At 39.9% G+C, this 57,671-nt stretch carries 23 protein-coding genes and 2 pseudogenes (2 of these 25 running past the window's edge); 21 read left to right on the top strand and 4 right to left on the bottom strand.

The window, feature by feature from the left end; genetic code table 11:
* The 3 genes and pseudogenes from C3B55_RS02960 to C3B55_RS02950 all read left to right on the top strand — a co-directional run.
* On the top strand, positions 1-407 hold the 3' portion of the coding sequence (locus tag C3B55_RS02960; RefSeq protein ID WP_129211323.1) for a cytochrome c-type biogenesis protein. 58 nt of this gene lie to the left of the window's left edge; the window shows 407 of its 465 coding nt (coding positions 59-465); its start codon lies off the left edge, out of view; its stop codon occupies positions 405-407.
* Positions 400-1,340: pseudogene (gene ccmI, locus C3B55_RS02955) on the top strand (c-type cytochrome biogenesis protein CcmI); the annotation flags it as partial. The gene C3B55_RS02960 and the pseudogene ccmI, both read left to right, overlap by 8 nt.
* Positions 1,341-1,610: 270 nt before the next feature.
* Complete coding sequence (locus C3B55_RS02950) at positions 1,611-2,003, top strand: hypothetical protein (protein WP_129211322.1); 393 nt, start codon at positions 1,611-1,613, stop codon at positions 2,001-2,003.
* A 4,792-nt stretch (positions 2,004-6,795) separates the two neighbouring features.
* Here the strand turns inward: C3B55_RS02950 and gltA are convergent.
* Positions 6,796-8,070 (bottom strand): citrate synthase, encoded by a 1,275-nt coding sequence (gltA, locus tag C3B55_RS02945; RefSeq protein WP_129211320.1) that lies wholly within the window; start codon positions 8,068-8,070, stop codon positions 6,796-6,798.
* 362 nt (positions 8,071-8,432) lie between these two features.
* On the opposite strand from gltA, the gene sdhC reads away from it, so the two are divergent.
* The 11 genes from sdhC to htpG all read left to right on the top strand — a co-directional run bounded on the left by sdhC (position 8,433) and on the right by htpG (position 24,641).
* Complete coding sequence (gene sdhC, locus C3B55_RS02940) at positions 8,433-8,807, top strand: succinate dehydrogenase, cytochrome b556 subunit (protein WP_129211907.1); 375 nt, start codon at positions 8,433-8,435, stop codon at positions 8,805-8,807.
* A complete protein-coding gene (gene sdhD, locus C3B55_RS02935) occupies positions 8,801-9,169 on the top strand; it encodes a succinate dehydrogenase, hydrophobic membrane anchor protein (protein WP_129211318.1) in 369 nt (122 codons plus the stop codon). Before sdhC ends, sdhD begins: the two co-directional genes overlap by 7 nt.
* A gap of 3 nt (positions 9,170-9,172) precedes the next feature.
* A complete protein-coding gene (gene sdhA, locus C3B55_RS02930) occupies positions 9,173-10,945 on the top strand; it encodes a succinate dehydrogenase flavoprotein subunit (protein WP_129211316.1) in 1,773 nt (590 codons plus the stop codon).
* 11 nt (positions 10,946-10,956) lie between these two features.
* Positions 10,957-11,661, top strand: coding sequence for a succinate dehydrogenase iron-sulfur subunit (locus C3B55_RS02925; protein WP_129211905.1), 705 nt, complete (start codon positions 10,957-10,959; stop codon positions 11,659-11,661).
* 252 nt (positions 11,662-11,913) lie between these two features.
* A complete protein-coding gene (locus tag C3B55_RS02920; RefSeq protein WP_129211314.1) occupies positions 11,914-14,763 on the top strand; it encodes a 2-oxoglutarate dehydrogenase E1 component in 2,850 nt (949 codons plus the stop codon).
* Between the two features lie 26 nt (positions 14,764-14,789).
* Entirely contained in the window at positions 14,790-15,947 is a 1,158-nt protein-coding gene (gene sucB / locus C3B55_RS02915) for a dihydrolipoyllysine-residue succinyltransferase (protein WP_129211312.1), read from the top strand.
* Positions 15,948-16,054: 107 nt separating this feature from the next.
* Complete coding sequence (gene lpdA, locus C3B55_RS02910) at positions 16,055-17,500, top strand: dihydrolipoyl dehydrogenase (RefSeq protein ID WP_129211310.1); 1,446 nt, start codon at positions 16,055-16,057, stop codon at positions 17,498-17,500.
* Between the two features lie 200 nt (positions 17,501-17,700).
* A complete protein-coding gene (gene sucC / locus C3B55_RS02905) occupies positions 17,701-18,867 on the top strand; it encodes an ADP-forming succinate--CoA ligase subunit beta (RefSeq protein WP_129211308.1) in 1,167 nt (388 codons plus the stop codon).
* Positions 18,867-19,736, top strand: coding sequence for a succinate--CoA ligase subunit alpha (gene sucD / locus C3B55_RS02900; RefSeq protein ID WP_129211306.1), 870 nt, complete (start codon positions 18,867-18,869; stop codon positions 19,734-19,736). Before sucC ends, sucD begins: the two co-directional genes overlap by 1 nt.
* Before the next feature lie 438 nt (positions 19,737-20,174).
* Positions 20,175-21,488, top strand: coding sequence for a branched-chain amino acid transport system II carrier protein (gene brnQ, locus C3B55_RS02895; protein WP_129211304.1), 1,314 nt, complete (start codon positions 20,175-20,177; stop codon positions 21,486-21,488).
* 1,248 nt (positions 21,489-22,736) lie between these two features.
* Entirely contained in the window at positions 22,737-24,641 is a 1,905-nt protein-coding gene (gene htpG / locus C3B55_RS02890; protein WP_129211302.1) for a molecular chaperone HtpG, read from the top strand.
* A gap of 2,712 nt (positions 24,642-27,353) precedes the next feature.
* Here the strand turns inward: htpG and fabB are convergent.
* Both fabB and fabA read right to left on the bottom strand, forming a co-directional pair.
* Positions 27,354-28,574 carry a beta-ketoacyl-ACP synthase I gene (gene fabB, locus C3B55_RS02885; RefSeq protein ID WP_129211300.1) on the bottom strand — a complete coding sequence of 407 codons (1,221 nt, stop codon included), beginning with the start codon at positions 28,572-28,574 and terminating at the stop codon, positions 27,354-27,356.
* Positions 28,575-28,585: 11 nt separating this feature from the next.
* On the bottom strand, positions 28,586-29,101 hold the full coding sequence (fabA, locus tag C3B55_RS02880) for a 3-hydroxyacyl-[acyl-carrier-protein] dehydratase FabA (RefSeq protein ID WP_129211298.1): 516 nt from the start codon (positions 29,099-29,101) through the stop codon (positions 28,586-28,588).
* Positions 29,102-32,251: 3,150 nt separating this feature from the next.
* Here fabA and C3B55_RS02875 point away from each other — a divergent pair.
* The 4 genes from C3B55_RS02875 (at position 32,252) to pyrF (ending at position 40,351) form a co-directional block, all read left to right on the top strand.
* Positions 32,252-33,277, top strand: coding sequence for an NAD(P)H-dependent glycerol-3-phosphate dehydrogenase (locus C3B55_RS02875; protein WP_129211296.1), 1,026 nt, complete (start codon positions 32,252-32,254; stop codon positions 33,275-33,277).
* 3,033 nt (positions 33,278-36,310) lie between these two features.
* A complete protein-coding gene (locus C3B55_RS02870) occupies positions 36,311-37,129 on the top strand; it encodes a DUF4892 domain-containing protein (RefSeq protein WP_129211294.1) in 819 nt (272 codons plus the stop codon).
* 68 nt (positions 37,130-37,197) lie between these two features.
* On the top strand, positions 37,198-38,259 hold the full coding sequence (locus C3B55_RS02865; protein WP_129211292.1) for an AI-2E family transporter: 1,062 nt from the start codon (positions 37,198-37,200) through the stop codon (positions 38,257-38,259).
* 1,390 nt (positions 38,260-39,649) lie between these two features.
* Complete coding sequence (pyrF, locus tag C3B55_RS02860) at positions 39,650-40,351, top strand: orotidine-5'-phosphate decarboxylase (protein ID WP_129211290.1); 702 nt, start codon at positions 39,650-39,652, stop codon at positions 40,349-40,351.
* Between the two features lie 4,925 nt (positions 40,352-45,276).
* Here the strand turns inward: pyrF and C3B55_RS02855 are convergent.
* Positions 45,277-47,724, bottom strand: a complete 2,448-nt coding sequence (locus C3B55_RS02855) for an acyl-CoA dehydrogenase (protein ID WP_129211288.1) — start codon at positions 47,722-47,724, stop codon at positions 45,277-45,279.
* A gap of 1,567 nt (positions 47,725-49,291) precedes the next feature.
* Between C3B55_RS02855 and C3B55_RS02850 the strand changes: the two genes are divergently transcribed.
* From C3B55_RS02850 to C3B55_RS02840, 3 genes and pseudogenes are all read left to right on the top strand, one after another.
* Entirely contained in the window at positions 49,292-50,224 is a 933-nt protein-coding gene (locus C3B55_RS02850) for an ABC transporter ATP-binding protein (protein ID WP_129211286.1), read from the top strand.
* Positions 50,221-51,000: an ABC transporter permease gene (locus C3B55_RS02845; RefSeq protein ID WP_129211284.1), complete on the top strand. Its 780-nt coding sequence runs from the start codon at positions 50,221-50,223 to the stop codon at positions 50,998-51,000. Before C3B55_RS02850 ends, C3B55_RS02845 begins: the two co-directional genes overlap by 4 nt.
* Positions 51,001-57,350: 6,350 nt before the next feature.
* A pseudogene (locus tag C3B55_RS02840) lies at positions 57,351-57,671 on the top strand (FKBP-type peptidyl-prolyl cis-trans isomerase) (it continues 376 nt past the right edge of the window).

The raw sequence follows: 57,671 nt of genomic DNA, 5'->3' as shown, positions 1-57,671 counted from the left end.
ATACTTATGAATTTGCTAGTGACGCTGCGCGCAAACGCTTTCGTGACTTAACTAAGGAATTGCGTTGTCCTAAATGCCAGAATCAAGACATTGCTGACTCTAACGCGCCGATTGCCGCTGATCTGCGCAAAGAAATTTTCCGCATGCTGGGGGAAGGCAAGAACAACCAACAGATTATTGACTTCATGGTTGACCGCTACGGTAATTTTGTGCGCTATAAACCGCCGCTCAATGGTAAGACTGCGCTACTCTGGTTTGGCCCAGCAGGACTATTGCTAGTTGGTGTAGTAATCATGATAATGATTGTTCGCTATCGTTATGTCATCCCTATCCATAGGCCTGATGCGCTATCTCCAGAAGAACACAAACGTCTCAACCAATTGTTGGATACCAAGATTGATGATTGATTTTTGGCTTGTAGCAGGATTATTGCTCTTGATTGCCATGGGTCTTTTGTTGATCCCAGTGTTACGCGACTACCGTACCCAACACCAAGATGATTGCACTGCACTTAACGTAATTCTTTACCAAGAACGTATAGCTGCACTACAAGCACAGCAAGCCGAAGGTATACTGAATGCTGCACAACTTGACACTAGCCGCATTGAAGCGGTTCGTGAGTTGTTGGTCAATACTGAAGGCATGGCAAATTCTGGCGAATTACGCCTTGGTAAACCACCTTTATTATTGGCTACAGTTTTTGTTCCCGTGCTGAGCTTGAGTCTTTACTTAGGCTTTGGTGCTAGCGACCAAGTTAAATTGACTCGTAAATTATCTCAGCCGCAGTTTTCTATGCATGAGATAATCCATAGTCTAGAGCATGCTGTGGTGGTTAAGCCAGATTTACTGGAAAACCTATACTCGCTTGGTCGTGCCTATATGGCACAGGACCTTTCAGCCGAAGCAGCAAAAATTTTCCAGTGTATGGTGGTCTTAGCTGGTCGCAGGCCGGAACTACTTGCCCAGTGGGCACAGGCACTGTATTTTGCTGATAATAAACAATGGTCACCAAAGGTGCAGGCGTTGACTGATGAAGTCTTAAAGCTTAATCCGAAAGAAGTTATCAGTCTTAGCCTGTTAGGTGTTGCCGCCTTTAAAGACCAGCGTTATCAGGAAGCTATCGACTATTGGAACCGTCTGCTGGTGCAGTTTCCGCTAGAAGATAATTACCGCGTTGCGCTGCAAGTTTGCATCGATCGCGCAACTAAGAAGCTTCAAGGGAAGCAGTAGCGACGTCGTATAAAAAAGTCTTTATGATAGTGCGTGTAGACATAGCGGCTAAAGTGAAAACCAAGGGCTTTGCCTTCAAGCTCGTCTTGATCTTTTTCCGTGCAGTAAATAGAGTGCTCAGCACTGTTTATTAGCGATAGCTAGTTGCGTCACTGACGTTGTCTGCTGTTACCGTGAAGTTGAACGATGCTGACGCAAGAAGAAAATAGTTGAAACTGTTAAACTTGTCTGAAGAGTTATGGTTGACGCGTATATTTTTAGCCAATGCACTGATAACTAGCGCAAAAGATTGGCCGTAGTTAAATTTTGGCCAGCAGTACAACCACTATGTTGTAGCTGAACCATTATTAAATTCAGACAAGTAAATTGAGGAAATACCTATGATCACTTTTATACGTATCATAATACTTGGCCTAGTATTATGGCTGAGCTCTTGTGCTATCCATCAACCTTCTGTGCCTATTAGTCAGACAATTAAATGGTCTAACCATTTAAACCAACCAAGAACTGAATCAACTCACTCAGTGACTCCATCGCCCCAACCACAGCCTAGTTCATCGCCAATCTTTGCCCCACCTCTAAGCCCGGCTAGTCATTGGGATAGCAAGTTGCAGGTTTATGTCTTAGAAGAGCAACCAGATACTTTTTACCGCCAGCGTACCTACTACCGCTGGCGTAATGGCTGGAGCTGCTCCATCAGCCCGAACGGGCCATGGAAAGAAACTAATTTATATGGCGTGCCTCAATGGTTGAGTAAACATTACGCACCATGAAATGGTTATAGCTTAAAAGTCATCTTGTATTTTTTGCAGACTTAATATGCAATTAACTGTGTGAGGTGTGGCGCTTTTTACTATAAAGTTGATCTATATTTAACTTGGTTAACATGCTTCGCTAGCAGGGCAACTTTAACATTTTTTAATTCTTAGGAAAGAGCCTTTGCCATCGAATTTTTAGCCTAAGGTAGTTTGCCAGCTTAACGCTTTTATTACTACTGCTAGATTTATGGTTTAACGTGAAAAGCTGTGCTTAGTTTAACATGGTATATGGGGTAGATTGCTTACTCTAATCGGTTTCAACCGCCCCTAATAACCGTTAACCCCAATCAGGCTAGATCTATATTTTACTCATACAGCTAATCGATCTAGAGTTCTAGGTTCAGTAGATGTATGAATATCCAAAGCTAGTGGCGCGTACAAGGTGTTATCAGCCTTTGACTGGCACGCTAACGTTATGAAACTTTCTGCTTAGCCTACTATACAGAATCATGCACTGCCAGGAACGTCCTCCAAGTACGCCATGTTTTTTAACACTGACAACTGATCTCATACTCAAATATTTAACCGGTACAGAGAATGAATTAGTCTTGATAGCACGCCACTGTATATAACACCAGCATATCGACATAATTGTCTTATATTACTCCTGTATCCTGATTCAGGATAATGATAGATAAGGTTGCTGTTGAGGTGTTGCCAGGCCACTGTAGTATTTTAGAACACTATTCTATGTAGTAGTTAACATTAACTATAGTTATACATAGAAATTTTCTGGCTCCAATATAGAGCTAAGCTTATAGAAGTTCTAACTCACTGTCAACGTAGGCTTTAAATATTCAGCAAGGAAGATAACAAGCTAGCAGGCGAGGATAAACGACGTTAGCCACATAGTCAGAGCAAGCAGTACCTTTATCAAGATTGTATCGATTAATGTCTATCACGCAGTGTAACGATCAAATAGCAATAACTAAAGTACAATTATGGTCGTATTAGTTATAGTTGCTGTGGTTAGGTTAAACAGCGTTATTTATATAAGTTCAGTATACATTATTGCAGGACAAAGTCAAAGGATCTATTTAGTCATAGTACATGATATTTTGGACGTTGTACTAATTTAAAAAAAACTAGCTAGGACCGATCAAGATGGTTGTGTAGCCTAGAAATTTATCGTGTTGCACAACGTGTTTTAGGTTATTAACCTCGCGAGTATCATGCTTAAACCGCCTCACGTCATGATTAGCAGTAGTGGTAACGCTGATTAAACTTGAGTTGTTAGCTGATCAATAGCCCTGGCAAGCTCGTTGTGACTTAAAGCCTGCCTTACTATTTATTTTTGGATGACTCTTACGCTGCTCTTGCATGACGAAGTAATATGTATTGGGTCAAGCAAAGTTAGCGTGACGTCAATGGGGATGGTTGACAGACATATTAAGCTATATAAGCAGCTGATATTATACGTAAATTTAACTGAAACTGTTTAGTAGTAGTGGCGTTAGTCTAGTTAAAATATGGATAGATTAGTTTTTTGTATTTTGGTGCGCTAGCTAGATTAGTTAGCCACGCTAATAGCAGGTGAGCTCATTTGCTACCTTATCAGTGTTTACACACTGAACATGCCTCGGTTACCTACCTTATTATATCACGCATAACTGAATATGACCACACTACATTTATGCAGAAATGAAAACTGTTACGCTAGATATCGTAGGCGTGAGATTAAGGCTTGGACGTCACCAGCTTGATTTACAACACTTATCCAGCAGAGTACAAGTACGGTTGATCAAGCCTGACTCATCAGTATTCGACTTTAGTTGGTTGATATATGCGACTAGTCATTCGAATTATTATCTATCTAGATAGATAACCATGTGCATTATCTGCAAAAATTCTAGATAGTAGCTTGCCTCGAGATAGCTTATGCTGACAGTATAATCACAACAGTGCTCTCTTAGTTACGATGTTAGTAATGTAGGTAACGTTTGTCATTTTAGCGCTACTCTGGAGCAGAGTATTGATATAAGTATCTGCGTCGTTACGACTACATGATTTGCGCCAAGTTTGTAGAATATGAATGTAATATTTTTTTTAGATCTACGGCATAAGTTTCGTCGGATTTGCTGATAAAAGCCACAGCTAGCGCTTCCTGGGTTGTAAATGTCAAGTAAGAAGTTGGCCTACCGATAGTGAGATACTTTGCGATGTATCGCTTATATCACTTGGTACATATTTTCAACTTTTTTATTTGGTGATATTTAGAGTGGAACATTATGAGGTGACGCTTATCACGCATGTATATAGTTCATTCTGGCTAATGAATCTAGTCATCAGTAAGTAATTAACATATTAGGTCTAACGCGGTGGTTGCAATAGCTAGCTCGAGCTGGTCAGCTAAATACAAGCCATCAATAATCTAGTCGACAACGTCTAGTTGTTAGCTTACTTAAAACAGTAGTCTTTGCTAAAGAAGATAGCAAAACACAACAAATGCGGCATAACTACAATGTATATAAAGGATCTGCATTGAAATATTTCATAGGCTTATGCTCACCTAGTCGCTATTTAAGTAACAGCACTGCACTAGTTGACTAAGACCGTATTAATAGTCAATACAATCAGGTAATACTGAGGATTAAAGCAAAAAATACAGCTAGAAAGTCGATTACCAGCAGTACAGATAGATTATCTATTGGAGCAAAAGCGAGCATCTTGCTAAAATTTAATAAGTTTAAATATTGCGACATGATTTATATATGCAGGCTTTAGGTAGAACTTCAAAGGTATGCCGTACATATCATTATAATGGCAATGTGATGTATTTCTTGATTATTTGAGGTCATATATAGATCTTGGAGATCCAGATATAGCCGCGGCAGAATCAATATAGAAGCTCTAAGTGCTCAATCAATCATTACGTTAACGTAATGATTGATGTGTTAAGGTACACGTTGTGCACCATAGATTAGGTTTAACTTAATAATAAATGGATATTGCTATTGCTCAATATACGCCTATGCATGGTAATTTCTAGGAAGCGCTATTAAAGTACGAGACCATTTAGGTGCATTTTGCAACTATAGTAGTTGTAATTGGCTTTACGCTTGTCATGGCTAACAGTACAAAACTAAGTATCAGGTTATGTGGACAGTTGTCCGATAGCATTTTTACTACTTGTATAGTAGTAGAGACAATCAAGCAAAGTTTTGCTATGAAGTTTAATTTCATATCCAGGATATTGGCTAGAATATGATCAGGCGTGACTACCGATAAATTCGACACCATGCTATCCAGCATATCTGTTCACGGATCCACTGTGAGTAACGTGTTAAGAACAGGTATTAAGCAATAGGCTCACACTAACCACTTCAAAGATTCAAAGATAAGTCTAATCGTACTGGAAGGCGTCAAGGGTCAAAATGCAGAAGACCAACAACTTGGACTTCCTAAAAATAAGATTGTTATCACCAGTGCAGGTTTAGATATGATGCTCGCAATAGACGCGACAACTAGGCCTGCAGCTTTAACTATCAGCTATAAAATCGCAAGGTAAGTTTTATTATTTTGTGCTATAGGTTGTTATTTTAATCAGTGCAAGATTAGCGTGAAGCTCTATAGCCCTAAAACTAAGATTTTTTAAAACTTATTCTGTGGCCGTATACAGTAGATATATTCTAATATAAACTTATTCTGTGAGGGTAAAAAACCAATAAACGACAGCATTTGTCTCGCTACTTAAAAAATAGCTACTATTTAAAGTAGCTGGTTAGAAGCAAAAAAAAGATTTACATGGCTTCTTTTAGTTATCATGTCAAAGCTTAATTCCGCTTTGCGTATTATGGGCTGCTTACGATGCTACATGCACTCGGCGTTAACCTCAGTTTCTAGTTTTGATTACTTTAATCACTCTACTTATTTGTCGGGCTGATTAGTCAGTCTTCATCATTGTCGTTCTTTATGTGTGTAAGACTAATTAGTGAGTATTTTACATGAAAAATTTGTTAATAGAGATTAACTGATTAGCGTAGCATACAGACAATCTCTCAATATCTTTGCCAACGTTATGTTGGGAGTGTTTATTAGAGATATCCTGTATATTACTTACTAGGCATTTAATACGTATTAAATTAGTGGCTAATTATTGTGAGCAGTAGCAATGTCACTGGTTTTCGGAACTGCTTAGTAGATTATAATCGAATACTATGTAGGGTAGGCTATGTTTTTATTGGGGATTTTCGCGCTAGCACGTACCTCTAGATATGTTGGCTTAATCTACTCGATTAGTTTTTATGGATTACTTGATTATTTTATTTCTATTTGCTGCTCGTCTGTATACTCTTAACGAGTATACTTTTAGTGGGCGTCGCGTTCTATATTCTCGAGCAAAATCAGATCTATAGTTTTTCTGTTTGTTATACTTTTGACAACAAGAAGATTGCATTTATGGCTATTTTATCGTGATCAATTGCCGTCGGATATAAATGTACAATAATAATATTGTTACTTTATAATGTTATTATGTATTAAATAATTTTTACCAGCGCTATCGTGATAGGCGACTAGTCTGGTTTGGTTAGGAACCATAAAAGCTATCTTTTTTGTATTGTATAAAGCACCCAGTGCTTGTATTGATAATAAATAAAATAACACCATTTTTTTCAAAAAATATTTCTTCAAAATATGCTTTAATAATACACTGGTAATAATAAACAAACAGAGTTTCTAAAAACGGTTTCCATAATATAATGCTTGTTCAGTGCAACTAAGCGGTTAATGACTTACTTGCGGCTTTCTACTTATTGAAGTCACGCGGTTTGTAGCCTGTATACAGTTGATGTGGGCGGCCAATTTTGTACGGGCTAGAGAGCATTTCTTTCCAGTGTGAAATCCAGCCAACAGTACGTGCTAGTGCAAAGATTACGGTGAACATGCTAGTTGGAATACCTATTGCTTTGAAGATGATCCCTGAGTAAAAGTCAACGTTCGGATATAGTGAACGTTCTATAAAGTAAGAGTCGGTTAAGGCTATTTCTTCTAGGCGTATGGCAAGTTCAAGTTGTGGATCATTCTGAATGCCTAATTCCTTTAAAACTTCATCGCAAGTTTTTTTCATAACAGTAGCGCGCGGGTCGCGGTTTTTATAAACTCGATGACCGAAGCCCATTAGTTTAAATAGATCGTTTTTGTCTTTAGCCTTAGCGATAAACTTATCGATGTTTGAAACATGACTAATTTCGTCTAGCATAGTCAATACAGCTTCGTTAGCGCCACCATGGGCAGGGCCCCATAGTGCCGCAATACCTGCTGCAATACAGGCAAATGGATTGGCACCAGAAGAGCCTGTTAGGCGCACGGTAGACGTAGAAGCATTCTGCTCGTGGTCAGCGTGTAAGATAAAAATTTTATCTAGCGCTGCAGCCAGTACCGAACTGATCGGTTTAATTGCGCACGGGGTGTTAAACATCATATGCAGGAAGTTTTCTGTGTACGTTAGGTCGTTGCGCGGGTACATCATAGGTTGACCCATGGAGTACTTATAAACCATTGCAGCTAAAGTCGGTATTTTGGCAACTAGGCGGATTGCAGAGATTTCGCGATGCTGTTGGTTATTGATATCTAAAGAATCGTGATAAAAGGCCGATAGCGCGCTGACAACGCCACACATAATAGCCATTGGGTGGGCATCACGACGGAAGCCGTTGAAGAAGGTTTTTAGCTGCTCATGAACCATAGTATGGTTCTTTACGGCTCCAACAAACTTGGCCTTCTGCTTGTTTGTTGGTAGCTCACCATTTAGTAGCAAGTAGCATGTTTCTAGGTAGTCCGATTTCTCAGCCAGTTGCTCGATTGGGTAGCCCCGGTACAGCAAAATGCCGTGGTCGCCATCAATATAAGTGATCTTGGATTCGCAAGATGCAGTCGACATGAAGCCCGGGTCAAACGTAAAATGGCCAGTAGCCGTAAGGCCTCGTACGTCGATAACATCAGGACCAACGGTGCTAGTTAAAATTGGCAGCTCGACAGGGGCTGCCCCTTCGATAATTAACTGCGCTGTTTTGTCAGCCATGGTGACCCCCTATTATGCTTCAAATCATCAAGCAGGCCCCCACGCAGGACCTACACCACTATTGATTAGATCAATTAAGATGTCAATTTGACTAAAGTTTAGTTTAAGAAGGCTTTAACTATACTTTTTGTCAAATTAACTGCTATGTGAGCTTTTGATGCTGTTAGTAAAATTAGCTACTAGGATATAGAGTATGCGTTGTCATTAGTAACCTATTTGTCTATACTTGGCCGTCGACCATCAAGGGCTTTTGGGCTTGCTTGCATTGGTGGCCGCACTCCTTATGGTAGTGTTTACTTGACCAGTTCGCCTCCCAACAACTTTGTCCTGATTGTCAGGGACTTTTCAGTGTGAAAAAAGCCGTGAATAACCAACGACCTGTAAACTTAGACCTAAGGACCATTAAACTTCCCATCACCGGGGTTACGTCGTTCCTATACCGTATTTCCGGCATCATCCTGTTCCTAGGTTTAGGCATTATGCTGTATGTATTGAGCAGATCACTAGATTCTGAGGGTGGATATGTTGCAGTGAAAGCATGTCTGACTAGTCTGCCGGCTAAATTTATAGCATGGGGTCTAATATCTGCCCTATTGTATCATTTAATAGCTGGTGTTCGCCACTTGATCATGGATATGGGTATCGGTGAGACGCTAGAAGGCGGCCGTCTAGGTTCGAAAATCATAATCGGCATTTCCTTAGTGCTGATTATTTTAGTGGGAGTTTGGATATGGTAACTAGCATTACGAACCTTTCGCGTTCAGGTCTTTATGACTGGATGGCGCAGCGTGCATCTGCAGTCGTTCTCGCAGTGTATTTTATTTTCCTGACTGTATATCTTGTCGCAAACCCGGGAATTGGATATGAACAGTGGCACGGCCTGTTTTCTCATAATTCGATGCGTATTTTTAGTCTGCTAGCACTTGTAGCCCTGAGCGCTCACGCCTGGATTGGTATGTGGACTATCGCTACCGACTACCTGACGCCAATGGCGCTAGGTAAACACGCTACTGCGATACGTTTCCTTTTCCAGGCAGTATGCGGTTTCGCGATGTTTGCTTACTTCGTCTGTGGTGTACAGATTCTTTGGGGTATCTGATTTATGGCCACCATTCCAACTCTTTCTTTCGCCGCTGTCATTATTGGTGGTGGTGGTGCTGGCATGTGCACCTCTTTGCAACTAGCTAGGGGTAGTCATAAGATTGCCGTGATCACCAAAGTATTCCCGACGCGTTCCCACACCGTATCAGCACAGGGTGGCATTACTTGCGCCATTGCGTCTGCCGACCCAAACGATGATTGGCGCTGGCATATGTATGATACCGTTAAGGGTTCCGATTATATCGGTGACCAGGATGCTATCGAGTATATGTGTCAAGAAGGCCCAGCCACAGTATTCGAATTAGATCATATGGGTCTACCATTTTCGCGTACCGAAGAAGGTCGCATCTATCAGCGTCCATTTGGTGGTCAGTCGAAGAATTACGGCCAAGGTGGCCAGGCTGCCCGTACCTGCGCTGCGTCAGACCGTACTGGTCATGCATTGCTGCATACCCTTTATCAAGCCAACCTAAAAGCTGGTACTACGTTTTTGAACGAGTACTATGCAGTAGATCTAGTCAAGAACGACAATGGTGTGTTCGTTGGTGTAATTGCTATTTGTATTGAAAATGGCGAAATTACTTATATCCGCGCCCATGCTACTGTTCTAGCAACTGGTGGTGCCGGGCGTATCTACGCGTCTACTACTAATGCTTTGATTAATACTGGTGACGGTATTGGTATGGCTCTTCGTGCAGGTGTTCCGGTACAAGATATTGAAATGTGGCAGTTCCACCCGACTGGTATCGCTGGCGCTGGTGTGCTAGTTACTGAAGGTTGCCGTGGTGAAGGTGGTTATCTCATTAACAAATATGGCGAGCGCTTCATGGAGCGTTATGCCCCAAATGCCAAAGACCTTGCTAGTCGTGACGTTGTTGCCCGTTCAATGGTTAAGGAGATTATTGCTGGCAACGGCTGTGGCCCTAACGGCGATTATGTACTACTTAAGTTAGATCATCTTGGTGATGGGGTCCTGCGTAGTCGACTGCCAGGTATCTGTGAGCTTTCTAAAACCTTTGCTCATGTTGATATTATGGTCGCTCCGGTTCCAGTTGTTCCTACTTGTCACTATATGATGGGCGGTATACCAACAAATATTTATGGTCAGGTGATCACTCAGAATGCCGAAGGCATGGATGAAATCATCCATGGCCTGTTCGCTGTAGGTGAAGTTGCGTGCGTATCGGTACACGGTGCAAACCGTCTAGGCGGCAATTCTCTACTCGATCTAGTCGTATTTGGTCGTTCTGCTGGCTTGTACTTGAAAAAAGTCCTCACTGACAGCATCGAATACGATGCCGCTACCAATGCTAATATCGAAGTTGCCCTAGCACGCTTAAACGCTCTAAACGCGCGTGTTGATGGCGAAGACGTGGCCACCCTGCGTCGTGAGTTACAAAACAGTATGCAGAATTATTTTGGTGTATTCCGTACTGGCGAATATATGCAGAAAGGCATCGTTAAGCTAGATAACTTACGTAAGCGTATAACTAATGTTAAAATCAATGATAAAAGTCAGGCGTTCAATACTGCTCGAATTGAAGCCCTTGAGTTGCAAAATTTGTTAGAAGTAGCTGAAGCTACTGCTATCGCCGCAGAGGTTCGCAAAGAATCTCGTGGCGCTCATGCTCGTGAAGATTTTAAAGATCGAGACGATGAGAACTGGTTATGCCACACCCTGTACTTCTCGAGTAATAAGCGCGTAACCAAGCGTGCAGTGAACGTCTCACCTAAAACAGTTCCGATGTTTAAACCGAAGGTTAGGACTTACTAATGGTGACCTCTATGTTGTCAGTTAGTGTGTATCGCTACAACCCTGATCAGGAGTCTGCGCCGTTTATGCAGGAATTCCAGGTCGATACCTGTGGTAAAGATCTGATGGTGCTAGATGTGTTGGCGTTCATAAAAGAGCAAGATGAGAGCTTCTCATATCGCCGTTCTTGTCGTGAGGGTGTTTGTGGCTCAGACGGCATGAATATTAATGGTAAAAACGGCCTGGCATGTATCATGCCGCTTTCCACTGTTGTGAAAAGAAACAAGTTAATTTTGCGTCCTTTGCCTAGTTTACCGGTTATCCGTGATCTGGTTGTTGATATGAGCATCTTTTACAAGCAATACGAAAAAGTTAAGCCGTTCCTGCAGAATGACACACCAACTCCGGCTATTGAACGCCTGCAATTACCTGAAGAGCGTAAAAAGCTCGACGGTTTATACGAATGCATTCTATGCGCTTGCTGCTCTACCTCGTGCCCATCATTTTGGTGGAACCCAGACAAATTTTTGGGTCCAGCAGCCCTACTACAAAGCTACCGCTTCCTGGCAGACAGTCGTGACACTAAGACTTCTGAGCGTTTGGCATCACTTGATGACCCGTTTAGCGTATTTCGCTGCCGCGGGATCATGAACTGTGTTCATGTTTGTCCTAAAGGCCTAAACCCAACTAAGGCCATTGGCCAAATCCGTAATATGTTGTTGCAAAGCGGCGTGTAAGCTACATTGCTGTGTTTATAAATGCTACGGTGCAGACTTCAACCGGCGCCATAGTTTTAACTTGAGCGGCGATCTAGAAAGCCGCTGCTCTTATTTTTAAATAAATTAGATAAGCGGGGGCATTTGGATTAATATCCAAACTATTGGCTTGGATTATAAATTGCTTGTTATGGTTGCTGTATTGACCTTTTGCAAGTAGACTTCGTATCTCTGTCGATAGTGCTTCCTCCCCTAAATTGAGGGTGACTAAGCATGCAAGAAAGCGTAATGCAGCGCATGTGGAACAGCAGCTATCTTTCAGGTGATAACGCTGCTTATGTAGAAGAGCTTTATGAGCTTTTTTTGTATGACCATAACACTGTTCCAGAAGCATGGCGCACTAAATTTCAGACATGGTCTTCAGACGGCAACGCTGCTATCGATATATCGCACGCAACAATTCGCGACCAGTTTGCGCTGCTAGCAAAGAACTTGCGCTGCACCCAGCTGGCTGTCGCTGGTGGCGTGACAAGCGATTATGAGAAAAAACAATTCGAAGTATTGCGATTGATTCAGGCATATAGGATGCATGGCCACCAGGCCGCTCAGCTTGATCCGTTGGGTCTCTGGAAGCGTTCTACACCTGTAGAACTATCAATTAATTATTATGGATTGACAAACATTGATCTTGATACGGTTTTCCGCACAGGTGATTTGTTAATCGGCAAAGAAGAAGCGAGTCTACGCGAAATTTATGAAGCATTGCAGCAGACTTACTGCCGCACTATCGGTGCTGAGTTCACGCATATTAATGATTCTGAGCAGCGCTACTGGTTCCAGCATCGTCTGGAAGCTGCGCGCGGCCGTCCAGTATTGTCCACCGAGGTACGTAGCCATTTACTGGAGTGTGTGACCGCTGCTGAAGGCCTTGAAAAATACCTTGGTACTAAATATCCGGGTACTAAGCGTTTCAGCCTGGAAGGCAGTGAAAGTTTGATTCTAATTCTCGATGAATTGATTCAGTATTCTGGTGCCCATGGTACTCAAGAAATTGTGATTGGCATGGCTCATCGTGGTCGCCTCAATGTGTTAGTGAATATATTCGGTAAGAACCCACGTGAGTTGTTTGACGAGTTTGAAGGCAAAAACACGGCTGAGATAGGTTCCGGTGACGTTAAATATCACCAGGGTTTTTCATCTAACGTTATGACTACAGGAGGTGAAGTTCACCTGGCTATGGCCTTCAATCCATCCCATTTAGAAATTGTGTCTCCAGTAATCGAAGGCTCGGTGCGTGCCCGTCAGGATCGTCGTAATGATTCTACTGGTGAAAAGGTTTTACCGATTTCCATTCATGGTGATGCCGCATTTTCTGGTCAAGGTGTAGTTCTAGAAACACTTCAGATGTCGCAAACTCGTGGCTTTAAGACCGGCGGTACAGTTCATATTGTCATCAATAACCAAGTAGGCTTCACTGTCAGTAATCCGCTGGATGCACGCTCTACCGAGTACGCGACTGATGTTGCTAAGATGATACAGGCATCTATTCTTCATGTAAATGGTGATGATCCGGAAGCCGTGCTGTTCGTGACCCAGCTCGCTATCAATTACCGTATACAGTTTAAGCGTGACGTTGTCATCGACTTAGTTTGCTACCGTCGGCGTGGTCACAATGAGGTAGATGAGCCTAGCGGTACTCAGCCGTTGATGTATCAGAAAATATTTAATCAGCGCACTACTCGTGAGCTGTACGCTGATAGCCTGATCAAGTCTGGTGTAATTGATAATGCGTGTGTGCAGGCAAAAGTCGATGAATACCGTAACGCGTTAGATGACGGTCTGCATGTAGTTAAAGGATTAGTTAAAGAGCCAAATAAAGATCTATTTGTAGATTGGCGCCCGTACCTAGGTCATGCCTGGACTGTGCGTCACAACACTTCGTTTGATCTGAAAATCTTACAGGAACTATCTACTAAACTGCTAAACATTCCAAAAGGTTTTGCAGTGCAGCGTCAAGTCGCAAAGATCTATGAAGACCGTCAGAAGATGCAAGCAGGTAGCCTACCAATCAACTGGGGTTATGCGGAAATTATGGCATACGCGACCTTGGCGTTTGAAGGTTACGAGATTCGCATGACTGGCCAAGACATCGGGCGTGGTACGTTCTCACACCGTCATGCGGTACTGCATAATCAGATAGACGCCACTACTTATACACCTCTGCAGCACCTTTATGATGGGCAACCACGTTTTAACCTATATGATTCGTTTCTGTCAGAAGAAGCAGTATTAGCGTTCGAATACGGTTACTCTACTACCGCGCCTAATGCGCTGGTAATCTGGGAGGCCCAGTTCGGTGATTTCGCTAACGGTGCTCAAGTTGTTATCGATCAGTTTATTACCAGTGGTGAGCATAAATGGGGTCGTCTGTGCGGTCTAACTATGCTGTTGCCTCACGGTTATGAAGGTCAGGGTCCAGAGCATTCCTCAGCCCGTTTAGAGCGTTACCTGCAGCTATGCGCTGAGCATAATATTCAAGTATGTATACCAACCACGCCAGCCCAGATCTACCACTTGTTGCGCCGCCAGATGATCCGTCCTCTGCGTAAGCCATTAGTAGTGTTGACACCGAAATCATTATTGCGTCATAAATTAGCCATTTCAACTCTAGAAGATCTATCTAACGGTTCGTTTCAGGTTGTTATTCCAGAAAACGACACCATGGACGTAGCCAAGGTAACTCGTCTAATTTTGTGTAGCGGTAAGGTTTACTACGATTTACTGGAAAAACGTCGTGCTGAAGGCCGCGAAGATATTGCTATTGTGCGTATCGAGCAGCTTTACCCGTTCCCGGAAGACGATTTAATGGAAGTCAGTGCGTCTTACACTAATCTAGTTAATGCAGTATGGTGCCAGGAAGAGCCGATGAACCAGGGCGCATGGTACAGTAGCCAGCATTACTTGCGTCGCAGTATTGGTAACCACAAAACTGGCCTTGGCCTTGAGTATGCCGGTCGTGATGCCTCTGCTGCACCTGCATGTGGCTATATGTCAATGCACGCTGAGCAGCAGGAAAAACTACTGCAAGATGCCTTTACTGTTTCATGCCTTCGCTCTGACTGAAATTAAATTTTAAGGATTAACAGATAATGGCTATCGAAATTAATGCCCCTTTATTCCCGGAATCGGTTGCTGATGGCACCGTTGCTACCTGGCATAAAAAACTAGGCGATACTGTAAAGCGTGATGACTTAATAGTTGACATCGAGACCGATAAAGTCGTTCTAGAGGTATTGGCTGAAGCTGATGGTATATTGGCTGCGATATTTGTTGAAGAGAACGCTACCGTTTTGTCGAACCAGGTTTTGGGTTCAATCGAAACTGGCAGTGCTGTACCTGTTGCTGATATTGTTCCAGTTACTGATAGTGAGGGTTTAATTGCTGCTCCTGCTGCGCGTCAACTAGCTGAAGAAAACGGTATAAAGCTATCTTCTATTGAAGGCACGGGCAAAGGTGGTCGTGTAACCAAAGAGGACGTAGTTGCTGTTGTTAAAACTAAGAGCAATGCTCTGGCTGCCGCTATGCCTGTATTTGCTGTTGGTCAGCGTACTGAGAGGCGTGTGCCTATGACTCGCATACGCGCTACAGTAGCTAAGCGTCTGATAGAGGCGCAGTCTAATATGGCGATGCTGACTACTTTTAACGAAGTTGATATGACCTCAGTGATAACCTTACGTTCCAAATACAAGGATCTATTTATCAAATCCCATAATGGTGTACGTCTAGGCTTTATGTCGTTCTTCGTCAAAGCAGCCACCGTAGCATTGCAACGCTTTTCGGTAATGAACGCCTTTATTGATGGTAATGATATCGTTTACCATGGCTATGTAGACGTTGGTGTTGCTGTGTCTAACGACCGCGGTTTAGTGGTACCGGTTCTGCGTAACGCTGAGTTGATGAGTTTGGCTGAAATTGAAAGTAGTATTGCTGGTCTTGGCAAAAAAGCTCGTAATGGTACACTAACTATCGATGAAATAACTGGTGGCACTTTTACTATCACTAATGGCGGTATATTCGGCTCAATGATGTCTACCCCGATCATTAACCCACCACAAGCTGCAATCCTTGGTATGCATACCATCATTCAGAGGCCAATAGCTATCAACAGTCAAGTTTTAATCCGTCCAATGATGTATCTAGCGCTGTCTTATGATCACCGCCTCATCGATGGTAAGGACGCTGTGACTTTCCTGGTTCTCATAAAGAATCTTTTGGAAGACCCGGCTCGTTTATTACTCGATATCTGATCAAAGCAGTCGCAAATTTTAAGCGACTAGGCTGTTGGGTAAGGTATCCAGATTCTTGGCTTTTTGGCTTGTAAAAGTTTGCCGCTAATATAAAGGAACGATTGTTTATGTCGCAAAAAATTGACGTTGTAGTGATTGGTGCGGGTCCTGGGGGATATGTTGCCGCGATTAAAGCTGCGCAGTTAGGCCTCTCGACTGTTTGTATCGAAAAATATACTAATGAGGAAGGGAGGTTGGCTTTGGGTGGTACGTGCCTAAACGTTGGTTGTATTCCTTCTAAGGCGCTATTGGACAGTTCCCGGAAATTCTATGAAGCCAGAGATTCTTTTGCGATCCATGGTATCAGCCATACTTCTATAGCTATAGATGTGCCGGCAATGGTTGGCCGTAAAGCTAATATCATTAAGAGTTTAACTTTTGGCGTTACAGCCTTATTCAAGGCTAACGGCGTAGTTTCCATTCAAGGCCACGGCAAACTAATATCAGGTAAAAAAGTTGAAATTACAAAGCCGGATGGCTCAGTCAAAGTTATCGAAGCTGATAATATAGTCTTAGCTCCAGGGTCACGCCCAATCAGCATTCCGCTAGCTATAATTGATCACAACGTGATTGTTGATTCGACTGACGCTCTAGAATTCCAGACTATTCCTAAGCGTCTTGGCGTGCTCGGCGCTGGCGCGATCGGCCTAGAGCTGGGTTCTGTATGGTGCCGCCTAGGTGCTAGAGTTACCATTCTAGAGGCCATGGATACGTTCTTGATGACAGCTGACGCCGCAGTTTCTCAAGAAGCCTATAAAGCTTTAACTGAACAAGGTCTGGATATTAGGCTTGGTGCTCGTGTGGTTAGTTTAACGGTTAACGATAAAGAGGTTATTGTGACCTATACTGATCAGGAAGGCAAACAGACTATAATTTTTGACAAGCTGATAGTCGCTGTAGGTCGTAGTCCGATGACTATCGATCTGCTGGCTTCAGATAGCGGCGTTAACATTGACGATCGTGGTTTTATTCAAGTTGACGATTATTGTGCTACTACTGTGCCTGGTGTATACGCTATAGGTGACGTTGTTCGTGGTATGATGCTGGCGCATAAGGCTTCTGAAGAGGGGATTATGGTTGTAGAGCGCATCAAAGGTCATAAAACTAAAATAAATTACGATTTGATTCCATCGATTATCTATACCCACCCGGAAATTGCATGGGTTGGCAAAAACGAACAGCAATTGAAAGCTAAAGGCGCTAAAGTGAACGTAGGTATTTTCCCGTTTATTGCTTCTGGTCGTGCCATAGCAGCCAATGATACTCATGGTTTTGTAAAGGTTATTGCTGATGTCAAGACTGACCGCGTATTAGGTGTCCACGTAATTGGCTCAAGCGCTGCAGAGTTGGTTCAACAAGGTGCGATTGGTATGGAATTCGGTACTAGTGCTGAAGACTTGAGTAAAATAGTCTTCCCTCATCCCACCCTGTCTGAAGCATTACATGAAGCAGCGTTAGCAGTGAATGGTGGCGCAATTCATATTGCTAACCGAAATAAGCTCCAAGCGAAATAATAAAAAATATGATAGAGAGTTACATGCTGTAATTCTTACGCAGACAACTTATAGCAGAATAACTGCTGGACTTAGCTTCTTTACGCAGCTTGACGGACATCTTAACTTTATAAGTTAAGCTAATCAGCAATCACAGGTGGCATCGCATTTGTAATGATTGCAATACTTAATACGCAACACCTAACAAAGACGGTAAAAGCATGCATATTCACGAGTATCAGGGTAAGCAGCTATTGGCTGAATACGGTTTGCCTGTTTCCAAGGGCTACGTAGTAGATACCACCGAAGCAGCAGTAAAAGCTTGCGAAAAACTTGGCGGAAATAAGTGGGTTGTTAAAGTCCAAGTTCATGCCGGTGGTCGTGGTAAAGCTGGTGGCGTTAAAGTGATTCACAGTAAAGAAGATGCTCAGGCGTTCGCGCAGCATTGGCTGGGCAAACGTCTAGTGACTCACCAGACTGATACCACTGGTCAACCAGTAACTAAGATCTTAGTTGAATCGTGCACTGATATTGCTAAAGAGCTATATCTAAGTGTTGTCGTTGACCGTTCAAGCCGTCGCATCGTTTTTATGGCTTCTACAGAAGGTGGCGTAGATATAGAGAAGATTGCCCACGAAACCCCAGAAAAAATTCTGAAAGCAACTATTAATCCACTAGTTGGAGCTCAGCTATTTCAGGGCCGTGAGCTTGCCTTTCAGCTGGGCTTAGAAGGCAAGCAAGTTGTCCAGTTTGCCGAGAATTTTATTAATCTGGTTACACTGTTTCTAGATTACGATCTAGCTCTGCTAGAAGTAAACCCGTTAGTGATTAATGCTGATGGCGATCTGCATTGCCTAGATGCTAAGATAGATATCGACTCTAACGCCATGTATCGCCAGCCCAAATTAAAAACCTTTCATGATCCTTCACAAGATGATCCGCGTGAAATGCACGCTGCCAGGTTCGAATTAAACTATATAGCTCTAGAAGGTAACATTGGTTGTATGGTCAATGGTGCTGGACTGGCTATGGGTACGATGGACATCGTTAAACTGTATGGTGGCAAGCCAGCTAACTTCCTTGACGTAGGCGGTAGTGCAACTAAAGAACGCGTTACCGAAGCTTTTAAGATTATCCTTTCCGACTGTCACGTAACAGCAGTATTAGTGAACATCTTTGGAGGTATTGTTCGTTGTGACATGATTGCAGAAGGCATTATCAATGCAGTAAAAGAAGTAGGCATTAAAATTCCAGTTGTTGTTCGTCTAGAAGGTAATAACTCTAAACTAGGTGCTGACACATTGAAAAAAAGCGGTTTAAATATCATTGTAGCTACCAGCCTAATTAACGCCGCTCAACAAGTTATCAAGGTTACAGAGGGCAAATAATGAGCGTTCTGATAAATAAAGATACCAAAGTGATCTGCCAGGGTATTACCGGTGCGCAAGGTAGTTTTCATACTCAGCAAGCCATCGAATACGGTACTAAGATGGTTGGCGGCGTAAGTCCCAGTAAAGGCGGCACTAAACACTTAAACCTGCCAGTATTCAATACTGTAAAAGACGCTGTCGCTATTACAGGCGCTACCGCTAGCGTGATCTATGTTCCAGCTCCATTCTGTAAGGACGCAATACTTGAAGCGGCATTTGGCGGTATTAAACTAATTGTGTGCATTACTGAAGGTATTCCTACCCTAGATATGCTGACCGTTACAGTTATATGTGACGAGCTTAATGTAGTTTTGATTGGTCCTAATTGCCCAGGGGTGATCACTCCTGGCGAGTGTAAGATTGGCATTATGCCAGGTCACATTCATTTACCAGGTAAGGTTGGTATTGTTTCTCGTTCTGGCACCCTGACCTACGAAGCTGTTAAGCAAACTACTGACGCTGGTTTTGGTCAGTCTACTTGCGTCGGTATTGGTGGTGACTCTATTCTAGGCTCAACTTTCATCGATATCCTGAAGCTGTTCCAGGGGGACTCGAAGACTGAAGCAATCGTAATGATTGGTGAGATTGGTGGTTCGGCTGAAGAAGAAGCAGCTACTTATATTAAGAGAAGCGTGACTAAGCCGGTTGTTGCTTATATTGCTGGTGTAACTGCCCCTGCAGGTAGGCGTATGGGCCATGCTGGCGCAATTATCTATGGCGGTGAAGGCACTGCGGATAAAAAATTTGTTGTGCTGCAAGATGCAGGGGTTAAAATCGTGCGTTCTTTAGCAGCTATTGGTATAGCTTTAGCTGACCTAATTAGATAAACTATCAATTCAGTCTAGTTTTTTAAGATGAAGCCTTAACCACACAAAAGATATATAAGATAGCTTTTGTGTGGTTAAGTGAACTTGCTGTAGAATATACTCAGTTTAATGTAAAAGCTTGCGTTGCAAGCAACGCGTATAGCTCTGGTAAATAGAGCTATACGCGCTCCTATGTTGTCGCTGATAATAATTATTTTCAATTTCAATATTGTTCAGTACATGAAAATGCGACATTAATGATATATTGTTTATTTAGCGATGCACTACACAAGATTATGTTTCTTGCGTACATTTGTTACGTTAACAACGTTCTTAACGTAGTAGCTCAAAAAAAAGAAGCTACGCATCAAGTCGGTTAATCCTCGGTAAAGCTAGTAGCGCTTCCTTATTTACAAGGAAGCAACCCGTATTTAATTCAGTAGTGTGGTATGTCTTGAAATGACAGTATTGAAAAGCCAGGATATCTTGGCGTTAGGCTTTATGACTGTTGCCTTGTTTGTTGGTGCTGGAAACATTATTTTCCCGCCTATTGTTGGTTTGCAATCAGGACCTCATGTCTGGATAGCTGCGTTAGGTTTTTTGACTACTGCTGTCGGTATGCCAGTGATTACTGTAATTGCTATGGCTAGGGTTGGTGGTGGCATGGAGGCTTTAAGTAGCCCGATCGGCAAGATCGCAAGTAGCCTGCTAGCAACGGCGACGTACCTGGCGGTAGGTCCGCTATTTGCTACCCCACGCACCGCAATGGTTTCGTTTGAGGTAGGACTAGCGCCACTTACTGGCAAAAACCCGCTGACATTATTTATTTACAGTTCAATATACTTCTGTGTGGTGTACGTCGTTTCTTTGTACCCGGAACGATTGCTAGATACCGTAGGTCGTTTTTTGGCGCCACTAAAAATCATTGCCTTAGTTATTCTTGGAATAGCCGCATTTGCTTTACCGGTTGGTGACGTTGGTGTTGCAACACAGGAGTACGTTACTGCACCATTCTCTCAGGGATTCATGAATGGTTACCTAACAATGGATACTTTAGGCGCGCTAGTGTTTAGTATCGTTATTGTTAATGCTATTCGCTCTCGTGGTGTTAAATCACCACAATTAATCACTCGTTATGCGATCATTGCTGGGCTAATTGCTGGCGTAGGCCTATCATTAGTGTATATCAGCTTGCTCCGCCTAGGTTCTGGCAGCTATGCTGTGGCTGCTGGCGCTAGCAACGGTGCAACTGTGCTGCATGCTTACGTGCAACATACATTCGGCTCTTTGGGTAGTAGCTTCCTTGCAGTGCTGATTTCCCTAGCGTGTTTAGTTACTGCAGTTGGTTTGACTTGCACCTGTGCTGAGTATTTCAGCAAAATCTTACCGTTATCTTATAAGATGCTAGTAATGATCATGGTGTTGTTTTCTCTTTTCGTATCTAATCTAGGCCTGACCAAACTCATTATATTTTCTACCCCAGTTCTCACTGGAATTTATCCACCGTGCATAGTATTGGTAGCTCTCAGCTTTTTTAGAAGCTACTGGCTAAATCATAGCCGAGTCGTTAGTCCGGTTATGTTGGTGTCTTTCGTCTTTGGTTGTATTGACGCGCTTAAGAGTGCTGATCTAGTTGATTGGATACCTACACACTTATGGCTATTACCGCTAAGCGAGCAAGGCTCAGCATGGTTGGTACCGTCATTGATAACATTATTTATAGCCGTCGTAGTCGACCGTGTACTCGGTAAAAGTAATAGATATATTGCTTAATTCATGGCTTTCAGCATGCAATCACAACGCTCAGTATAAATATATACTGAGCGTTGTGATTGCATGCTTAGTAAGGCAATTTTTAGAGTGCTAAATCACAGCCTGATTTTACATTATAAATTAAGCTTTCTTCTATATACTATGCATATATTAATATATATTTTAAGCTAAATTAACCTGACCTGCCATACTTTGGTATTTTAGGTTACCTATATACTTTTTTGAAAAAAAGGGGGGTAATTGATCCTTACTAGGACGTTTAGAAAGCCGATGATATAGTGTATTAAGTTTAATATGACTAGTAACTTTATACTCCAAAGTTTCGTTCTTTACTTTCAGCGCTGCACTAATATAACTTTAGCGGTGCTAATGTAGTCAGCGCTGATCATTAGTAAGTAGTAGGTGTTCAAGTAAGAGCGTAAGACAATCTGCTCTTGAATGTAATATAGATAGCTACTTAAGCTTTATCTTAAGTAGCGCTACCATTGGTTAACTTAACTTTTTGCATACGTTAGTAAAACAGCAAAAGCTAAATGTATTTAGGTTAAGTGTATTTGCTAGAGTAGTATTATAGTTTTCTTGTTTACGTTCTTAGCTTTGTCATTGACAGTTGTTTCGATGCTACGTTCTTGGTTGCTATGTGTTAGGGCGGCTTAACTATCTGCCAAGTAAGCAATGTGCGGTGTTAGTGTCTGCTTTGGAATGGGCACGTTGTAAAGCGTATAGCCATACCATTAGACTCTTGTAATTCACGAATACGCGCTGATTATTAGGTCGTATAAATTTGTGTGTGGCTCAGCGTTACTACCTAGTAACTATTAACGTGATTTTAACTCGTATCTTCGTATATCAGGACAATTAGTAACGGCTGGTGTTTGGCTCTCTAGGTAACTGGTATATCTATATGCGCCAGTTAAATATGCTTTAAGAGCACATAGTGACTGCATAATAAAATCAAAGGAAAGTAAGGCTAGCCACGGTAAGTACACTGATTTAAAACCTTCCTTAAATAGATTAACAAGTTCGGTTACTATGATGCACTGCTAAATATATCTCCTGCAAATTCAAGATTATTAGTATTGAATGCTTATGGTGAAAGGTTTAGTAGGCTGCCACTATACAGTATATATTTTAAGGTTAAAAGTTAGTAAGCCCTTGCAATTTTAGCCTTAACCCCCAACTTTGATGATTACCAACCGTAAATCATCGAGTGCGTGACTATTGCTACCTAATTGGAGTTTGATAACTATGAGTGTAGAAACCCAGAAGAAAACCATGGGCTTTCAAGCCGAAGTGAAGCAACTGCTGCACCTCATGATCCATTCGCTATACTCTAACAAGGAAATTTTCCTGCGTGAGCTGATATCAAATGCTTCTGATGCTGTCGACAAATTACGTTTTGAAGTTTTGTCCAAGCCTGAGTTACTAGAAAATAACGCTACACTAAAAATCCGTATTGGCTTCGATAAATCTTCTAAGACTGTCATGATTGAAGACAATGGTATCGGCATGAGCCGTGAAGACGCAATTACTCATTTAGGTACTATCGCTAAATCCGGAACTGTAGATTTTATGAAAAATCTATCTGGCGACCAAAAAAAAGATTCGCAGCTAATTGGTCAATTTGGTGTAGGCTTTTATTCAGCTTTTATTGTTGCTGACAAAGTTGAAGTTTTCAGTCGTTGTGGTGGTCTAGATTCTAGTAAAGGCGTATATTGGTCATCTAAAGGTGATGGTGAATTTGAAGTTGCTACTATCCATAAAGCTGACCGTGGTACTCGCATCGTGTTGCACTTGAAGGCTGGTGAAGATGAATTTACCAATGGTTACCACTTGCGTAATATTATTAAAAAATATTCTGACCATATTGCCTTGCCGATCGAACTGCCAAAAGAACGAGAGACAACTGAAAGTGAAGAGAAGCCTATTCAGGAATGGGAAGTAGTCAACCGTGCTAGTGCTTTATGGACTCGCCCACGAACTGAGTTGAAAGATGAAGAATATCAAGAATTCTATAAACATATTACTCATGATTATGAAAATCCGCTTACTTGGAGCCATAATAAAGTTGAAGGTAAGCTAGAATACAGCTCGCTGCTTTATGTACCAGCTCGTGCTCCATTTGATCTATATCAGCGTGAAGCGCCAAAAGGCCCAAAGCTCTATGTACAACGCGTGTTTGTGATGGATCAGGCAGAATCATTCCTGCCGATGTACCTGCGTTTTATTAAAGGTGTCATCGATTCCAGCGACTTATCTCTGAATGTCTCGCGTGAAATTTTACAGAAAGATCCAATTATTGATTCCATGAAATCAGCACTAACCAAGCGTGTGCTGGACATGCTAGAAAAATTGGCTAAGAATAATCCAAAAAAGTACAAAGATTTCTGGAAAAACTTTGGCCAGGTTATGAAAGAAGGCCCAGCAGAAGACTCATCTAATAAAGAGAAAATCGCTAGCCTACTGCGCTTTGCTTCTACTAGGGCTCAAGATGGTGAGCAGGTTCTATCTCTGACTGAATACCTAGCGTCCGCCCCAGAAAGTCAAAATAAGATCTACTATTTGACTGGTGAGACCTATGCCCAGGTCAAGAATAGCCCGCATTTAGAAGTTTTTCGTAAAAAAAATATTGAAGTGCTTCTACTGACTGACCGTATCGATGAGTGGTTAATGAGCTATCTCAACGAATTTGACGGTATAGCCTTTATTGATGTGGCTCGTGGTGATCTAGATCTAGGTAATCTTGACTCTGAAGAAGAGAAGAAAAAAGCCGAAGAAGTCGCTAAGTCTAAAGAGAGTTTAGCGGAACGAATTAAGATCGCTTTAGACGATGCTGTAAGTGAAGTGCGAGTTTCTCATCGCCTTACTGACTCCCCAGCAATTTTAGCTATTGGCAAACAAGATTTAGGTATACAGATGCGTCAGATCTTAGAAGCTAGCGGTCAGAAAATTCCAGATTCTAAACCAATCTTTGAATTCAACCCAGCTCATCCGCTAATTGAAAGACTCAGTGGCGAGCAAAACGAAGAGCGTTTTCGTGAACTTTCTTACATCCTCTTCGATCAAGCAACTTTAGCTGCTGGTGATAGTTTAAAAGACCCAGTTGCTTACGTAAGTCGACTAAACAAGTTACTAGTTGAGTTGTCAGTTTAATACTTTTGTAAAAACCCGCTTTAGCGGGTTTTTAGTTCTTGTGCCAACTTAACTAAAGCAAATAACTATTCAGGTTACTACATATTCAGTAGCTGATCTAGTTTATAACTAACACATATCAAGCTACTTGATTATTAATGCTAGCCATTATAGCTTGACTTTGCTGATAGAACTAAACTATACAGGTATTAGTGTGAATACTAAAAAGTTGCTAATGCATGGTCATTTAGGTAGTTAATATTCAGATAAAATAGTAACTTTCGTCTTGTGCTTTGGCTATTTTTTGTTGCCTAAAATTCATATGTGCCAGTATGGCCATATAAAATATTATGGTTTTTCATAGTATTATTTGTTACACATGGCTGTTATATGGCACGTAATAGTATGGCGTTACCGTACTGCGTCTCTGATTCTTGAGTGCTAGAATAGCAACTATTTGCATTCAAATAAAATAAATGTTAATAGTGCGTATTTATAGTTGTTTGGCTAGCTATGCTATATTTTTTAAAAAATCTTTATGCAAATGAAGTTGGCAAGATGATGTGCGACGTGGAGATATCTAAATCTGGTATTCTAGTCGATACATCGGCATGATACTCTAGATAAAACTATTCAATGGCTAGCCACTCAACACAAAACTTCTAGCTTCTTTTCTTTCACTAACTCAACAGCACGCGCCACCCAACACTGTGAGGCGGTAAACAGCTTAAGTAAACAGTATGATTTTGTATAAAGTTAGTAACAACACCAGACTATATACGTACAATAGCCTAGCTATCCAGCATATGGATTTATCTAGCTTTGTTATAATCATGACAGATCAACGGTATTTTAGTTATATATGCACACTTCTAAATATCAACTTGATTAATACAAGTTGATATGCAGGTGCTATGGATAGATATTTAGTTTAGTTTCAGATATATTAGGCGTGTTGCAGTATATAATCGCCCAACATATTAGCATTTGTTCAATAGCAGTCATGTAAGATTAGTCAATTTTTTATCTATTAGGCTGCTGGTTAGTTACTGGATAAATATAGTAATGGTGTTGACGGTAATGGACATCGAAAATTATTACATATATTAATAAAAAGATCATATAATTATTAGTTAAAGTATGCAAGACACTTGAGAATTTTGTATTCTTTTGCCACTGTACTGTAGATGATAGATGGTTTTACTTATATTGCTTCTCACTATAGTGATTTGTTTTTGATTATTGTTCTGTTATTAGTTTATAGTAACTTTACTGCAGATGAATTAACTCTATATCTATAAATATGTATAATAGCAGTACTACGTAAATTTTTCCAGGAAACAATGAAAATTGGCAATTTACTTAAAATCCTATTATCAATAATCAAATCAAGTATATAATTATTTTTAAGAGTATATTGGATACTGTTTTAATTTAGACTCATGTTGCTATGTACCCTACATCGTCTACTTTGAGTTTATCCAAACCTGCATCTTCTCTTCTTGAGCAAGCATTTGCATCTTGCAAGCAAAGCACAAGGCTTCAGTGTAAGTAAATGCCGGCTTTTGCGTCTATGATAGTTTTGTGTTTAGCGTATATTGTAATATACTCTATAAAGCTAGATAAGAAAAGCCATAGTTTAACGCAACGCCTTAAAACATATCAGACAAGGTTACGCGTGATAACTTTTGGCAACATGTATTGATCTGCTCGCTATGAGCAACAGCTATCGCTAATTCAATCCATGAACCTCTTTATCGCAAAGGCATACATATAAAATCGCGTAGCAGATTGATCTAGTGCCATTATATTTACGGCTCTAATTATTATGAGTATGGATATACGTTAACTAGCAGTACTAGCGCTGTCATTAGTGCAGTCAACAAAAATTGTTAATAGCTTGGTTTGGTAGGCTACCTTGAGGATTTAGCCTTAGCGTTAATGATGCAATAGTGCGTTTACAGTAAATTTTAAAATAAGAGCTAATTAGCCATTACAAATGGCTCGTTATGTAACTGAAAATGTTAATGCTAGTATATAATAGCAGAATGAAGAAATTTAATAAGTAATTACAGTAGTTAAGTAAATGATGGTAGTGGTATGAATATGGTGAGCAAAATCAGTAGCAAAACATAGTTATCTCGCGTGTTAGAAAGTCTTGCTTAGTGTAGTAATGAGCCGATGTAATAGACAGTTGATGTGCTGATACAGGCTCTTCACTGTAGATATGACTAATAAATTGATATAAGTTCAGGAATTAACATAAAAAGTCTATAACATAAGAAAACGTGTTAGACACGCATCGCTCAATTGCTGAGGAGGCTAATCTGCTAGAATTGATATGCTATAATTAAAATAGCGATAGCCTCGATAAATGTTAGTGCAACTTTACATTGTAGGCCTATGAATATTAGCTAGGAATTTAAACTGATTACGATTAGAACTGAACATCGTTACTGGTTAGATTGTTAGTTTAATTTAATCAAGCAATTTTAGCGTATTTTACACTAATGGGTATCGCTAACTTTGGTTAGCCACGCAGCAATAAGGTAAATTACTACCGCCCGTATTTTGATTAACGGTAGTAGCCTGATAATTCTCAGTGCAGTGATCATAAAGCTCTAAGGTTAGCGGTGAATCTTATATTATAGTGGCGAGATTCGAAGTACATTGAACATGCATGGCAAGAAGTTATTCTGAGCTGTGTATGTTATATGTCCTATGTGTAAAAACTTAATTGCCAGTCCAGCGTTTTAGTACTAAAGTCGCATTAGTACCACCGAATCCAAAGCTATTACTCATTACAGTGTCGATCTTGACGTTTTCAACTGTCTTGGTTAGGATTGGCATATTAGCAACGACTGGATCAATTTCTTCGATATTAGCCGAACCAGCCATAAAGTTGTTTTCCATCATCAATAGACAGTAAACTATTTCGTGAACTCCAGCAGCTCCAAGAGAGTGACCAGACAAACTCTTTGTAGAGCTGATAGATGGTATTTTATCACCAAAGACCGCACGAACACATTCTATTTCCTTAGCGTCGCCGACTGAAGTTGAAGTACCGTGGGTATTTAGGTAGTCTATTGGAGCACTAATCGTAGACATCGCCATTTGCATGCAACGGATAGCGCCTTCCCCGCTAGGCACTACCATGTCGTAACCATCAGAAGTAGCGCCGTATCCTACGATTTCTGCGTAGATTTTTGCGCCACGGACCAGAGCGTGTTCCAGCTCTTCTACTACAATCATGCCGCCGCCGCCAGCTATGACAAAACCATCACGCTTAGAATCGTAAGCGCGAGAGGCACTTTCCGGAGTTTTGTTGTATTGGGTAGACAGTGCACCCATAGCATCAAACAGAAATGACTGACTCCAGTGTTCTTCTTCACCACCTCCAGCAAAAACAATATCCTGTTTGTTTAGCTTGATCTGTTCAACTGCAGTGCCTATACAGTGAGCGCTAGTGGCGCAAGCAGAGGAAATCGAGTAGTTTACGCCTTTGATCTGGAACGGCGTAGCTAGGCAAGCTGAAACGGTACTGCCCATAGTCCGTGTTACGCGGTATGGTCCAACGCGTTTTACGCCTTTTTCACGTAGAATATCCAAAGCTTCCATCTGATTTAGGGTAGATGCACCGCCAGAGCCGGCGATTAGCCCAGTGCGTATGTTCGAAACCTTGTCTTCGCTTAAACCAGAGTCAGCTATCGCATCTTTCATTGTCAAGTAAGCATAGGCAGCAGCGTGGCCGATAAATCGATAGATTTTACGATCAATCAGTTTTTCAAGAGGCAGGTCAATAGAGCCAGAAACTTGGCTACGCAAACCCATCTTGGCGTATTCCGGGTTGAAGCGGATGCCAGGGCGACTTGTGCGCAGGCTAGCAGTGACGGTCTTTTTGTCATTGCCCAGGCAAGAAACAATGCCTAGACCAGTGATAACGACGCGGCGCATGCGGATAACCCTTAAAAATTGTCAGTTGAAGTGAATACGCCGACTCGAAGTCCTTCGGCAGTATAAATCTCACGACCGTCAACAGTTACTAAACCATCGGCAATAGCGAGGTTCAGCTTACCCTTCAGGACGCGCTTGATTTGAATGTTATAGGTGACTTGCTTAGCGGTTGGCAAGACCTGGCCAAAGAACTTGACTTCGCCAGAACCCAGGGCGCGACCACGGCCAGGCAGGCCTTGCCATCCAAGGTAGAAACCAACTAGCTGCCACATTGCATCTAAGCCAAGACAACCAGGCATTACAGGATCGCCTTCGAAATGGCAGGCAAAGAACCACAGATCTGGGATAATATCTAGGTCGGCGATTAATTCACCTTTGCCGTACTTGCCGCCCGTTTCACTGATATATGTAATGCGATCTACCATCAGCATATTTGGGTATGGCAGTTGCGCATTACCTTGGCCAAACAGCTCACCGCGACTGCAGCGTAGTAGGTCTTCCCTGGTAAAGGAGTTTTGTTTGGTCATGCAAGCTCCTCAATAATCCCATACGCTACGGCACGGTAAATCTTCCAGAACTAAATAAAGCGTTTATACAATGCAATAAGCCTATATAGGCTTATTGCATTGTATAAACATTATAGCGTCAGGGTACTCAATGTACATTTGTTCACTGAAATTTTCAGCTGAGCTTTTTATCAGTCTATATATATGCTTAAGAGTGCCGTACTTTAGTCTTTTACGCTAGTCGCAGTTAATTGATAGCGCTGCACTATTGCGCTCAATGCTGTTAGATTTGTTAACAGTCCGCCCGTTTGAATGTGTAAGCTAGATAATCCTTTATGTATTTTGATGATGTCATCCTAAATAAACTTTTGCTAGCACGTGCCAAATTAGCCACTGGATATACTGATGATGACTCGTTTTGGTAGTCTATGAGCTATGTTTTGAGTTAGTTGAGGTTTGCCCGAAAAAAGTTGTTAACTAATAAAAAATACTGTAAATGCCTGTACGCCTGTAACGCTTTTACTGATAGTTAAGAATGGTGCTTTTCTAATAGCCATTAGACGCAGAGCTGATTTTTTTAGCGCTGTCTTGCATCTTTAGGGGCCTTATATGAGGAGTGGCTAACGTCATGCGCAAGGGTTATTACATCAGTTAATTTTGTTGTAAACTACTACTATTAAGCAGCCTGGATTAGTTAATTTGCGACAAGTTAACTTATGTGGTTTAGTTTTTTAGCGTAGGTCTTAGATACATACCAAGGTAAAAAAGTTGATTAATAGTAAAGTCAGTAATCATGCCGTATCTAACTTGATAAGTTCAGTGCTAATATTGATATTCTAGCAAACATAAGGTCAAGGCGTTTTCCTTCGACTAACTAGATGGCGACTTAGCTTGTTAACCTGACCAGATTTACGGTGCATACATAACTATAGGCTGCTCACAGCGTGGAATTATTTTGGTATAAGGTTATTTGCCGAACTAGCTAAATGCTGAAAATCAGCAGTTGATTAAGCGTATTTAACTGATCAGTTTGATCACTGCAAGGTTGACAGCATAGCTGTCAACCTTAACAAATCAAGTATTTTAGCTAGATTTACGACAGTAATTATACGTAGTTTTGCTAAACAATAGGTATTTTATAGTTTTATGATTGTATAGCTATAAGTTTTAGAAATCAGGCAGTATATCGCTTTTCTTAAGCAAGCTGTGTAGCCGTAGATGTTTTCATTAATGTTATTTAAGTATAGTAGCATTATCTTATAATGCTTATAAGCTTAGTGTATTAGACGTAGTGTCTACAGCAAGAATTTATTGTCAATAATGTGCAGTATATTACTGTGTTGATCTAGGTGGTAAAATACTGGTAACTAGTTTTAGTTGATGCGTTAGTAGTGGCTCACTACATAACAATATGTTGTATGCTTAACGTATTGTGCGTAGGCACCTGTAAGCTTGCGGGCGGCTTATGCGTAGCATAAGTATTTAGTAATGTTCACAGAATGTAGACGCTTTACGTAGACCTGGTTAGTTAATATCATGCACGTTTTTAGCATAAAAAATAGATTATCTGTTACGAATAATCTATTTTTTAGACTTCTAACTCCATGCTGAAGCAGAAAAATAATAGCTGCTTTTATTGTAGTTACTGACCTCAACAGCAGCTTAGTTGTTGAGGAGTTTTTTGTAACATGCTGGCTAGTTCTACATTTTCTCTCTAAAGCAATAATTTTGTTTATAACAACGAATCGACCTGTTTAAAGCAATTTACTGGATTCAGTGTTAACATAAGTGTAAGTTTCTCGCAGGTGGTTTGTATTTATTTAGAAGCAGTCGTAGCTAAATTTTCTACGTACATTAGCTCAATATTGATATTGCTTGAATCTCATGCTGCTCAAATAACTTTAACCAAAATTTTGCCAGCATGCTTTGGAGCTTAAATTAGTGACTTAATATTGAGTTGGCGCTATTAAGTCGTTGGCCTAGTACATGATAGCTTAAATGCTTGTTTGTTGGTACTACTAAGTAGTGAAAAACTATGGATTATAGGTATTCATATGCAGTGCAAGATTTTTTTACATATTCAGGGTGAAGACTGCCATAGTCTAGTTATCTTAAAACTAAACCAATCAATAGAAAAGTTTGCCTGATCTGGAAACCTGTGACGTTAAATGTTAGCTTAGCTCTAAGATAACTAAAGACTATGCTAATAGTTATAATCGAAGTTCCAGCGCAACTTAGATGTTTGTATAGTTTATGGTTATTTAATTGAAGCTATTAATTCCTTCGGTAATTTCAGTAAATATAGGTGTGTAGTTATAAAATCGCTAATCAGTTTCTATTTTTTTAGTAGTAACATTACTGATCAATATTTTATTACGGATTGTTAATCCTACTAACTGATTTAAACTGCAGTCATCATGGCATTGTCACGAAATTTATAGTTTATGCTTGTTTGACGAGAAGATATTAGCAGATTGTCATTTTTTAACTAAACTATAATTAGAGCAATCTATTAATGCTATAGGTAGCTATGGATTATTTCAATCCTCTAGTTGTGACTATTGTGATAGTTATATATAATTTCGATACGCTTGATATTCTAGATAGTCATATAGGTGTGCTCTAGTTCACTAGTGTAAGATTATTATAGTATAACCAAAACGCTAGTTGATTAGCACCTATATATGCTGTGTATTACTGACACTGCTACATATTAAACAACCATGTTTTACCTTTTGATTGTTAGTAATGTAGTCAACTATTATCCATTGTGTTAGCCACTGGCAAACCAGTGATATTTTATGCACTGCTAAATTTGTTTAACATGCCATTAATATAGTTATACACTTTATATATAACTATATCTGACTGTCGAGAAATAAATAATTAACCATCGTCGGTGTACTGCATAGCAGTAATAACTGCAGCATCAACAATAAAAATAAAGAACGGATCTTAGCTCACACACATGGCATAGTTTTAAAAGTATAAATAACCACTCATGCTAACTGAGTTATGGCTATTTACCATGCTTAGAACTCGTAAATACTGTATAATAAGTGTAATATTTTCTGATAAGTGTACGAATTGACACTGGATGGTGGCTGGCTGCCAGCTGGTCACCACGTATAATGCTGCCATCGTTACTTGGTATGGATTAACGGATAGCATATGACTGAGCAGCGCCCTATTGCAGTCCTGGGAGGCGGAAGTTTTGGTACCGCCGTAGCAAATCTGCTGGCTAAAAATGGTCAGGCAGTGCGTCAGTGGATGCGGGATCCAGAACAGGCCGCTGCTATCCGCATCTACCGGGAAAACCCACGTTACCTTAAAGGTATCAAGATTCATCCAGCGGTAGAGCCAGTTACTGATCTCTTGGTTACATTGACTGATTGTAACCTATGTTTTATTGCGCTTCCTTCTAGCGCCTTGCGGTTAGTGCTAGCGCCACATGCAGAATATTTAGTTGGTAAGCAGCTAGTTAGCCTGACAAAAGGTATTGAGGTTCACACTTTCAAATTAATGAGTGAAATTCTCAAAGAAATTGCTCCACAGGCTGGCATAGGCGTGCTATCTGGGCCAAGTCTAGCACGAGAAGTTGCTGAGAATACTCTGACGGCTACTGTTGTTGCCAGTGAAAACGAAGAATTATGTAAATGCGTCCAGACAGCACTACATGGACATACATTCCGTGTTTATACTAGCAGCGATCGCTTTGGGGTTGAGTTAGGTGGGGCGTTAAAAAACGTCTATGCGATCATAGCTGGTATGGCTGTGGCATTGGGTATGGGTGAAAATACCAAGAGTATGTTGATCACCCGTATTTTGGCAGAGATGACTAGATTTGCTGTAAACCAGGGCGCTAAACCGATGACCTTTCTGGGTTTAGCTGGCGTTGGTGACTTGATCGTCACTTGCTCTTCTCCAAAAAGCCGTAACTATCAAGTAGGTTTTGCTTTAGGCCAAGGCTTAAGCTTAGAAGATGCTGTCATGCGTCTTGGTGAAGTTGCTGAAGGTGTTAACACTCTCAGGGTGCTGAAAGCTAAAGCTCAGGAAGTCGGTGTATATATGCCGCTAGTTGCCGGATTACATGCGATTTTATTTGAGGGACACACTCTAATTAAGGTTATTGAGTTGTTAATGCGCGCTGAGCCAAAAACTGATATTGACTTTACTTCTACCAGTGGGTTTAACTGATAGTGGATGGAGGTGGAGGTGTGCTATAAACTATATATAAGTAATATTCTAAATATTAGTCGATCTTTCTTGCATATATTATACTGGTGCTGCTATTTTCCTGTTATCAAATAAAGTGTATAGCCATTACTACTAAATGTAGTAATATTTATGCACTGGTATATCGTCTAGCACTTGTCGCATTAAAACTTATGTTTAATAGGTTTTAATATCAAGTAAAAACTCTAATCGTTTGCTGATTAGCAGGATAAAACCACGTCTACTTAAAGGTGTAGTTGCCTATAGAATATTGTACGTACCACAACTAGTGCAAGATAAAAAATCTAAACCTTCTTTGTAACTTTGGATTCTGTATCATGATCAAACCTAATGTCATGCGTGTGCATTAACTGCAGGGTACACCATGACTGAGTACGGTTCATAGTGAAGTGTTAAACAGTACTATAACCTGATTGTTGATCGCTATCATTTATTAAAGAGATCCAGACACTAATAATAACTTGTGATTGTTAATTAGGATACCTAGGTATTTAGGTCTAATTAGTTTTTTGCAGCATGTCTATCAGCCATCTTTGTTGTGCACAATTACATACTATCCAACCTAGTAAAACTTGAAAGTAATTTTTTTGCTTACCAGAGGCTAATGAGCATAATTAGTATAGAAATGTATAGAAAAAGTAATCACTGTTTTGTATGTCATGGCAATCAATAAAAAATAATTGTTTGGGTGTAGCTATAATCTAATCATAAATTAGCGCACCTAATATTAGTAGTTTGTTGTTTGCCATTGCAGATCTGTTTTGAAAGTAAATGCGGTACCACGCTAAGATTTTTCTTATGAGCTTTTCAGCTGATTGGATGTATGGTATGATCAAGGAATGTAATGTTTTAGCTAGCTGTTAAGAGAAAGTTTTTGTATAAGCTGCTAGTAAGGTGATGGTAGGGGATGGCGTTCACATTGCGTAATTTCGAAAAATTGTGCGCACTGGATTATTGGCAAGTAAACTACTCTGGATTACTATACGGATTTATTACTACCGTACTCAGCAACCTCATAATAGATTCAATCTATTAATATGATTAACTTACTATGGTGCTATAGATTTTAGCTACCCAAGTCACGGTATCACTATGTTGCGAGTTTATTAATTGTTATTTTAGATACGCTGTTGCAGCTTATAAACCTATTCGCCGAATCTAGACAACTATCTGTCAAATACCTACAAAACCTTGCTATCGATCTATGTTTTTAGTAGTATCGTTTTACTTACATAAGTGATACCAGCCTTGATACTTTAGGTTTATGTAAAATATGCAGCACAGAGCTATTTAGTATAAATGTATAGAAACCAGTTACCTTAACTTTATTTTACCTGTCGTCAAACTATAATAGCACAGTAGATGTTTATTAAGATGACTTCGGTCTATGCTAGACAAACCAGATTGACCAGGATATTACATACTTTAAACTAAATTCCTGATGTGATATCTGTAGTAAAATGCCAGAAAATTCTTCAGTATTTATTCAAGTTGCTAGTTATAGCATCGAACGTGTTGACCATAAATTACTAGTATATTTAGGCCTTGATTTATTGCCACATTGCTTTATCTGGTGCTGTTCTTATGACTAAAAGCTGCGGCTATTTCAGTATATCTTGTCTAGATCATCGCAAACTTAGCTAGATCTTCCTGCTGTGTCATGTTGTTAAAGTGCGCTTCGCTACGTCTAGTAAAGTGCCAACATCTAGCGTCGCCTATACTATGTTTAGTTGACTTAAATGACTCGTAGAAAATCTCTAAGACAATCCTGATAAAAGTCTGTACATACCAATTACACTGGCTGGTGGACCACCAGCTTATTATCATTTGCCAGTGCTAAATCACGTCAATCTCTAAGTGATTCACATTATTAAGCATGTTGCGTGAGTGGCTTTAGACTGTATACCCATGAGAAAATGCTCACTACGCTAGGCGTGTACATGTTTCTTATCGAATGTCCACCCAAAACATTACGCCATAAAGCAAGAATATATTTCTTTATGTTTAGAAGCTAATTAAGCTTAATTGCACATAAATGCACCGGCTAAAAGAAGTATACCTGAGCTTGTCGTATATTGAGCTAGCGGATAATTTTTACGGGTCTTAAAAAGAACCGTTAGTGATTGATTAGTACTTATAACTAAAGCGCTAACAGATTTGTACAATTGATAACACAATTCTGCAGTTTACGTATCGTTACGTTATGCATAGCCTAATGTAGGTATTTTAGTCCATATTTTGATGAGATCGATTATTTCCTGTAGGATTACACGTTTATAGTATTCTGCAATTTGCAGAATACATAGGTTAGATACATTGTGCATTAACTGGCTATCCTATTAGCTTCATCATTTTTCCATGATGACCTGTACTTTGCTAGATTAGTTATGCACCTATTAGTTAATCGATAGCTGAATAACGCCAGCTGCCCAGCTGGCTAAAACACGACTAAATAATCTAATGTAATATTACAAATATCGCCGAGCCTATAATATAAACGCAAATAAATCTATAACACCATTTCTTAAGCAGTTTTAATGTACATTAAAAGCGTGCTAATAGTTAGTTCAAAGCCCAGGCTATTAGCTTCAAGCTTTTGTTGGTGCCGTAAAGGTTAATACTTAACGTTATAGGTAATCGCTTAATTCTATCGTTATCGTTGCACGTGACAAGTTAAATGGCGATGGTTTTTTTGTACGGTGTATAGGTTGCCATGCAATAGTTAGCTGTTGCCACTGAACTGAGTATGTCAGAGTAATATTAAAAAGTATTTTTTTAGCTATCTTGAGCGTTGCTCAGTCTAGCGTGAAGGTATTGTTACATTTGACTGATAATTCCAGTATAGTACTTATTGCAATATTTTGCAATAAGTACTTTTTATGCCTTGACTTAGCATACTCAACTACTGACGTTAAGCAAGATCAAAATGTGGTGGCCAACTATGAACTATATAAATACTGATGTAAGCACTAATAACCATGGTTTAGCCATCTGATGAGTTTGCGTAAAAAATGTCTCTATGTTGTTATCTGGTTATGCTGTTTGAGCCACTCGGTACTCGCCGTCGATGTATCTGGCAGTCAAGATTTATCGGCTGTATCCAGCCAAATTAACGCCAAAATTATTGACTATCGTTACGTTAAAGAAAAAAAACGCATTTATCCTATGGGCGCAATTCGCAAGATTAGTGGGCAGTTGCGTTACGAAGGTCAAACTGTTGCGCGCGGTCAAATTATTGCTATTACTTATGAGCTACCAGCTGAACATACAGCGAGTGCTGCGTTTACTGCAACGCGCAAAGCTTTGCAGACCAGTGGCGCGCAGCTTTTGTTCTGGTGTCAGGCTCGCGATTGCGGCGAAAGCAGCTTATGGGCTAATCAAGTGTTTAGCAACGTTAAGTTAATCGGTGCTGATGATCAGCAGGAATACCTACTGATTCGTCTGGCTGCCCCGCAGGACAATTCCTTGGTCGTGCTATACGGCATTACCCGCGTCAACCATCGCGCTTATCTACATGTCGAACAATTAGACGCTTGTACACCGCTAGAAGATTTGTTGCCTACATCAGCAACGTTAATGCGTGAGCTGAAAAGTACTGGAGATTTATACTTTCCAGTACTTGCTGAGCCTGTTGCTACCTGGCTGACCTTAATTTCCCGTAGCTTAAACTTTGATGCTACGATGCGTATCAGCCTGGTCGGGCTAACCTCTGAAGCCTGGCGTCAGGGCTTAATTGATAGGGGTGTATGCGCTTCACGTCTGCACACTGATAGTAGTGACATCAAGGGTTTACGCCTGCATCTGATACGCTGACCTTAATAAGGCGAGCAAACTAGCATCTTTCATCTAAATTTTTAATAGTTTTATTTTCGAGATCCATAATGCTCAAAAATGATTATTTACTGGTGCAGATGCTTCTGTTGGTGCTATTTGGTGCTAACTTATGGGTCATGGTGCCTTTTTGGTCGGCGCTATTTTGGGGCGCAGTACTTGCGTTTGCCAGTTGGCCGCTAATGCGTTTACTGACTTATTGGCTAGGTGGGCGCGAGTCTCTGGCTGCTGGTATTCTTACTTTGTGTTGGATGTTGCTAGTAGCGTTGCCGCTAGTATGGTTAGTGTTCAACTTAGCTGACCATGTGCATGATGTAGTTAATTTAATCAAGGATATCCAGGTTAGCGGTCTACCTGCCGCGCCAACCTGGCTAGTCTTGATCCCATTTGTAGGAGAGCGACTGGTAGCGATGTGGGATAGCATTGATCAGCATGGGGCGACGTTGATCATCAGTATGAAGCCGTATCTAGGCCGGGTGGGTAACTGGCTACTAGCGCGCAGCGCACAGGTTGGCGGTGGCATCCTTGAGCTTACTCTTAGCTTAGTGTTTGTATTTTTTTTCTATCGTGATGGGCCGCGGCTAGCTATGTTTGTGCACCGCTTATTGGAGCGTCTAATTGGTGAGCGAGCTGATTACTATATAGAGCTAGTGGCTGGCACTGTGCAGCGTGTAGTTAACGGTGTGATTGGTACTGCTGCGGCTCAGGCTGTGTTGGCGTTTATCGGCTTCCTAATTGCAGGTGTTTCTGGTGCGCTAGTTTTGGGTATTGTTACTTTCTTGCTTAGCTTAATCCCAATGGGCCCGCCACTGGTATGGGTCCCGGCTACAGTCTGGCTAGTCTGGAATGGTGAATACACCAATGCAGTATTCCTAGGTTTATGGGGTACGTTCATCATTAGCGGCGTGGATAACTTACTTAAACCTTACTTAATCAGTCGAGGTGGCAACTTGCCACTAGTGATTGTTCTGCTAGGCGTGTTTGGTGGGTTGATTGCCTTTGGTTTTATCGGTTTATTTATTGGGCCAACTTTGTTGGCAGTGGCTTATAGCCTACTAACTGATTGGAGTATAACTCATGTAGAGGAACTACTAGAAGATAAAACGATTTAGGTTTTCAGCAACTGCATCAAAGCAGTCAGGTCACTGCCTGAGGCGTTTTTTTTGGTTTAGGTGAACTTTTCAGTGTTCACTAACTATTTGAGAATCGAGTATGCCAAAAGAGACGCCGCCAGAGTTGTAATTACACAAATTTTCTGTGAACATGTACTACTTAAGGTATAGTCTTATTTTTATCAGTCGTAATCCATAGACTTTGGTCGATTATATGGATTACGACGCCGCATGGATTGTTTGCCATGCTCAATTTGCGTTTTTTCTACATAGCGCAAAACTTATTTTATTAGATTATCGATATATGAGTTGAGTGGTATCGTTTATACCTGTGATAATGTATATGTTCTAAAGAACTATATAAACGCCTAATTATTAATTATTGGCGTTTTTTGTTGAGAGATTTGATAGGTGCTAGCGTAAATGAGCTGGTGGCAGGTTTAATTGATGTATTCATTGTATAGGTAGCTGATCAAATCAAAATATGTTTATCACGCCATCCAGTTATTGCTGTATTTGATTTGCTAGCATAGCATCTATGATCTATTCAAGACACACTTTTAGGCACAATATTATGTGGTACGTAAATTATGCAAATAGCGTTAAGCATGCATGATACGCTTGCCGACTTATATCGCGGATATGTTTTATATTCAGCTAAGTAATCTGTGCGCACTTTAGCGCATCTCTAGTAGCCTCAACCCGTTGAGGAGCGATCTACATAGACTAAGATGCATGGTTTGGTGGTCATGATCAACGATATAAGTTAAAACGTAGCATCTAGAGCCTAGCTTCTAAACTAGAAAAAATAACCACTCAAGCTAATACAATAGCTGCTATTAAAATGCTGGTTTCTCAATGAGCGGTCAGTATCAAAATATGAATGTCTACCTCAGTGCTAAGCTAGCAGCACTGAGATAGTTTGTCTTTGCCTTGCAGTACAAAATTTAACACAGCATCAAATGTTTAGGCTTTTTCATGGTATGCGCGATTGTATCCCTACAATTAATACTAATATCAAGAATATTGCAGCATGTTCGATAGTAGATAAGTAGTATCATGGATTTAGAAGTTACTATTGACGATTAATGTTTAGCTGTGCTGCCTCTGACGTTATTTAGTGATCATCGCGTCTTTTATTCTTAATTTAAATAGATAGTAGCTGTATGCATAGATTTTTAGCTCTATGGACAAAGGTACGGTCATATCTGCTAAACTAGACTAGCAGTGTTTGACCATGATATCTAGAGCAATTGTATCAGTTTTTATACAATTATTAGAAATTCTATATTCTTGGCGCTAATATATTATATACAAATAATTTGGCTTTATAACTGCGCAGCTTGCTCTATAATGTATGCCGATTTTGTTTGTCTGAGAGGCTATTCTAGTGTCTATTTGTCAGACCCCTATCATTGTCGCTATGGATTATCCAACTAGTGCTGCCGCATTAAATTTAGCTAACCAGTTAGACCCGAAGCTCTGCCGTGTTAAGGTTGGTAAAGAGCTATGTATCAATGGTGCTACTGAAATCGTTAAAACTTTAAGTGATAAATATTTTGAAGTATTTCTCGACCTGAAATTTCATGACATTCCTAATACTACTGCTCTGGCAGTTAAAGCTGCTACAGAGATGGGCGTATGGATGGTTAGTGTGCACTGCTCTGGTGGTTTGCGTATGATGAGCGCATGCCGTGAAGTGCTGGAGCAGTACACCGGCCAGAAACCGCTATTGATTGGTGTGACCGTATTAACCAGCATGAAGCGCGAAGACTTAGCTGAGATCGGTCTAGATATCGAGCCCCAGGAGCAAGTATTGCGCCTGGCAGCCCTAGCACGCCGGGCTGGCTTTGATGGCCTAGTGTGCTCGGCACTGGAAGTTCCAGCCTTAAAAGCTGCCTACCCTGAACTACAAGTGGTTACCCCCGGGATTCGCCAGGCTGGCAGTACGCAGGATGATCACCGCCGCATTTTTACGCCTCGTCAAGCATTGGATGCAGGTTCTGACTATCTAGTGATTGGCCGCCCGATCAGTCAAGTGGTAGACCCAGCTCAAGCATTAGCAGAGATAGTTGCTAGCATTGCTGTATAATCTGTAGAAGTATAACTAGAGCATGCAATAAAATTAATTTAGTACCACTGAAGCAGTTACTCCACTATATAACAGACAAGTCAGCCCCTACATCGACAACAGTTATGCTAAATTTTTAGTGTGGTAGTTAACTTTTATAGCTAACTTCTCAAAAGTTATCTCTATTCAATAGCCTAATTAATGCTTCCGAGAACGTCTTCGATTTCACCTCCATTCTACCATATTTCTTTGCTTTTAAAATTTGTCATGTATTTTTTTTCAGATCTGCCATCTCTGGTCTGTACTGCAGTAAAGTTTACAGCATGGATTTATTATCCATGCAGCGCCTTCTATTCTATATGAATAAGCATAATATTAAAGATGCCACTGATTTTATTGAAAATATCTATACTCTTTAGTGTTCATAAATCATGATAATGCACTTGTCTTTCATTATATGATCTTGAGTTTAGTGAAACTATATCTTATCCATAAGTAACTTATACTTGTGTAGATATTATCTGGTAATACGTATTAAGCAGTAGTCTTTAATTTTAGGTATCTGGTCGGTAACATTATTCACACTAAATAGGTAGCACTACAGATTATAAGTTTTGTCAGCTTAGCACATATCGGTATGATGTATGACGAATTAGGTAATCATAAAGATGGTTGATAGTTGGCGCTGCGAGGTACAGGATTAACCATTAACATAGTTACTAACCAAAAATTTTGGCTTTTTTAAAAATATGCTTACCTACAGAATTTAGGATTTATTAATTTTTTTAGTGCTTTCACTAGTGCTTCTTGGTATTAGATCATGATGCATAAATACTCTCATTTTCATAGAGATATCAAAAATAACCAGTGCTTAGTATTTGAGAAAGATTTTTAATTGTATACACAGGTCTGAAGGTTATCAAGCAATCTTACAATTATTGATTACTAAAGTGGATTATGTATTCAGTAAATGGTAAAAAATTACCATTAAACTTTTTAGTCTAGATTTAGTCTAAAGAAACTGCCTTTAAGAAAACTTATACACCACATAGTTTCTATGTAATGCAGGAAATACATGGCAATTTTTCTGTTATTAAGCATTATGAAGGTATTTATCTATGAGATTATACGCTTACTATAGTGCATCTGAGTTGCTTGTGATTACTGTGCTTTCGTTTTAAACCTACAATCTCTAAACGATCATAATTTTTACTTACTATTGAATAGATAATATATGTATATATATAGTCTTACAATAGAAGACTTCTATTAAACTAAGGTGCTATTTAATTCTTGCGATAAGTACTGTTAATCTGTTGCGGGAAGGCATAAAGCATAAAAGGCGGCATATGTTTCTTTCTTGAAACTAATCCTCACCATGTTTGTGTTGCTACCGCTAAAGTTAATACGTTAGCTATAGGTTTATGATAAGCTGCCCTCCCTAGGTAAAGAGAATCTGATTAATAGTTTCCTGGTTATCTATCAGGTTGATAGTGTGGTGCATAGTTGTCAGGATCATAAATCAGCATACTAATATAGTCGGAGTGTATGTTGTGTATAGTAAAGTGGAAACTAGAAAAGCCAAGATTTCTCTTGGCCGGAGATATTTTATCTTTGTGTTATGCTTGATCTAATGGCATTGATACTGGCTCACACTTTCTTAGCAATGATTGTGTGGATATTAGCTCTAGCTTGCTACGCTATATACACTACATGGTTATTTTGTCTCTTCTATGTGTTCTAATGGTTTGTATGTGACTATCCTTATATATATTATAATATGCTACATGGATAATGCTCATCGCAGCCATGAATGCTAGGTTGTATATAAGCGCATCTTATAATTATCTTTTGATGCTAAGTGCTTATTTGTGCATTATATTTGTGGGTGGCGTTACAGTGTTGCTCGTTAAGTGCACCGAGGTTTTGTATGTAATGGTGGCTCAACCTGCTTTATGCGATGTAAGCTCTTAGTAGCAATACGATTGAGTAATACGCTAGAATTCTAGATCGAAATTTCTGAAATTGTGACATAATCCTGTTATTCAACAAAATGAACCAGACTCCTATCCAGTAGGAATAGTCAATGAGGCGGTCTAGTTTTTTGGCGAATATATTGCTTGTATTAAGTATTTAGTGTATTATGCAGATCATGGAATCTGCACTTTAAAATGTCTGACTAAACTACTTTAGTGGTGCTGGATAAGTTGTACAGGATAATGGCTACAAGTAGTACTTGTACTGTCTTAGACGCACTGTAGTTACTAGAATTAACGTGTTGTCTTATGCTTGAAAGCCCTACGTGTTTAGCTTGTCAGCCGATTTAGGCTTTGTTAATGGCTTAAGCCAGCGGCGCTTTTTGGCACTTAGCGTTAAGGTGGAGGCTTAATCGTGTCTGCACTTACCAATGCAAGCTTAATTGTTGATTTGTCGCACTGCGGTTAAATTGTCTAGTGGGTGTTTGGAGTTAGACACTTAGTATTATCATTACTATAGCGATCATGGCTAGAATCGCTGTTTATAAGCTTACGCACACAAAACGGCAAATATCATAATCAAGACTTATACACAAAAAATAGATGTATAGCTAAATTTGCCTAATAGTATGGTGTGTATGAATTCTACTAAACGTGAAATTTATATATTTGTTATTATTAATGATAATAGCCATCTTGGTGCTAAGCAACTGTGTAGCTTTTAGCATTAGTAATATAGTGTTGATCGAAAAAGCCTTTGGATAGTTAGTTGTAGCAGTTTTCTAGGCTAAAGGTTAGAAAAAATTATTTTTTAACTTAAGCTGTAGTTAAATATTTGTGTTTGGTAGTTGAGTCTTTATTCTAAGTGCTAGACTTATGCTCAAGTCAGCTAGTACGAAAAATACTAGAAGTAACATCTTTATATTTATTATTGAATTCAGCACGATGTCTGTCATGCGTTTTTTTAGGTTCACTATAAGTTATTATTCTGCTTTATTAGCATTAAATTAAAGGCAACATGCAAATAACTAAATATGACAAAATAATTAACTCAAAAATTGATATTTTAAAAAATTTTAAATACCTTGCAATATTTTTATGTTGCGATATGATGCAATATCAAAATTGATATACAGTCAGTATGTTCTAGAAAAAATTTTCTCGAGAGCTGTCCTGTATGTTTACTGTATTGTTTCAATTGCTAACTTAGCAATTACTATTATGAGCGTCATGATGGCTGTATGTGTCTAACATTTCTTAAAAAATAACATATATAAAGACTTGCTCGCTTTAACTACAATGTATGATGGCTTAGCGTGCGTGTTATAAGTAGTGAAGTGGACCTCTTGCCATTGTTGGTTCATCACCTGGCTAGCAGTAGCTGCTGTATTTGCAATTTTTAGAAGACCTGTACGCAATTTGCTTGACAGGTTACCTATTAACCCTAGATACAAGCCTAAGATAATCCTTTATCAGATATTTTTATGATTTAGACGCGGCCTGGATATCATAGTATAATGCAACTGATCATCATGATGATTTATGTCTAAGCTAGGCTAATATTTTGGCTGATAGCCAGTTATATACACGATGTGCGTCTTGTCACAAGAACAGATTACAACGATACAATGTTTTGTCAATTCTGTATACAATTGAGGTTGTGTGGTTAAAACCTGATAGGTTTTATTAGTGGTAATAATTTGAAGGCATTGGCGTACAAGAGTAGATACATTAGTTATATATTAATGCTACTCTTGCATGCGTAGGTCGCTAGCCAGATTGTGTGATTTGTCTGTTGTCCGTATTTATACCGTAATTTTTTATAGTAACCGGCAATAGCGCATGAAAATTTTACGAAGATATACCACATGCATGTTAGTAGTATGTTGCAATAGATAGCAATACGTATTTATCGACATCTAGGTTTGTAGATGTCTTGTGTTTTTTGTATTTTTGATGTGTGCAGTTGTACTATTGGGTAGCCGTATATTTATGTCAACAATAAAGCTATTAAGAGTATACGCTTGCTAATATCTATATTGATTTTTTATAATTTTGAGCTCGCAATGCTTGGCGAGGAGCCAAAAGCTTAACTAGATTAAGATTATGCCAAATCAACGATACAGTGGAATATAATCACTCAAGGCTTTCTAGTCATGCTAACTATATCTAGCGTGACTTTACTAATCGATAAGGTTAGCCCTTAAGTTTAAGGTTTTTATAGTTACATAACAACTTGTTTGCATACTTTCATGTTAATCAATTGTCATCAACTAAAATACCTAGTATGTTTTAGACGGCGAATATCTATTTGCTTTGGAGTATCGATTTTGATTCTGATACCAAAAAACCTTGACTCACGTATTTTAACCGCTACGTTCATTGGTAGGCCAGTAAATTAGATAGCTTGTCCTTTTATGCATTCAATTAGATCTTGCTGTTTAATTGATATGTCAAGTTTGTTAGTATTTGTAATTGTGATTATATGTTCGTAGAAATGAATAAGCGGAAACATGCTTACGAAATTCCTGGTAATGACCAATCAGCATAATTTGAGTGTACAGATGTTTACACTGCAATCATTTAAGGTAGATTTGAATAAATAATAATTTAGCTTGTGATGCAGGGTGCCATAAACATTTTATTTTTCCAGCATAGCTTATAGTATTAGTAACTTGCCAGTCTCGCTCAAAGTCTGCATATGGATGCCATCCTATAAGCGTAGACTGGCAAAATACAAACGCATATATATATGCTGCAGCGCAACTCGTTGAGCAATTCAATCATTGAGCTTAGTATAACTCGTGGTTATCCTGTTTACTTTCAAAGTAATCTATTGTAAATTTATAGTGCAATGTACTAAATTTAATTCTAGTTAATTAATAAGCAATAGGCTTTATATAAATCGCCAACGTAAAGCTAGCATCAAAGCATATAATCGAGCGTCAATCATTTATATAATCGCTCTACTTAGCGGACTTTGCCCTCGGCCAGCATTACCTCTTCCTTGCTGAAATCATCTACATTAATTACGTTGCGCCGTGCTATTTCAGCGTTATGTAGAGTTTGTGCTTCTGCCGGTTGCAGCACGCCAGCATGCAATGCTGCATCGATAGCATGCTCGCCAGCAACTGGCTTGATTTGCCCGCTTTTGAGCATAGCGCGCAATTTTTTCTGTAGTGGATAGCTGGCGCTCAGCAAGTCATAAGCATATTGTAAAGCACCTACAGGATCTTCTGCAGATTTTGGGCGATAGCACCCCATCAACAGTTCTTCTAAAGTCTGGTCACCTTTAGCGCGACCAATAACTGCTGCAACTTTAGCGTCTAACTTATCTGACGGTCCGGTATGGCGAAGCCCAAATGGGAATACGATCACCCTTAGACAACAGCTAAGCGCTTTATTTGGGAAATTGCGTAGTAGTTCATCCAGAGCACGCTCTGCTTTACCCAGACTCTCTTCCATAGCCCAAGTAAACAATGGTTCTATGTAGTCTGGTGAATCAAGATCATGATAGCGTTTAAGCGCTGCTGAGGCTAAGTACATATGACTCAGTACATCGCCAAGACGTGCCGATAAACGTTCGCGACGTTTCAATTTGCCACCCATCAATATCATGCTGACATCGGCAAGTAAGGCAAATATAGCAGCCTGACGATTCAACGCTCGGAAGTAGTTTTGGCTCAAGTGGTTGCCAGGTACTTTCTCGAAGAGACCGATACCGAAGTTTAGCACCAAGGTAGTAGCGGCGTTTCTAACAGTGAAACTAATATGCTGCATCAGCAAGTTGTCAAATTCCTTCACCGCCTGCTCATAGTCTTTATAATTTGTCAGGGCCATTTCTTTGAGGAGAAATGGATGACAGCGAATTGCGCCTTGGCCAAAGATCATCAGATTGCGCGAAAGGATATTCGCGCCTTCCACAGTAATAAAGATTGGCGCGCTCTGCCAGTTACGGCCTAGGTAGTTGTTAGGGCCCATAATAATGCCCTTACCGCCGTGAACGTCCATAGCATGGCTAATGCATTCACGGCCACGTTCGGTTAGGTGATACTTGAGAATAGTTGACAGCACCGAAGGGTTTTCACCGCTATCTATCGCATTTGCAGTAAGCATACGCGCGCTATCCATTAGCCAGGCATTGCCAGCGATGCGCGCTAAAGCCTCTTGAATACCCTCAAAAGCAGACAATGGTGCGTTGAACTGTTCGCGTACTTGAGCATACTGGCCAGTCACCAGGCTAGTAAACTTGGCTGCGCCAGTACTAACTGCTGGAAGCGAGATTGAGCGACCAACCGACAAGCAATTCATCAGCATCGTCCAACCCTTACCTAGCATGTTTTGTCCGCCAATTAAAAATTCTAACGGGATAAATACATCCTTGCCAGAGTTTGGGCCATTCATGAATGCGGCGTTTAAAGGTACGTGGCGCCGACCAATTTTTACGCCAGGAGTATCGGTGGGGATTAGGGCTATGCTAATACCCAGGTCTTCTTTTTCACCTAGCAAGTGGTCCGGGTCATAGGCTTTGAAGGCTAGACCTAGCAAGGTTGCAACTGGGCTGAGAGTGATATAGCGTTTTTCCCAGTTTAGGCGTAAACCAAGAGTTTTATTGCCTCTCCATTCACCACTGCAGATTACCCCGGTATCCGGCATGGCGCTAGCATCAGAGCCAGCCATTGGGCCGGTCATGGCGAAGCACGGGATATCGTCACCACGCGCCAAACGCGGTAGGTAGTGCTTGCACTGTTCGTCGGTGCCGTAGTCTAGTAGTAGTGCAGCTGGGCCAAGAGAGTTGGGTACTAATACGGTAGATGCTAAATCGCCGCTGCGAGTCGCGAGCTTCATCGCTATTTGGGAGTGGGCGTAGGAGGAAAAGCCCTTGCCGCCGTACTTCTTAGGAATGATCAGCCCAAAAAAACCATAAGTCTTGATGTGTTCCCAGGCTACAGGCGATAAGTCCATGGCTTGGTTGATTTCCCAGTTACTAACCATTGCGCACAGTTCTTCAGTAGGACCGTCGATAAACTCCTGTTCTTCTTCGGTTAGTTGTGCTTTGGGATAAGCTAGCAGCTTATCCCAGTCTGGGCGACCACTAAATAGCTCGCCGTCCCACCACACGGTGCCAGTATCGATGGCATCGCGTTCAGTCTTGGACATTGGCGGTAAGACTTTCTGGAGCCAACTGAATAGCGGCTTAGTAAAGTATTGGCGGCGCAAGTCAGGCAGTAGTATAGTAGTAGCTACTACAGCAAGTAATAGCCAGAAAATCACTAGAAGCCAACCCATTTCTTGGCTCCAGGTGCCCATTACTAATAGGTAAACAGCGACTACGCCAAGAGTTGGCAAAAACGTAGTGCTTCGATGTGCAAGATAGGCAATGCCTATCACCAGAACCATTATCCACAAAAACAGCATATTCGTTCCTCTGTAGAACAAAGAGTAAAATTACCATAAATAATTAGTTGGCATCTGAAAAAGCACGTTAACCATGGCGTAACGAATTGTGCTAACTAACGTTGTTATTTAATCTAATTGCTTTATATTTATGTTCAACCTTTTATTAAGCTTAGTTCTTCTTTTAGAGAGTAAGCTCAGCAGTATGTGTCTGGGTTCTAGTTATTTTTATCGAAAGCAGACAACTCTGCATTAATTGGTTGCTCGAAAAAAATATCATAGCTTAGGCGCATAGCTTATTGACTAAGCGACCAGTCTTTATTATGCCGCACATAAGGCAATTCATTATAACTATAACAATGTCAATTGTTATCTATGCCTGCAATTACGGTATATCTCTATGTAAATTAGCCTGTCGGCCATACAACAATTACTTGTTGATACAATGTTTATAAATGCCTTATAGTTTTACTCAAAAGTTATATGCTGACAATGCATTAGTGTATTAGTTATACCTGTTTAACTTTTTAGTTAAAGGCTATGTCAGTGTTCAAATAGTGACTGCTCAAGCTATTTATTTATTACCATTGGAATACACGTATGGTAGCAATTATAGCGTTTTCATGTGCCCAATTATCAGGTTCAGCGCTTGACTGAGTATGTGTTGGACTATGGATTATTTTTAGACATGCCATAGGCATTTTCTAAACGTATTTTTTACACGCATATTAAACATTTTACTGTACTTGCTCAGTAAAAATAAGCCGTGCATTAACAATGGGTATACTGTTGCCTGCAATAGGCAATATTTATTAACGAGAAGACGCGATTATATGGAAAACCTGTAGTAAAAATTTATAAAATGTTATGAAAGTAGATAAGGTGTACTGAGGAGTTTAGCATAGATTGCTAGTTTAACTAGTATAAACATGATGTAGCTTAAGTGTAGTCGACAAGCCGCTATGCTGGATATTAAATTTCAAGAACCTTGTATCGATAATTTAAAATAGCGATTTTTATTATGGGAATTTAATATTATCTTGCGTGACATGTACACTAAGAATGCGTTTAACTGATACCAGAGCGGTATGAGACGCTGGTCGGTACGGAAAGGTTAAAGACAACCTGACTATAAAATATCGCTATGAGTTAATTAACTCCAGACTTTATCCTGTAGAGGATTGCGTACACAGACAGAAAAGTTCAGCTAAATAACATCCATGTTTCGCTTAACTTTGTTTCAATATATAGAAAATAGTTACAAATGTACTCGTCACACAGTCGTATCTATTTTATCTATCAGGTTAGCATGTAGCATTAAAATTGGCAACTTTACATATGCCTGACTTGAAATGCTTACCGAAAATCTGTTGATACTTAATCTTGAGGTCTAGTGCTAACGTTTGCAACAACAGTGGTCCCACCTAAGCTAGTAATTATTGTGTCAACTTAATGCTGACTACTTAGTACAAGTGACTGTACTTATGTGGCGCAATCACGCGTTATGCTTGTAGTACGCTATCGTTGAACTATGTTCACTATGCCCTAATCTACTCTTTCTATTCTTTTCTTTGGTGTGTAATCTGATATGAGTTCCGCTCTATTCATCCAACATCTAACTAAAACTTACAGCAACGGCTTCAAGGCCCTGAGAGGTATTGATCTAAACGTTGCCGAAGGCGATTTCTTTGCTCTGCTAGGACCTAACGGGGCCGGTAAATCTACTACTATCGGTGTTCTCTCAACCATGGTCAAAAAGACCAGCGGTACCGTTAAAATTTTTAGTTATAATCTAGATAGATCTCCGGCTGCGCTCAAGCGCTCCATCGGCGTAGTGCCCCAAGAATTTAACTTCAATCAGTTTGAAAAAACCTTGGATATCGTGGTGACTCAGGCTGGCTATTACGGCATACCAGCGAAAGTTGCAAAGGAGCGTGCTGAGCAGTACCTCACCAGGCTAGGCTTATGGAATAAGCGTGATGTGCTATCGCGCTCATTATCCGGTGGTATGAAGCGCCGTCTTATGATTGCCCGCGCGTTGGTGCATGAGCCACGTTTGCTAATTCTCGATGAGCCGACTGCTGGCGTTGATATCGAATTGCGTCGCTCTATGTGGACTTTTCTTACCGAGTTGAACGAGAAGGGTATCACTATCATTCTTACTACCCATTATTTGGAAGAGGCTGAGCATTTGTGCCGCAATATCGGCATCATTGATCATGGCGTTATCGTTGAGAACACTAGTATGCGTAATCTATTCAGCCAGTTACACGTGGAAACCTTCTTGCTTAATTTAAAAAACAAACTATTGGTAACGCCACAACTGCTTGGCTATCCAAGCAGACTAGTCGATAGCCATACCCTGGAGGTCCAGGTAGACAACGCTATGGGTATTACTGCGTTATTTGCTCAGTTGACGGTTCAGCACATCGAAGTACTAAGCCTGCGCAACAAAACAAATCGTCTTGAGGAGTTATTTGTGTCCTTAGTGGAAAAAAATCTTGTAAAGGTGGCGGTATGATGGCTGAGCTGCAATTTAATATGGTCGCACTACAGACTATTGTTTACCGTGAAGTAAAACGCTTTACTAGGATTTGGCCGCAGACACTGTTGCCGCCAGCAATAACGATGGTCTTATACTTCGTGATATTTGGTAACCTGATCGGCCGTCAGATTGGAAATATTGGCGGTTTTACCTACATGGAATATATTGTGCCTGGCCTGATTATGATGTCAGTGATTACTAACTCTTATAGTAATGTAGTATCTAGTTTTTTCGGCAGCAAGTTCCAGCGTTCTATTGAAGAGTTGATGGTATCGCCAGTGTCACCGCATATAATTTTGATCGGTTATGCTTTAGGCGGTATGTTGCGCGGCTTAATGGTCGGGATAATCGTGACCTTGCTATCATTGTTCTTTACCCACTTGCAAGTGCATCATCTTGGTATTATACTTGTTGTAATAGTTTTAACCGTAACAATTTTCTCGCTGTTAGGTTTACTTAACGCAGTATTTGCGCGCAACTTCGATGATATCTCTATCATTCCAACTTTTGTGTTGACGCCGCTGACCTATCTTGGGGGAGTATTCTACTCTATTACTTTGTTGCCTCCGTTCTGGCAGACAGTGTCGCTGGCCAACCCAGTGTTACACATGGTTAATGCCTTTCGCTATGGCATTTTAGGAGTCTCGGATATCAAGATAAACGTTGCGATAACCTTCATGTTAGTAGCCATTTTAGTGTTATATATCAGTTGTGCGCGGTTGCTTGTAAGCGGGCGCGGACTCCGTACGTAGTACGCATGAAAAGCAATTAAAAAATATAAGAGCAAGCTTGCCAGACTAGATAGTCTGGATAACTGGATGCGTTGACTTATGCCCTGCTGTACTTTCTTACGGCATGGTAAACTGCTACCAGCACTTATAGTTAGAGATACCGACTTTTATGCCTAGCTCGATTAGTTCATACAGCTCTTCTATATTACAGCGGCGTAAATATAGAGCAAAATACTAAACGACCTGGCGTCGCTAGTTGGTCGATCAGATAATCTACGTTCATAAATTTGCCTTGCAAGGTAGCTTAGATAATTGCCTCTAACTATTTCACTGAAAGTATTTACGTAGTGCCTCAGAGTGATCGTGCATTGTATATTCGCGCATCATATTTGAGCCTAGGATCAGGACTCATTTATTTATGTATTGAGCCAACCTAAACCTAAAGTCTGCCACGGCAGCATACCGTATTCTGTCTATAGCATGTTGTCTAGAATTGTATTAGCTCACATAATACTGACTAAGTTGCCTTAACGTTGGATAGTTACTTGATATTAGTCAGTGTAGCAATAATTAGCATGGTAACGCTGTAGAGCTCATAAGCTTTCATCAATATAGCGTGCCGTCGAATAGACGAATTCTTGTAATTTGGCAATACGAACAGTAGGTGGTAGAGGTCTGCTTCATAAATAAAACTTTAATACAAAGAACGTACTTGAAGCTTCAGTTAATCACGCTTTTCAAAAAGCAAAATATCAGCTTGAGCTGAATTTCAGAAGTATATAGCATTATTTCTTAACTGTTTAGTTTGACATTTTTAGTTAGCAAGGTGTTGATTTTGCTTGCTAGATCTAGCGATGTATACTACTCTGTAGGCTTGAAATATCAAAATTTTTTGCATAGTGATGCAGACTAAGTAGCTAACACTGGTATTATCTTCAGCAATCATAATTTATGCATCCCTATAAAGCGTCTATGGACAGCGGATTACTAGTCGGTAAAGTGATTATAAAAGACACACCATACACGGTGGACCAAGATTAATTGTGACGCGCTAACTATGCTCATCAATGATGCGTACAGCCTGTGTTAAACTCAAATAGATATTATGGTCAGGTCATCGCTGTCAATTATCAGTTATCTGTGAATAGTTTCAGCAGATTTATCTTGGTTTTAACCTGTTTAATTTTTTTGATAAACTCTAAAATCATGCTGTTCGTTGACACGAACATATCAGCAGCTTTAGTGCTTTAGCGAAGTTCAGGCCTGTCATAGTTACGGTTGTTTGTACTAAATTTAGCTTTTAAGGCTATAATTTAATGGCTGTCATATAACACTATAGTATCATACTCCTTGATAGTGGCTTACACAAATAGCCATGTCTATACCGACTACAACATTTTATTAATTGTTTGTAATCGGCGTAAGTGCATCTTAGTATTGACTTGACCAGCTGTATAGCGCAGCGCTAATTTGCGTATCGGCTAGCAAAGTGCAATTGTAGAAACAATGCCTGAAGATACGTTCAGCCTTATCAGTGGTCAAGGTAGATTATGATTTCTTTGAAGCATTGCAGTGGGTCATCTAGCAGCAGGTTGATTGATACTACTAAATTGGCATTATCAAGTATCATATGATGCAATAAAGTACGGTATTGTATGAGCTAATATCGATAACTTTACTGACTAAATGTTATTTGGTTTTCTAGGTGTTGCGCGTCAAGCGCAGTTCATACGTTCATACTTACGTTGGGTAATTTCTTACGTTTTGTCAGAGTTTGTGGTGATGTGAGTTTAGTGCGTTCCTGTGAGCCAATTCATACATCAGTACTCACTACTAGGTATTTATGCAGTGTATTGTCTAATTGAAATTAGCGGAGTGTAAACTTGCGGTGTATTAGTGGCAGTAAATTTAATCAGTTGTTATAAGCCATACGGTAGATTTCGGCGGTAGCAGCTTAATCATGGATTTCCACTACGTTGTAGAAATAATCATAGCCAATCTACAAAGACGTTGCGTTTTATCGTTGTAAGTGTAGCGTAGATTTTGTTTATAAATCAAAGCTAGGCAATTTACGCGTAAGTCTACTTAGTGCTTCTGGCTACACTAGAGTTAACAGAGTGCTGTGGCTGAGAGGTTCTTAATTTAATACGGACATGCTATTCCTGGTTACTATAATGGATTTAGTTATGAGAGTTGGCTTGACTACAATAGCTGACCATGAGCTAAATTTTTAGTCGACCAACCATTACCGCAAGCAAAACAATTTTGCATTTAATCATCGGTATTATTGTGATTGCTTATAGCCTGCTAAGGAGAATGTCCATCACGTTGTTTGTGGTAAATAGCTATCAGAGTTCCGCATAGGATGTAGATGAACAATTTGTGATTAAGCAACACCCCAATGACGCCGATAGCTTTATAAGCTAAGTGGAAAAAGCTGTAGGAATGAATACGACAACGAGCAACACTTTAAGAATTAAGCAAGTTATAACTACTCAAATGAATGATGCTCAATGCTCTAAACTATACATAGATCACAACAGAAGCAGCCATGGTAATTGGCAAATACTTCACTACATAATTTTATTATGTTAATAACAATACGAAGCGTTATATATGAACAACGTCTATTTATTAATAATAATTAATTTAACTATCGTGATACGTTGTTTTTTTGATGTCAACTAGGTTGCTAACCTTTTATCGTTCTGGGTGTTGCTGTTTAGTATCGCAGCCATGTTTATTTGGGCTGGCCAGTTAGTCAGTTATTGTCTTCGCAGTTTCTAGCTATTAGCTTACGTTAACTATTCAACCTAATTAGTCACAGATTAGTTACAGTGTATCTTTCTGGCAGTGACGATAAAGCCTTCCCCCCTGTTTATACCGTAATCTCTGCAGTAGTTAGCTGGTTATAGCTAGTGATTATGATGGTTAAAGCAGCGATCGCATTTGCCTGCATTATCCGACTAATATCTGCCATTCTGATGATCTAGAGCATATGAGTGATGTTACGAATAAAACTACTGCAAGTTTTATTCTTGCCACCCTAATACGGACTATAATTATGGTATAGCGGTTAGGATGTTGCTTAAGTATAATATAAGCAACACAGGGTTTTTTACTAGATCTAGTAAAGTAATTTATGCAACGCTTATATGCCAATTGTAAATATTAGTACGTCAAGCAAACAGAGGTAAGCGAGTATTTTCATTAGTGATATTTGACTCACTTATCACAATAGAAAACTAGTGCGCATTCATCTTAATGTATAAGTTGTCATTAGTTACCGAGAGATATTGGTCAAGCATAAAAGATGGAGGCTATTGCTACAGTTACCAGCACTTTGGTGTTGGCAGCTACACTGTTGTGTTCGTAATATATTTACGCTTATATCGCTACACGATCCACTAGCTTTTTTATCTGGTCTAGCTAAGGTTGCTGGCGTAGTTGATATTTGTATGTTAGGGCTGTCACATATCTTGGTTGAGATCTTGTGGATCAGCGCTAAGGTTCTGATTAAGCTGCTATAGAAGTATGCAAACTAGGTGAAGCTTTGATTAGTAAGTACATAGCAGATCAGTCTATCTGTCACGCTTAATTAGCGATCCATGAGTCTAGAGCAGCAATAATATTTACGTCACTATAGTATGGCACACTAAATATGACTGACTTAGTATAAGCAGGCATAAAAAAACACTGCTAAACTAAGACTTGGCTGTAGCAGCCCATGTAAATATTAATTGAATTGTCATTAACTTATTTTTTTGTAAATCTGTCTATACTGTAATGACAGCGCTCCACTAGCAATTCAAGCATAGTTGCTTGCATGGGTGCCTGGCCATTGGTTATCGTACCATGAATACTACTAGAGATATGATTAGCTAGTAGCAGTGACTGATATGGTTTTAATACTAGCTGGCACGGTTTTCATTATTTTTATAAAACCAATAATAATACTAAAATAGTATTTTAATATTAAATCCCAGTACGCACTAACTGTTGTTAGGAATATCGGACATATATAGATGTAGATGTATCAAGCACTTCGCCCAAACTAAGAATACCACAGTTATTGAAGCCGGTCAGTATGTTTTGTCATTATTCTATGAGGGTGGCAATATCGAGAATGCTTACGTGGTATGTGGCACTGAGATGATTATTAGTTTTGTTTTTAAGCCTAGATTTTTTGCTGATGGCCTTTGGCCGTAGGCTGACTACCTCGCTTACCAGTAATACGATGAGTGGTTAGTGTTGGATCAAGGTTGATAAATTCAAGTCCGTTATAGCTGAGCATACAATTAAACATCATGTACATCAGTGAAACGAAGCCGCTAATGGTTGTCAGCTAGTTATGTATAGCATTCACCAAAGCAGTTAGTTACTGCAGTGATGATAGGTTTTTATGGGCAATACCAAAATACGGTTCTTTATTTTCTATTAGTTTGTGCTGGTTTATTCAGAGTAATACAGCATTAGCGTAAGAAAGTCGATAAAATTACTAGCAAGATACTGAAAATACCTAATTCTAACTTAGAATAGTAACATGCATGAGGATATGCATGGTTTTGTTAGTGGTGTTTTATTTTTTTAAACAAGTATACAGCATGTATGCTGCAAAAACTGGGTACTATACTGGTATTAATATACTTGAGTGATTTAAAGCTGATGACCGAGTTGATGATCAACTGTTTTTTTGCGCACCTTCCAAAATTGCAGATTAAGCATAAAACAGCTAGGTCTGCGAATAAAATATACAGCCACAATCATGCCTAAAGTATAAGTATTGGAGTACGCAGTTCAGAGTTATGTAGTTAGTTCTCGCACCTAACCATAGTAGGCTAAACTTATATTTTAATTAGTTGATGCCCCAATAAGTCAGCTAGCAAAGCATGGCAAGTACCATTGTTAATTTTGGAGTAATAAATATTTGTTAAATATCTGGCATGATATCTGTGATGCAGTAATGTCGGCGTGGTAATCGTGTTTTTTATGAGCACGGTAATTGTATGTCAAACCTTGGGTTGCAGAAAGAGATCAAGGTCTAAAGGTACTGGCTGTATTGAGTGCTAGTATGACGTTGAACTTGGCTGATCTCGTCAAGTAATGTTGTAAAATTTTAAGATCATAGCGTTGGTTAGCGATATTGTTGATAGCGTCGCAAAAAAATTCCAGTATAGCGCTTATTTCAATACCTTATCGATATTGTGCTTTATAGACTGCTAGGCCGTGCCGCTATATATACACCAGATAATATTTTCAAGTATGGCAAAGGTGCTGGTGGTATTTTACGGAGTATTAATAATATAATAATGTGATAGTTAGTAAGCTTTTTGTAAAAGTTAATATTGGCGCTATGCTTAAGTTCGTTATTGCGCGATTGCTATATTCTTCAGAGTGCAGACTTCGTAGCATGTACTACTTTTATGCCATTTTGAGAAATTGGTTTAGCGATTACTTAAAGTCTTAAGGCAGCTGCTGTTTACTGTAGTTGTCATATTCGTACCCAGTCTAATTATAGATGAAGCAATTTAACTTTAACGGTAAATATTATGTTTTATAGCAGGCATTATATATATGCTATGGCAATTTTAGCGTTTTTAGAGCCTGACTAAATCTGCAATTATATAAAGTTGAGTATGCTGGATGGCAGCATATATTACTTTAAAGCTACCGTCGATGTTTATGAGGTTTGATTTTTTAAAGTACACCTACTGGTATAGTAGGTGGTTGCAGGTGATATCAAAGTATTCGATCTAGCTACTAACAGTCTATTACCAAGATATACCACTGGTGAGTTACCAGGTTTTGTGTAATAAACACTTGCATTGGTGGGTAAACATATGCCGAAGCGTATCATGTATTCAGATTTAGCAAGGCGCCGCTCAGAAAATAGCAGTTTCTAGAGCATTAAGTTATGCGTAATGCAGGTTTTTTACTCGAGTATATGATGGTGCGTAAAAAAGTAGTAGGTTTGGCTATTAACCTCGTTTTATTGGTTTTAGTGACACAGTTCTACTGACGTAGAGTCAGTAAAGTTTGTAGTTTAAGGTGTAAATATATACGCTTAGTGATGGTTATGCAGAGTACTGTAAACATAATCAAATATATAGAAAATGTGCACGATAGCTATCTTTGTTGAGTGCTAGCACACTTATACCGGCGTTATAGGTGTGGTAATTAGTTGTCAGTCTTGTTGAGGATAGTTTTGTGAGTATTCACGGGCCTTTATCTATAAATTTTCAATGCTTTTAAGCAAATGAACTTATCAGAAGTTTCCTGTTTAGAGATGTCTGTAGCCATTAGTTGTAGATGTCTGACAGGTTCGTGCCTTCACTTGAATACCATTTTAGCACACGAAACAAGGAAATAACATGAAACGGTATTGGTTAGCGACGGTATCGGCTATAGTAATTTTTGTGCTTGCTAGTTGTGATTCGCAGACTAGCGAAGAGCTAAAAACCACAGCGCAGAAAGCTGCCTACGGTATAGGCTTGAATATAGGCAAAACCTTGCTCAACAAGGTATGGATGACCTGGATTCTAAAGCGGTAGCTAAAAATATAGAAGATTCTATAGGTAAGAAAAAACAGAAGCTAAAAGACGACGAATTGGCTGCAGCGTTTGTCTTACTGCAAAAGAACGCCGAAGAACGTATAACTGATATCAACAAAGAGGCAATAGCCGTCGGCAAAA

The organism is Candidatus Pseudomonas adelgestsugas (assembly GCF_004124255.1).
GTDB lineage: Bacteria > Pseudomonadota > Gammaproteobacteria > Pseudomonadales > Pseudomonadaceae > Aquipseudomonas > Aquipseudomonas adelgestsugas.
The sequence above is the reverse complement of the archived record's forward strand: the minus strand, read 5'-3'. Positions and strand labels throughout refer to the sequence as shown.

Excerpts from the sequence above, each read along its gene's own strand:
- C3B55_RS02845 (WP_129211284.1), top strand. The coding sequence starts at position 50,221 with ATGATGGCTGAGCTGCAATTTAATATGGTCGCACTACAGACTATTGTT.
- sucB (WP_129211312.1), top strand. The coding sequence starts at position 14,790 with ATGGCTATCGAAATTAATGCCCCTTTATTCCCGGAATCGGTTGCTGAT.
- sucD (WP_129211306.1), top strand. The coding sequence starts at position 18,867 with ATGAGCGTTCTGATAAATAAAGATACCAAAGTGATCTGCCAGGGTATT.
- C3B55_RS02925 (WP_129211905.1), top strand. The coding sequence starts at position 10,957 with ATGTTGTCAGTTAGTGTGTATCGCTACAACCCTGATCAGGAGTCTGCG.
- sdhA (WP_129211316.1), top strand. The coding sequence starts at position 9,173 with ATGGCCACCATTCCAACTCTTTCTTTCGCCGCTGTCATTATTGGTGGT.
- fabA (WP_129211298.1), bottom strand. The coding sequence starts at position 29,101 with ATGACCAAACAAAACTCCTTTACCAGGGAAGACCTACTACGCTGCAGT.
- brnQ (WP_129211304.1), top strand. The coding sequence starts at position 20,175 with ATGACAGTATTGAAAAGCCAGGATATCTTGGCGTTAGGCTTTATGACT.
- gltA (WP_129211320.1), bottom strand. The coding sequence starts at position 8,070 with ATGGCTGACAAAACAGCGCAGTTAATTATCGAAGGGGCAGCCCCTGTC.
- C3B55_RS02875 (WP_129211296.1), top strand. The coding sequence starts at position 32,252 with ATGACTGAGCAGCGCCCTATTGCAGTCCTGGGAGGCGGAAGTTTTGGT.
- C3B55_RS02920 (WP_129211314.1), top strand. The coding sequence starts at position 11,914 with ATGCAAGAAAGCGTAATGCAGCGCATGTGGAACAGCAGCTATCTTTCA.
- C3B55_RS02850 (WP_129211286.1), top strand. The coding sequence starts at position 49,292 with ATGAGTTCCGCTCTATTCATCCAACATCTAACTAAAACTTACAGCAAC.
- lpdA (WP_129211310.1), top strand. The coding sequence starts at position 16,055 with ATGTCGCAAAAAATTGACGTTGTAGTGATTGGTGCGGGTCCTGGGGGA.
- C3B55_RS02855 (WP_129211288.1), bottom strand. The coding sequence starts at position 47,724 with ATGCTGTTTTTGTGGATAATGGTTCTGGTGATAGGCATTGCCTATCTT.
- fabB (WP_129211300.1), bottom strand. The coding sequence starts at position 28,574 with ATGCGCCGCGTCGTTATCACTGGTCTAGGCATTGTTTCTTGCCTGGGC.
- htpG (WP_129211302.1), top strand. The coding sequence starts at position 22,737 with ATGAGTGTAGAAACCCAGAAGAAAACCATGGGCTTTCAAGCCGAAGTG.
- sucC (WP_129211308.1), top strand. The coding sequence starts at position 17,701 with ATGCATATTCACGAGTATCAGGGTAAGCAGCTATTGGCTGAATACGGT.
- sdhD (WP_129211318.1), top strand. The coding sequence starts at position 8,801 with ATGGTAACTAGCATTACGAACCTTTCGCGTTCAGGTCTTTATGACTGG.
- C3B55_RS02865 (WP_129211292.1), top strand. The coding sequence starts at position 37,198 with ATGCTCAAAAATGATTATTTACTGGTGCAGATGCTTCTGTTGGTGCTA.
- C3B55_RS02870 (WP_129211294.1), top strand. The coding sequence starts at position 36,311 with ATGAGTTTGCGTAAAAAATGTCTCTATGTTGTTATCTGGTTATGCTGT.
- C3B55_RS02950 (WP_129211322.1), top strand. The coding sequence starts at position 1,611 with ATGATCACTTTTATACGTATCATAATACTTGGCCTAGTATTATGGCTG.